Origin of the sequence: Pseudomonas khorasanensis (genome assembly GCF_014268505.2) — a bacterium.
Lineage (GTDB): Bacteria > Pseudomonadota > Gammaproteobacteria > Pseudomonadales > Pseudomonadaceae > Aquipseudomonas > Aquipseudomonas khorasanensis.
On sequence record NZ_JABWQP020000010.1, the window covers coordinates 56,160 to 113,830 of the forward strand.

Annotated in this window: 52 protein-coding genes (2 of these 52 cut by a window edge); 29 read left to right on the forward strand and 23 right to left on the reverse strand. The window is 60.0% G+C overall.

All coding sequences use genetic code 11. The features are described from left to right. Positions 1-276: the final stretch of a LysR family transcriptional regulator gene (locus HU727_RS19250; RefSeq protein ID WP_186533800.1), read on the forward strand. The gene continues 651 nt to the left of window position 1, outside the view; only the last 276 of its 927 coding nucleotides appear in the window; its start codon lies off the left edge, out of view; it ends in the stop codon at positions 274-276. Here HU727_RS19250 and HU727_RS19255 read toward each other — a convergent pair. From HU727_RS19255 to HU727_RS19295, 9 genes are all read right to left on the reverse strand, one after another. Next, entirely contained in the window at positions 193-510 is a 318-nt protein-coding gene (locus HU727_RS19255; protein WP_024011198.1) for an AzlD domain-containing protein, read from the reverse strand. The two genes, HU727_RS19250 and HU727_RS19255, sit on opposite strands and share 84 nt — an antisense overlap. Then, positions 489-1,205 carry an AzlC family ABC transporter permease gene (locus tag HU727_RS19260; protein ID WP_186533801.1) on the reverse strand — a complete coding sequence of 239 codons (717 nt, stop codon included), beginning with the start codon at positions 1,203-1,205 and terminating at the stop codon, positions 489-491. Before HU727_RS19260 ends, HU727_RS19255 begins: the two co-directional genes overlap by 22 nt. Next, the gene (locus tag HU727_RS19265) at positions 1,202-1,579 is read right to left on the reverse strand and encodes a GNAT family N-acetyltransferase (RefSeq protein ID WP_186533851.1); all 378 of its coding nucleotides are present in this window, start codon (positions 1,577-1,579) and stop codon (positions 1,202-1,204) included. Before HU727_RS19265 ends, HU727_RS19260 begins: the two co-directional genes overlap by 4 nt. Positions 1,580-1,658: 79 nt before the next feature. Continuing rightward, positions 1,659-2,405: a 2OG-Fe dioxygenase family protein gene (locus HU727_RS19270; RefSeq protein ID WP_186533802.1), complete on the reverse strand. Its 747-nt coding sequence runs from the start codon at positions 2,403-2,405 to the stop codon at positions 1,659-1,661. Between the two features lie 230 nt (positions 2,406-2,635). Further along, a complete protein-coding gene (locus HU727_RS19275) occupies positions 2,636-3,922 on the reverse strand; it encodes an OprD family porin (RefSeq protein ID WP_186533803.1) in 1,287 nt (428 codons plus the stop codon). A gap of 460 nt (positions 3,923-4,382) precedes the next feature. Further along, on the reverse strand, positions 4,383-4,595 hold the full coding sequence (locus tag HU727_RS19280; RefSeq protein ID WP_186533804.1) for a hypothetical protein: 213 nt from the start codon (positions 4,593-4,595) through the stop codon (positions 4,383-4,385). A gap of 245 nt (positions 4,596-4,840) precedes the next feature. Beyond that, positions 4,841-5,947, reverse strand: a complete 1,107-nt coding sequence (aguA, locus tag HU727_RS19285) for an agmatine deiminase (protein ID WP_186533805.1) — start codon at positions 5,945-5,947, stop codon at positions 4,841-4,843. 5 nt (positions 5,948-5,952) lie between these two features. Continuing rightward, positions 5,953-6,831, reverse strand: a complete 879-nt coding sequence (gene aguB, locus HU727_RS19290; RefSeq protein ID WP_186533806.1) for an N-carbamoylputrescine amidase — start codon at positions 6,829-6,831, stop codon at positions 5,953-5,955. Positions 6,832-7,112: 281 nt separating this feature from the next. Next, entirely contained in the window at positions 7,113-10,022 is a 2,910-nt protein-coding gene (locus tag HU727_RS19295) for an aminotransferase (RefSeq protein ID WP_186533807.1), read from the reverse strand. A gap of 146 nt (positions 10,023-10,168) precedes the next feature. On the opposite strand from HU727_RS19295, the gene rfbC reads away from it, so the two are divergent. Genes rfbC through HU727_RS19315 form a run of 4 tightly spaced genes read left to right on the forward strand, consistent with a single transcriptional unit; the run spans position 10,169 to position 14,396 of the window. After that, positions 10,169-10,714, forward strand: coding sequence for a dTDP-4-dehydrorhamnose 3,5-epimerase (gene rfbC, locus HU727_RS19300; protein ID WP_186533808.1), 546 nt, complete (start codon positions 10,169-10,171; stop codon positions 10,712-10,714). 42 nt (positions 10,715-10,756) lie between these two features. Beyond that, entirely contained in the window at positions 10,757-12,565 is a 1,809-nt protein-coding gene (locus HU727_RS19305) for a sensor histidine kinase (protein WP_186533809.1), read from the forward strand. Further along, positions 12,562-13,944 (forward strand): sigma-54-dependent transcriptional regulator, encoded by a 1,383-nt coding sequence (locus HU727_RS19310; RefSeq protein ID WP_186533810.1) that lies wholly within the window; start codon positions 12,562-12,564, stop codon positions 13,942-13,944. The genes HU727_RS19305 and HU727_RS19310 overlap by 4 nt, the downstream gene beginning before the upstream one ends. Beyond that, on the forward strand, positions 13,941-14,396 hold the full coding sequence (locus HU727_RS19315) for a YiiD C-terminal domain-containing protein (RefSeq protein ID WP_186533811.1): 456 nt from the start codon (positions 13,941-13,943) through the stop codon (positions 14,394-14,396). The genes HU727_RS19310 and HU727_RS19315 overlap by 4 nt, the downstream gene beginning before the upstream one ends. 169 nt (positions 14,397-14,565) lie before the next feature. On the opposite strand, the gene cysQ is transcribed toward HU727_RS19315, so the two are convergent. Both cysQ and nudE read right to left on the reverse strand, forming a co-directional pair. Next, the gene (cysQ, locus tag HU727_RS19320) at positions 14,566-15,393 is read right to left on the reverse strand and encodes a 3'(2'),5'-bisphosphate nucleotidase CysQ (protein ID WP_186533812.1); all 828 of its coding nucleotides are present in this window, start codon (positions 15,391-15,393) and stop codon (positions 14,566-14,568) included. A 7-nt stretch (positions 15,394-15,400) separates the two neighbouring features. Then, complete coding sequence (gene nudE, locus HU727_RS19325) at positions 15,401-15,970, reverse strand: ADP compounds hydrolase NudE (RefSeq protein WP_186533813.1); 570 nt, start codon at positions 15,968-15,970, stop codon at positions 15,401-15,403. An 88-nt stretch (positions 15,971-16,058) separates the two neighbouring features. On the opposite strand from nudE, the gene yrfG reads away from it, so the two are divergent. Beyond that, positions 16,059-16,721 (forward strand): GMP/IMP nucleotidase, encoded by a 663-nt coding sequence (gene yrfG, locus HU727_RS19330; protein ID WP_186533814.1) that lies wholly within the window; start codon positions 16,059-16,061, stop codon positions 16,719-16,721. A 126-nt stretch (positions 16,722-16,847) separates the two neighbouring features. On the opposite strand, the gene lysM is transcribed toward yrfG, so the two are convergent. After that, the gene (lysM, locus tag HU727_RS19335) at positions 16,848-17,297 is read right to left on the reverse strand and encodes a peptidoglycan-binding protein LysM (RefSeq protein ID WP_186533815.1); all 450 of its coding nucleotides are present in this window, start codon (positions 17,295-17,297) and stop codon (positions 16,848-16,850) included. A gap of 139 nt (positions 17,298-17,436) precedes the next feature. Between lysM and HU727_RS19340 the strand changes: the two genes are divergently transcribed. From HU727_RS19340 to HU727_RS19355, 4 genes are all read left to right on the forward strand, one after another. Continuing rightward, positions 17,437-18,324: a LysR family transcriptional regulator gene (locus HU727_RS19340; RefSeq protein ID WP_186533816.1), complete on the forward strand. Its 888-nt coding sequence runs from the start codon at positions 17,437-17,439 to the stop codon at positions 18,322-18,324. A 92-nt stretch (positions 18,325-18,416) separates the two neighbouring features. Next, positions 18,417-19,256 (forward strand): formate dehydrogenase accessory sulfurtransferase FdhD, encoded by an 840-nt coding sequence (gene fdhD, locus HU727_RS19345; protein WP_186533817.1) that lies wholly within the window; start codon positions 18,417-18,419, stop codon positions 19,254-19,256. Further along, positions 19,253-21,601 carry an FdhF/YdeP family oxidoreductase gene (locus tag HU727_RS19350; RefSeq protein WP_186533818.1) on the forward strand — a complete coding sequence of 783 codons (2,349 nt, stop codon included), beginning with the start codon at positions 19,253-19,255 and terminating at the stop codon, positions 21,599-21,601. The genes fdhD and HU727_RS19350 overlap by 4 nt, the downstream gene beginning before the upstream one ends. A gap of 293 nt (positions 21,602-21,894) precedes the next feature. Continuing rightward, positions 21,895-22,377, forward strand: coding sequence for a glycine zipper domain-containing protein (locus HU727_RS19355; RefSeq protein ID WP_186533819.1), 483 nt, complete (start codon positions 21,895-21,897; stop codon positions 22,375-22,377). Between the two features lie 50 nt (positions 22,378-22,427). On the opposite strand, the gene HU727_RS19360 is transcribed toward HU727_RS19355, so the two are convergent. The 3 genes from HU727_RS19360 to HU727_RS19370 all read right to left on the reverse strand — a co-directional run bounded on the left by HU727_RS19360 (position 22,428) and on the right by HU727_RS19370 (position 26,254). Then, a complete protein-coding gene (locus HU727_RS19360; RefSeq protein ID WP_186533820.1) occupies positions 22,428-22,859 on the reverse strand; it encodes an acyl-CoA thioesterase in 432 nt (143 codons plus the stop codon). 131 nt (positions 22,860-22,990) lie between these two features. Continuing rightward, positions 22,991-24,217, reverse strand: coding sequence for a 3-hydroxyacyl-CoA dehydrogenase (locus HU727_RS19365; protein ID WP_186533821.1), 1,227 nt, complete (start codon positions 24,215-24,217; stop codon positions 22,991-22,993). 69 nt (positions 24,218-24,286) lie between these two features. Next, positions 24,287-26,254, reverse strand: a complete 1,968-nt coding sequence (locus HU727_RS19370; RefSeq protein WP_186533822.1) for a RecQ family ATP-dependent DNA helicase — start codon at positions 26,252-26,254, stop codon at positions 24,287-24,289. A gap of 673 nt (positions 26,255-26,927) precedes the next feature. Between HU727_RS19370 and HU727_RS19375 the strand changes: the two genes are divergently transcribed. Next, positions 26,928-28,055, forward strand: coding sequence for a hypothetical protein (locus HU727_RS19375; RefSeq protein WP_186533823.1), 1,128 nt, complete (start codon positions 26,928-26,930; stop codon positions 28,053-28,055). Positions 28,056-28,172: 117 nt separating this feature from the next. Here the strand turns inward: HU727_RS19375 and HU727_RS19380 are convergent, their stop codons facing one another. Then, positions 28,173-29,714: a phosphoenolpyruvate carboxykinase gene (locus HU727_RS19380; RefSeq protein WP_186533824.1), complete on the reverse strand. Its 1,542-nt coding sequence runs from the start codon at positions 29,712-29,714 to the stop codon at positions 28,173-28,175. Between the two features lie 181 nt (positions 29,715-29,895). Beyond that, on the reverse strand, positions 29,896-30,798 hold the full coding sequence (gene hslO / locus HU727_RS19385) for an Hsp33 family molecular chaperone HslO (protein ID WP_186533825.1): 903 nt from the start codon (positions 30,796-30,798) through the stop codon (positions 29,896-29,898). A 105-nt stretch (positions 30,799-30,903) separates the two neighbouring features. On the opposite strand from hslO, the gene HU727_RS19390 reads away from it, so the two are divergent. Beyond that, entirely contained in the window at positions 30,904-31,707 is an 804-nt protein-coding gene (locus tag HU727_RS19390) for a phosphatase PAP2 family protein (protein WP_186533826.1), read from the forward strand. Between the two features lie 168 nt (positions 31,708-31,875). Here HU727_RS19390 and HU727_RS19395 read toward each other — a convergent pair whose 3' ends face one another. Then, positions 31,876-32,283, reverse strand: coding sequence for an RNA-binding S4 domain-containing protein (locus HU727_RS19395; RefSeq protein WP_186533827.1), 408 nt, complete (start codon positions 32,281-32,283; stop codon positions 31,876-31,878). 116 nt (positions 32,284-32,399) lie between these two features. On the opposite strand from HU727_RS19395, the gene rimA reads away from it, so the two are divergent. From rimA to rimK, 3 genes are read left to right on the forward strand one after another with little or no spacing between them, the layout of a single operon-like run. Then, positions 32,400-33,179, forward strand: a complete 780-nt coding sequence (rimA, locus tag HU727_RS19400; protein WP_186533828.1) for a S6 modification regulatory phosphodiesterase RimA — start codon at positions 32,400-32,402, stop codon at positions 33,177-33,179. A gap of 16 nt (positions 33,180-33,195) precedes the next feature. After that, positions 33,196-33,675 (forward strand): retropepsin-like aspartic endopeptidase RimB, encoded by a 480-nt coding sequence (rimB, locus tag HU727_RS19405; protein ID WP_496197704.1) that lies wholly within the window; start codon positions 33,196-33,198, stop codon positions 33,673-33,675. After that, a complete protein-coding gene (rimK, locus tag HU727_RS19410) occupies positions 33,672-34,577 on the forward strand; it encodes a 30S ribosomal protein S6--L-glutamate ligase (protein ID WP_186533829.1) in 906 nt (301 codons plus the stop codon). Before rimB ends, rimK begins: the two co-directional genes overlap by 4 nt. A gap of 88 nt (positions 34,578-34,665) precedes the next feature. On the opposite strand, the gene HU727_RS19415 is transcribed toward rimK, so the two are convergent. Together HU727_RS19415 and ompR are read right to left on the reverse strand one after the other, a co-directional pair. Beyond that, on the reverse strand, positions 34,666-35,979 hold the full coding sequence (locus HU727_RS19415) for an ATP-binding protein (RefSeq protein ID WP_186533830.1): 1,314 nt from the start codon (positions 35,977-35,979) through the stop codon (positions 34,666-34,668). Positions 35,980-36,093: 114 nt separating this feature from the next. Continuing rightward, positions 36,094-36,834 (reverse strand): osmolarity response regulator transcription factor OmpR, encoded by a 741-nt coding sequence (gene ompR / locus HU727_RS19420; RefSeq protein ID WP_039756430.1) that lies wholly within the window; start codon positions 36,832-36,834, stop codon positions 36,094-36,096. Positions 36,835-37,191: 357 nt separating this feature from the next. Between ompR and HU727_RS19425 the strand changes: the two genes are divergently transcribed. The 7 genes from HU727_RS19425 (at position 37,192) to tauD (ending at position 45,567) form a co-directional block, all read left to right on the forward strand. Continuing rightward, a complete protein-coding gene (locus tag HU727_RS19425) occupies positions 37,192-39,516 on the forward strand; it encodes a Tex family protein (protein WP_186533831.1) in 2,325 nt (774 codons plus the stop codon). Next, positions 39,516-39,899, forward strand: coding sequence for a PaaI family thioesterase (locus HU727_RS19430; protein WP_186533832.1), 384 nt, complete (start codon positions 39,516-39,518; stop codon positions 39,897-39,899). The genes HU727_RS19425 and HU727_RS19430 overlap by 1 nt, the downstream gene beginning before the upstream one ends. Positions 39,900-40,167: 268 nt before the next feature. Beyond that, complete coding sequence (gshA, locus tag HU727_RS19435; RefSeq protein WP_186533833.1) at positions 40,168-41,751, forward strand: glutamate--cysteine ligase; 1,584 nt, start codon at positions 40,168-40,170, stop codon at positions 41,749-41,751. A 210-nt stretch (positions 41,752-41,961) separates the two neighbouring features. Then, positions 41,962-42,939: a taurine ABC transporter substrate-binding protein gene (gene tauA / locus HU727_RS19440; RefSeq protein WP_186533834.1), complete on the forward strand. Its 978-nt coding sequence runs from the start codon at positions 41,962-41,964 to the stop codon at positions 42,937-42,939. Between the two features lie 16 nt (positions 42,940-42,955). Next, positions 42,956-43,750, forward strand: a complete 795-nt coding sequence (gene tauB, locus HU727_RS19445; protein WP_186533835.1) for a taurine ABC transporter ATP-binding subunit — start codon at positions 42,956-42,958, stop codon at positions 43,748-43,750. Beyond that, the gene (gene tauC, locus HU727_RS19450) at positions 43,747-44,580 is read left to right on the forward strand and encodes a taurine ABC transporter permease TauC (protein ID WP_186533836.1); all 834 of its coding nucleotides are present in this window, start codon (positions 43,747-43,749) and stop codon (positions 44,578-44,580) included. Before tauB ends, tauC begins: the two co-directional genes overlap by 4 nt. Before the next feature lie 144 nt (positions 44,581-44,724). Further along, on the forward strand, positions 44,725-45,567 hold the full coding sequence (gene tauD, locus HU727_RS19455; protein WP_186533837.1) for a taurine dioxygenase: 843 nt from the start codon (positions 44,725-44,727) through the stop codon (positions 45,565-45,567). Between the two features lie 115 nt (positions 45,568-45,682). Here tauD and mgrA read toward each other — a convergent pair whose 3' ends face one another. From mgrA to epsC, 3 genes are all read right to left on the reverse strand, one after another. Beyond that, complete coding sequence (mgrA, locus tag HU727_RS19460) at positions 45,683-46,720, reverse strand: L-glyceraldehyde 3-phosphate reductase (protein ID WP_186533838.1); 1,038 nt, start codon at positions 46,718-46,720, stop codon at positions 45,683-45,685. A 184-nt stretch (positions 46,721-46,904) separates the two neighbouring features. Then, complete coding sequence (betT, locus tag HU727_RS19465) at positions 46,905-48,866, reverse strand: choline transporter BetT (protein WP_186533853.1); 1,962 nt, start codon at positions 48,864-48,866, stop codon at positions 46,905-46,907. 424 nt (positions 48,867-49,290) lie between these two features. Next, complete coding sequence (gene epsC, locus HU727_RS19470) at positions 49,291-50,217, reverse strand: serine O-acetyltransferase EpsC (RefSeq protein ID WP_186533839.1); 927 nt, start codon at positions 50,215-50,217, stop codon at positions 49,291-49,293. A 190-nt stretch (positions 50,218-50,407) separates the two neighbouring features. On the opposite strand from epsC, the gene HU727_RS19475 reads away from it, so the two are divergent. The 7 genes from HU727_RS19475 to HU727_RS19505 all read left to right on the forward strand — a co-directional run. Next, positions 50,408-51,406, forward strand: coding sequence for a D-cysteine desulfhydrase (locus HU727_RS19475; RefSeq protein ID WP_186533840.1), 999 nt, complete (start codon positions 50,408-50,410; stop codon positions 51,404-51,406). Between the two features lie 255 nt (positions 51,407-51,661). Then, positions 51,662-52,462: a cystine ABC transporter substrate-binding protein gene (gene tcyJ, locus HU727_RS19480; RefSeq protein ID WP_186533841.1), complete on the forward strand. Its 801-nt coding sequence runs from the start codon at positions 51,662-51,664 to the stop codon at positions 52,460-52,462. Continuing rightward, the gene (tcyL, locus tag HU727_RS19485) at positions 52,462-53,127 is read left to right on the forward strand and encodes a cystine ABC transporter permease (RefSeq protein ID WP_186533842.1); all 666 of its coding nucleotides are present in this window, start codon (positions 52,462-52,464) and stop codon (positions 53,125-53,127) included. Before tcyJ ends, tcyL begins: the two co-directional genes overlap by 1 nt. A gap of 4 nt (positions 53,128-53,131) precedes the next feature. Next, positions 53,132-53,881 carry an L-cystine ABC transporter ATP-binding protein TcyN gene (gene tcyN, locus HU727_RS19490; protein ID WP_186533843.1) on the forward strand — a complete coding sequence of 250 codons (750 nt, stop codon included), beginning with the start codon at positions 53,132-53,134 and terminating at the stop codon, positions 53,879-53,881. Between the two features lie 459 nt (positions 53,882-54,340). Then, a complete protein-coding gene (locus HU727_RS19495; protein ID WP_186533844.1) occupies positions 54,341-55,105 on the forward strand; it encodes a hypothetical protein in 765 nt (254 codons plus the stop codon). A gap of 264 nt (positions 55,106-55,369) precedes the next feature. Beyond that, entirely contained in the window at positions 55,370-56,611 is a 1,242-nt protein-coding gene (locus HU727_RS19500; protein ID WP_186533845.1) for an SfnB family sulfur acquisition oxidoreductase, read from the forward strand. A 36-nt stretch (positions 56,612-56,647) separates the two neighbouring features. Next, positions 56,648-57,671: the 5' portion of an SfnB family sulfur acquisition oxidoreductase gene (locus HU727_RS19505; RefSeq protein WP_186533846.1), read on the forward strand. It continues 170 nt past the right edge of the window; the window shows 1,024 of its 1,194 coding nt (coding positions 1-1,024); its start codon is at positions 56,648-56,650; its stop codon lies beyond the right edge, outside the window.

Sequence of the window (57,671 nt, forward strand, 5' to 3'; positions counted from 1 at the left end):
TATTCCTGCAGCGAGACGTTGACGCTGTCGCTGATTACACAGATGGACGCTGTCGGCATGGTCTCGCGCGAGGCCGCGCAGAAGAACGGCCTGACGATTTTCCCCGGTTTCGAGGATTTCCTTGAAGTGCGCCTTGCGGTAAACAATCCGGAGTTGTCGCACCAGGCACTGAACGATGTTGTCGACCTGCCGCTACATGAACGAGCCGAGCGCAATGTACGCAGCCGTTCCCACCGCCACACTGAGAAAGAGGTTTTTGCTGAAATACGCACATAACAGCGTCGGAATCGCTGCATAGAATTCCGGGCGATCGAGCTGTATCTGCCGATCCTTGATCAACAAGGGGGTCAGGCTGATCGCAGCAACGATCGCCACTGGCAGATATTCCAGTGCCCTCGCCACGAATGGCGGCCAGTGCTCGGTGTTGATTTGCAGTGGCAGGGCGCGTGGCAGAAAGGTCACGGCCATCATCAGCACCACCACCAGAATCAGGAACGTTTGGTCAGGCATACACCGACTCCGCAGCCCACAAACGTGGCGATAAACACATTGAATGGCGAACTGCCTATGAGGCTCAGCGCGCCCATGCAGGCCACGGCAGCAGCAGCGGCGATGAGTTTGTTACGTGTATTGCACAAAGAGACCAGCACGTAGAGCATCATCGCCGTCAGTGCGTAGTCGAGCTGATATTTGATCAGGTGCGCCGCGTACTGTGCGCAGACCGCCCCCAGCAAACCACCGAGCACCCACGAGGTGTGGCAGAACAGGTTGAAGCCGATCAGATAGCGCACGTTGACCGGTGCGCCGGTTCCGAGTTTAACGCTGTGGAAGGCAAAGGATTCATCGGTTAAACCACCGGCATAGCACCAGCGCTCCATACGACTCAAACCCAGTGCACGCAAGGCCTTGGCCATGTAAACGGACATCAACATGTGCCGGGCGTTGATCAGAAACGTGGTCAACACGATGGTGGTCAGCGATGCACCACTGGAGATCAGCGCCAGCGCGGCGAATTGCGATGCCCCGGCGTAAACGAACAAACACATCGCAACGGGCAGCCACATCGGCAGCCCGGCATTGACCGCCATCAGTCCGAATACGAACGACACGGTGAAATACCCGGCCACCACCGGACTGGCTTCGGCAAAGGTGCGCGACGGCTGATGGTCGGCCATCAACGGTGCGCTGCCGGACCTTTCATTCATAGATCCCTCTCAAAAGTCCGTTCTCCATGCGGCTCGCAAAAACCTTGGGCAGCCCAGAATCGCTTGCCCGCGAGGTTAGCATCGTCGACGAATAGAAACATCCGCAACACCCCGACCCGCTTCATATCGGACGAGGCGGCTTCAACCAGACGTTGACCGACGCCCTGGCTGCGATAACCCGGGCTGACCGCCAGATGATTGATCGTGCCACGGCTGCCGAGCATGCCGCCGAGCACCGCACCGACGATCTCGCCGGTGACATCGAAAGCCAGATAAGCCGTGGTGGTTTTCTGAATCAACACGCCCCGCAGGCATTTGGCGTCCTGCCATTCGCAGAACGACACCTCGTCGAACTGGCGGAAGAAGCGCTCCATGCGTTGCGCATCCTTGGCCGTGGCCCGGCGCAGCACCACGGGCGTCGAGCACTCGACGCCGTCGATTGGGGTGATCTGATTAGCGAACAATGTCGAAAGCGGTCCCGGGCCGCGAGAAAGAGATCGCCAGAATCTGCCGGTACGCCATGGCATGGGTATGAGTGTTGCGCGCCGGGGTCACGTAGTGGCGCATGTCGCGGTCGAGGAAGTACGTGGTGTCGAGAATTTCCTGGTACGTGGTCGACGCCAGTTGATGCTCGTGAATGTCGTACAAACGACTCTCGGCACCCTCGACATTGTTGCGGCCCCAGAAGTGCACGCCGCTGAACGGATAGCCGTCGCAGTGAATCCCCTCGGGGGTGATCTCCAGTTGTTTGCCGGGTTTGATTTCGATACGGATCTGGTGAATCTGGCACTGCCAGATTTCGTCATGGAGCTCTTCCGGCAACACGCTTTTGTACACTTCAAAGTCGGTGTCGATCAGGCTGCGCATCACCGGCGAAGTGATCACCTCATCGGAAAAGTCCTGGAAATGCCGCACGAGGCCGCCGACATAGGCATTGTTTTCTTTGGATTGAACGTAGGCGCGATGTTCGAGCTGCTTCAATTCACGGGTCTTCGGGTTGTATTCGAAGTCGCTGTAACGACGGTAACGCATGCCGGCTTCGGCCTGACCGTAGTAACTGTCGGGCTCCATGTTTTCCCAACTTTTGGTCAGTCTGACGAAGTCGGCGAAATGACCGTAGAGATTGAAGTCACCACCCTGCACGTTGACAAACTTGTCGCGCCGTAGCGATTCGCCCACTTCTCTGTTTAAAACGATCATTACCCATTCTCCGCTGCGTTGAGCGCCCTAATCTATTAGGTGGAGAATTTGCGTCCATGAGAAAGAATTTCAGGCATTTGAAGCGCTGTTTGAAACGGCGCTTGAAGCGAATGAAACACAACTTTTAAATGACAAAAACACGGGTTTTTACCGGTTTTCGCGATAAAGCAGGCGAAAAAAAACCCCGAAACAATCGGGGTTTTCTCACATCTGTTACAGCCAATCGCGCATCAGAAGACGTTGATCGGGTAATCCACGAATACGCGTAGCTCGTTGCCGCTGACGTTGTACTCGCTGGACTTCTGCGACACGCGCAGGATCGAGCTGCGCAGTCTCACGCTCAGGTCTTTGGCCGGGCCACTCTGCACGACGTACTTGAACTGGTTGAAGATCTCGCGCTCGGTCCCGCCCTCGCTGGTGGACGTGGTGATGTTGTCGCCACGCACGTAAGCGAAGTTGTAGCTCAGGCCCGGCACGCCGAATGTGCTGAAGTCCAGGCCGTAGCCCAGTTGCCAGCTGCGTTCGTCTTCGGCGTTGAAGTCAGACCAGTAGGAGTTGGCCAGGTAGATGGTGTTGCCGCCATCGCCCACTCGACCCTGATCTTTCTGGTAGCCGCCGTAGGCATAACCCAGATTGCTGTCGCCGGTGGAACGCTGGTGTGCAAGGGTGAACGAGTGCGCGCCAGTGGCGAAAGTGGCGGCCAAGCTCCAGATCTTGTTGTCGTCACCGGTTACACCGTTTTCGCGGACATAGGAATTGTCCAGCTTGGTGCGGTAACCGTTGAAGTCCAGGGTCAGCGACTGATCCTTGTTAAACGGGATCACGTAGTTGGCGTTCACGTACTGTTTCTTCAAGACGTCTTCGACGTCGGAGGCGTAGAGCGCGCCTTTGAAGTGTTCGGTGAACTGGTAGCTACCACCAATCACGTTGATCGCTTTCAGACCACCGCTGTCACGACCTTCATCGCTTTTGCGCGATTCGGCGGTGAAGCGACCGGCGTTCAATTCCAGACCTTTGATTTCACGGGAAGTGATCAAAGTACCGGTATAACTTTCCGGCAGCAGACGCACATTGTCGTAGCTCAGCACCGGCAGGGCCGGCATCTGGTCGCCGTAGGTCAGCACGGTGTTGGAGAAACGGAATTTGACCGCTGCGCCGCCCTTGGCGATGTCGTGGTTTGCGCGACCGTCATTTTCCTGCTTGAAGAAGTCGATGCCTTGCGCGCCGGTACGACCCTTGCCGCCATCCAGACGCAGCGCGTACAGACCAAAGGCGTCAACACCGACACCTACGGTGCCTTGGGTGAAACCGGACGAGAACGTACCGATGGCCGCCTGGCCCCATTCGGCCTTGTCCGCGCGTCCGTCTTTGTAGTCACGATTGATGTAGGCGTTGCGCAACAGCACTTTCAGGCTGCTGTCTTCAACGAAACCCTTGGACTCGGCCTGGTCGTTAGCCATGGCCTGTGTAGCACTCAACATCCCCAGTGCGATCAGACTGATCCGCTTGTTCAACATTTTGTTTTCCTTATCACGGGTTGAAACGCGCTGTGTCGAACGGCTGAAACGGCGCTTTTGCACTCTTCTATTCACCCCGAAACAAAAAGACCCGCCGTTGATCACATCATGGCGGGCCTGCTCCTTATCTTGAGTCATGGCGGTTGGCCACAGGCGTTGAGCCGAATCGTAGCCGGGCCCTGAACAGTGTGTCAATTTCAAGAATCGTCTTTAAATAGGCGAAAAACGTCTAAGAATCGTAATTTTTTTGCTGGGCTGTTGCAGAAAAAACCGATTAAACAGGAGTTTGGACTGTGGAAGCGAGCCTGCTCGCGAAATCGGTGGGTCACTCAATGAAGTCATTGGCAGGGCTGACGTCTTCGCGAGCAGGCTCGCTCCCACCTTGGAATACCTGTAGATAAAATTCAGGCAAAAAAAAGCGCCGCCATCCCGGCAGCGCTTTGACCCATCCCTGTTGTTCTTATCCTTCCATCACATCCCACAAGGCTTCCAGCTCGGCCTCGCTGAACAGGTCAGCGGGGTAACGTTCGATCATCATCCGGCGCGGATCAGGTTCCCTGATCTGACGCGATCCATTGGACTTCAACCAGTGCGCGACAAGCTGGAGCGATTCGCCGTTGACGGCCATGGGATGCACAGTCCGCTCGCTGACTACGTTCACTTCGGCGTTCATTTCAGCGCTCTCTCCCCGTTCATGAGCGGCTACGTTATCCAAGGTTTGTGACAGAACTGTTGAAGTTCTCCTCCCTCCCTAGTGCGCTCTGACCAATACAAGAGCTATGCCAAGCTGTCCGGACGGTCGACAAACGGAGACAAAAAAGCCCGCAGTCCAATCGGGCTGCGGGCCTGTGTTCACGCATAGCGAGCTAATCTTTACCCGGCTATTTTTCTAATCAGCTCAGGCTGTTACGTCTTCACTCACTCTTTGTGCGGCGCCGGTTGCTGTTGGGTAAGGCAGTGAATATTGCCGCCACCCAGTAACAGTTCGCGGCCCGGCACCATCACCACTTCATGCTGCGGGAACAGCTTCTGCAGGATTTCCTGTGCCTGCGCATCCATCGGATCGTCGAAGCTCGGCGCGATGATGCCGCCATTGACGATCAGGAAGTTCACGTAGGAACCGGCCAGGCGCACGGAAGGATTGCGCTCTTGCGAACCGTCCACCGGATCGACACCCGCGCACTCTTCTTCGGTCGCGAACAGCGGTCCCGGGATCGGCATTTTATGCACTATGAACGGGCGGCCTTTGGCGTCGGTGCTGTTTTGCAGCACGTTCATTGCAGCTTGGCAGCGTGGGTAATTCGGATCCTGCGGATCGTCGGTCCACGCCAGCAATACTTCGCCGGGACGCACGTAGCAGCAGAAGTTATCCACATGGCCGTCGGTTTCGTCGTTGAACAGGCCATCCGGCAGCCAGATGATCTTATCCACAGACAGGTTGGCGCTGAGCACCGCTTCGATTTCTTCGCGGCCCAGGTGCGGGTTGCGATTGCGGTTGAGCAGGCATTCTTCGGTGGTGATCAGCGTGCCTTCGCCATCGACATGGATCGAACCGCCCTCCAGCACAAAACCTTCGGTGCGGTAGCGTGGGCTGCGCTCGATCTCGAGGATCTTGCCGCCGACCTGCGAGTCGCGATTCCACGGCGCGTACAAGCCGCCATCGAAACCGCCCCAGGCGTTGAAGTCCCAATTCACACCGCGCACTTCACCGCTGTTGTTGATGACGAAGGTCGGGCCGCTGTCACGCACCCAGGCGTCATCGCTGGACATTTCGACCACGCGGATATTCGGCACGTCGAGACGCGCGCGAGCGTTTTCGTATTGGCCGGCAGAAACCGCGACGGTTACCGGTTCGAAACGCGCAATGGCTTTGGCCACTGCCGCGTGAGCGGCTTGCGCCGGTTTGCCGCCCAGACGCCAGTTGTCCGGGCGCTCGGGCCAGATCATCCAGGTCTGGGTTTGCGGCGCCCACTCGGCCGGCATGTAGAAGCCGTCATCGCGTGGGGTGCTTTTCAAAGTTGTCATCGGGATCAGGACTCCAGGGAACCGTCGAGGGTTTTCAACGCGCCGTACAGATTCGGTCGGCGGTCACGGAATGAACCCCACGCACTGCGAATATGTTCGAGTTCGTCGAGGTTGAAAGTGTGCACAAGAATACCTTCTTCGGTTTTATTCAGCTCCTGCACTTTTTCACCGAACTGGTTCGCAATGAACGATGAGCCGTAGAACGTGATGTCGTAGCCGTCCTGTTCTTCGTTGCCGATACGGTTGCTGGCGATCAGCGGCATCAGGTTGGCGCCGGCATGGCCCTGCTGCACGCGCTGCCAGTGATCCCGGGACGAAATGCTCTTGTCGTGCGGCTCGCTGCCGATGGCGGTCGGGTAGAACAGGATTTCCGCCCCTTGCAATGCCATCGCCCGCGCGGCCTCCGGGAACCACTGATCCCAGCAGATGCCCACGCCGATTTTTGCGTAGCGGGTGTTCCACACCTTGAAGCCGGTGTCGCCCGGGTTGAAGTAATACTTCTCGTGATAACCGGGGCCGTCCGGGATGTGGCTTTTACGATAAATCCCGAGGTTGCTGCCGTCGGCATCGATGATCGCAATGCTGTTGAAGCGTGCGCGGCCGGCAAGCTCGTAGAAGCTGATCGGCAGCACCACTTGCAGCTCTTTGGCGATTTTCTGGAAATGCTTGATGGCGACGTTTTCTTCGACCGTCGTGGCCAGTTGCAGATAGTCGGGGTTGGGCTTCTGGCAGAAATACGGCGCTTCGAACAGCTCCTGAATCAGGATGATCTGCGCGCCCTGGGCAGCCGCTTCGCGCACCAACCGTTCGGCGGTTTCGAGGTTGGCTTCCAGATCCCAGGAACAGGCCATCTGCGTGGCGGCGACGGTAACGATACGGCTCATGAATCATCTCCGGGCAAGTGCTTCGACGGCCGAGGATCGACCGAAAGGAAAAACGCGCGCACCGGACATGAGATCGCCACGCCGGAGCAATAGCGACTTTATAACCGATAAATATCGGCTTTAGAAGCGGTATCTAAGACCTATTTCTAAAAATCAACGAATATCACCGATATAAATCTGCATTCTGTAGGAGCTGCGGCACCCTGCGATCTTTTGATCTGGACTTTCAAAAGCAAGATCACAAGATCGCAGCGTGCCGCAGCTCCACAGGGGGATGGCGTTTACAGGCCCTCGGACAGCACCCGATCCAGCATGTCGACGAAGAAATCCACACTCTGGCGCGACGTCACCATTGGCGGTTTGATCTTCAGGATGTTCAGGTCATCGCCCGTCGGCTGCATGAAAATCCCCCGTTCTCGCAGGCGATCACAGAGCAACGCAGTCTCTGCGGTCGCCGGTTCCAGCGTCTGGCGATTGCGGATCAACTCCAGCCCCAGATAAAACCCCGAGCCGTGCACCGCGCCGACCAGCGGATGTTTATCGATCAAGGCTTCGAGTCGCGCCTTGAAGTGGCCGCCGACGATCTGTGCGTTCTCCCACAGCTTTTCCTCTTCCATGACATCCAGCACGGCCATGCCGATCTGGCAACTGACCGGACTGCCGCCCGCCGACGAGAAGAAATAGCCCTCGGCTTCCAACGCCTCGGCGATATCCCGACGGGTGATCACCGCACCAAGCGGCTGACCGTTGCCCATACCTTTGGCCATGGTGATGATGTCCGGCACCACACCCTGCTCTTCGAAGCCCCAAAAGAAATGGCCCATGCGCCCGTAACCCACCTGAACCTCATCGGCGATGCACACCCCGCCCTGCGCTCTGACCTGCGCATACACCTGCTGCAAATAGCCCGGCGGCAGCGAAATACCACCCGCATTGCCGTACACCGGCTCGCAGATGAACCCAGCCAGTTGGCGTTTCTGCTCGGCGAGTTTTTGCAGATGATGTTCAACGCTGCGGACATAATCCGGCGTCGAATCGGGGCCCCGAAACTCGCCGCGATAGGTATTCGGCGCAGTGACCGGATGCACCCAGTCCGGGCGGCTTTCGAGGGCTTTGGGGTTGTCGGCGATCGACGTCGAGACGGCGTCCGCGCCGATCGTCCAGCCGTGATAAGCCTCAAGCACGCTGATCATGTCGCGACCGCCGCTGTAGGCCCAGGCCAGGCGAATCGCCAGATCGTTGGCTTCGCTGCCGCTGTTGACCAGAAACACCCGGTCCATTCCCGCTGGCGCCAGCTTCAACAAGCGCTCGGAGAATTCGGCGACCGCCGCATAGTTGAAGCGTGAGTTGGTGTTGAGCAGCGACCACTGCCGGGCAGCGACCGCCGCCATGCGCGGGTGACCGTGGCCGAGCACCGCGACGTTATTGAGCATGTCGAGGTAGGAGCGGCCCTGCATGTCGATCAAGTGATTGCGCCAGCCGCGCTCGATGCGCGGCGGGTCGACGTAATAGTGTTTTTGCGTGCGGGCAAAACTGGCATCCCGACGTTCGAGCAGGGTTTTCGCATCCAGCTCCGGCTCGGCGTCACAGGCGAGCCCCAACAACGCTGCTGGCGATGGGCACACCGCCTGCCAGGCCGGCGCGCGGGACGGGGTGCAAAACAGCGGCACATCCAAACGCGCGCGGCATAGCTGAACCCGCAACGGGCCGCTGACCGAACCCAGCGCCTGACCTTTGGCCAGTGTCACGCCGCTGGTGATCGAAGACGTCACGCCCCACAGGCGAACGCTCAGTTGTGCGCCATCCAGTTGCAGCACGCCCTCTTTCGCCTGATGCAACACGCCGGCAAATGGCGCAGCCACCGCCGTACCCTGCGGCACATGCAATTCGACATGCAACGGGAAAGTCTCCGGCTCGTCGGCGCAGTCCGTCCGGGTGCGCGACAAACGGTACTGACCATAACGACTCGCCGCCAGGCCATGGACGGCCGCCGCTTCGCCGAGCAAGCGTTGATCGATGCCTTCCTGCTCCCAGTTCCCGGCCTCGAAATGCGGGCTCAGGACGCCCAGATCGATCAAGGCAAAGGCCTGCCCGACCAGACCCGGCAACAACGGCGCAAATTCTTCGCTGCCTGAAGCCGGCAAGGTTTGCCCGACCGCCGTAAGGATCGCCGCTTCCATCAATGCCAGCGGCACCGACGTTGCCACATGGAAAATTTCCCATTCATGGCTGAGGTTGTCGCGGCTGTAAGCGTTGCCCGGATCGATACTTACCTGTTGCTCGCCACTGAGCACCAGCACCGCCGCGCGGGCCACGATCAACGGCCACAGCGCTTGCAGCTCTTCGTATTGCAGCGGATTGACTGCGTGATAGGCCTGAATTGCCGGCAGGATGACAAACGGATCGCCACCCGCGTGATGCAGCAACGCTGCGCAAGTCACCGACAGATCGGTGATGCGCCAGGTGCGCACCAGATCGCCGAAATCGATCACGCCCTGCAATTGCCAGTGACGCCGGTCGTCGCGCTGCCAGACGACGTTGTCATCGGTGATGTCCATGTGAATCGCCTGCACCGGCAGCTTGTCCAGCAACGGCTGCAAACGACGCTCGGCCTGCGCGGCGGCATCGGCGATCGACGTGCGCTGTCGCTCGTCCTTGATCACCGGCAACAAATGGCTGATCAGGGCGCCGGCGTGTCGCGCATCCCACTGCAACGTCCGCTCGAGCCCTGGATGATCGAACCCGGCCAGCGCCAGATCCATTTCGCCGCAGAGCCGGCCAAACCCGGCCACCACTTCGTGACCCAGATAGTCGAGATGCGTGAGCGGCTGCCCTTCGATGTAATCGAGCAAACGCACATGCACCGCTTCGCCATCCGCTGACAGCGACAGCAAGTCCTGGCCATTGGCGGCCGCGATCACTCGTGGCACCTGCACGCCCGAATGCTCGGCAAGGTACTTGAGGCCCGCGTGCTGGGCCTGCAATTCCGCCACGGCGTAATCGCCACGGCAGATTTTCAGTACAAACCGGCCGCGCTCAGTGTCGACGCGAAAGTTCAGGTCTTGCTGACTGCCGAGCGGCTGTAACGTGCCACTAAGCCCGTAGTGCTCGGCCAGCCACTGCAAAGCCTGCGCTTGGGAAACCTGCGGGCTGGGCAAACTGGCGCGGTGAATTAACGTGGCGAGCGGCATGAAACGACCCCTGAAATTTTATTAGGCGCCTATATCGCCATTGCCGCGGAGGATGCGCAACCCCCGCCAAGGTTATTCAGACGCTCGCATCCATCGACGCTTTGCGCAAGAATGTCGCCCATTCACACCTGCCTATGGAAATCCTCATGAATGTAATCACCACCGACCTGCCCGGTGTTCTGATCATCGAACCGAAGGTGTTTGGTGACGAGCGCGGTTTCTTCTACGAGAGTTTCAACGCCAAGGCCTTTCGGGACGCAACCGGCCTGGACACGCAATTCGTCCAGGACAACCATTCGCGCTCGCAAAAAGGCGTGCTGCGTGGCCTGCATTACCAGCTCGAAAACACGCAGGGCAAACTGGTTCGCGTCACAGTCGGTGAAGTGCTCGACGTAGCCGTGGACATCCGCCGCAGCTCGCCGCACTTCGGCAAATCGGTGGCGGTGCGCCTGTCGGCTGAAAATCATCGTCAACTGTGGGTCCCGGAAGGTTTTGCCCATGGTTTCGTGGTGCTGAGCGAGTTCGCTGAATTCCTCTACAAGACCACCAACTACTACGACCCAACGTCCGAACGCAGCATTCGCTGGGACGACCCGTCTCTGGGCATCGACTGGCAACTGGACGAAGCGCCGAAGCTGTCGGCCAAGGATCAGGCAGCCGCGCTGCTCAAGGACGCTGACGTCTTCGCCTGAGGCTAGGCATAATGCGCCTGTCACCCCAGGCGCATCCGGCTCATGAAACCACCTCTCCCCCGCAGACCCCGCTGGCGCAGCCTTGCCCTGCTGGCCCTGTGTCTGGCGCCGCTGCTGTGGCCGCTGGAACATCTAGCCGAGCGCTACTACCGCAGCGAACTGGCCGGGCAGAACCGCCAGACGCTCGATCTCTATGTCGCCAACCTGCTCGGCACCCTGCATCGCTATGAAGTGTTGCCGCAGATCCTCGGCGACTTGCCGGCCCTGCGCGCAGTGCTTGGCGCGCCAGACGATGGTGTCACCCAGGGCAACGCCAACCGGCTGCTGAAAAACATCTCGGCGCAGACCGGCGCCGAAGTCATGTACCTGATGGACGTCTCCGGGAAAACCCTCGCGGCGTCGAACTGGGACAAACGCGACAGCTTCGTCGGCCGCAACTTCGCCTTCCGCCCGTATTTCAGCGAAGCCATGGCCGGGCGCCTCGGGCGCTTTTTCGGTCTTGGCACCACCTCGGCGAAACGCGGTTACTTCTTCGCCGCCGCCGTGCGCAACGGGGAAAAAATCATCGGCGTGCTGGTGATCAAAGTCGACCTCGACCACACCGAAAGCCTGTGGGGCAAAACGCCGGAACAACTGCTGGTGACCGACCACAACGGCGTTGTCATCCTCACCTCCCGCGCGGAATGGCGCTTTCGGGCGACGCGCGATTTGAGCGAGGCCGAGCGCTCGGCCATCACCGCGATCCAGCCCTACCCGACCCGCGAACCGCGTCCGCTGCACCTCAGCCCCGACGCCTGGCTGACGCAAACCCACGACATCGCCGAAACCGGCTGGAGCGTCAGCATCCTCGCGCCGCGCACGCTGATTGACCGGCCGGTGCGCACGGTGGTCGCCATCGGCGGCGCCACGCTGTTGGTGGTCATGTTGCTGGTGGGGCTGATGATGCAGCGGCGACGCCATTATCTGGAACGCATCGCTTTTGAAGGCAAGGCGCGGCGAGAGCTCGAAGGTCGGGTCGCCGAACGCACCAGCGATCTTGAAGGCCTCAACCGTCGTTTGAAGCAGGAAGTGCTTGAGCGCGAGCACGCGCAACAGGAACTGGTGCGCGCTCAGGACGACCTGGTTCAGGCCGGCAAACTGTCGGCGCTGGGCACCATGTCGGCGAGTATCAGCCACGAGCTTAACCAGCCGTTGGCGGCGATTCGCAGCTATGCCGAAAACGCCGAAGTGCTGCTCGACCATCAGCGCACCGAGGACGCCCGCGGCAACCTCAAGTTGATCAGCGAACTGACCGGGCGCATGGCCTCGATCATCGCGCACCTCCGCGCCTTCGCCCGCCGTGATCGCCACGCCCCGGAAAGCGTCGCCCTGCAACCGGCGCTGGACGATGCGCTGGCGTTGCTGGCCAAGCGTCGGCGCAGCATGGAAGTCGAACTGATCCGCGATCTGCCAGCCGCAACGTTGTGGGTCGAGGCCGGAGAAACCCGCCTGCGCCAAGTGCTCGGCAATCTGCTGGCCAACGCCCTTGACGCCCTGACCGAAAAGGGCCCGCCGCGCAAACTGTGGCTGAGTGCCGAAGCCACCGCCGAGGGCGTCAATCTGTACATTCGCGATAACGGCCCGGGGTTCTGCATGGAAGCCCTCGGTCGCGCCAGCGAGCCCTTTTACACCACCAAGACCCGCACGCAGGGCCTGGGACTGGGGCTGGCCATCTGCGAAACCCTGATGCGCGCCTTCGGTGGCGAACTGTCGTTCGCCAACCACAAGCAAGGCGGCGCCTTGATCACCCTGCGGCTGCGCGCCGGCGCGCCCGGGGTCAGCCTGCAACCGTCCGAGGATCGAAGTGCATGACCATCGACAATCGCATCCAGGTCGTATTGATCGACGATGATCCACACCTGCGTCAGGCCCTCGGCCAGACGCTGGACCTCGCCGGGCTGAAAATTCTGCCGCTGTCTGAAGCCCAGGGTCTGGCCGGGCAACTGGAGCGCGACTGGCCCGGTGTGGTGGTCAGTGACATTCGCATGCCGGGCATGGACGGGCTGGAACTGCTGAGCCAATTGCACGCTCAGGATCCGGAACTGCCGGTGCTGCTGATCACTGGCCACGGCGATGTGCCGCTGGCAGTCCAGGCGATGCGCGCCGGCGCTTATGACTTCCTCGAAAAACCCTTTGCCAGTGACGCCCTGCTCGACAGCGTGCGCCGCGCCCTGTCCTTGCGCCGTCTGGTGCTGGACAACCGCAGCCTGCGTCTGGCCTTGAGCGATCGCAACGAACTGAGCGCGCGTCTGGTCGGTCATTCGGCGCCGATGCTGCGCCTGCGCGAGCAGATCGGCGCGTTGGCGGCGACGAAGGCCGACGTGCTGATCCTTGGTGAAACCGGTGCCGGCAAGGAGGTTGTCGCCCGCGCCCTGCACGACTTGTCGAGCCGGCGCAACGGCCCGTTCGTGGCGATCAACGCGGGGGCGCTGGCAGAATCGGTGGTCGAAAGCGAGTTGTTCGGCCATGAGCCAGGCGCCTTTACCGGTGCGCAAAAACGCCGCATCGGCAAGTTCGAATTCGCCAACGGCGGCACGCTGTTTCTCGACGAAATCGAGAGCATGAGCATGGATGTGCAGGTGAAACTGCTGCGCATGCTGCAGGAACGCGTTGTGGAACGCCTGGGCGGCAATCAGTTGATCCCGCTGGACATCCGCGTCATCGCCGCGACGAAGGAAGACCTGCGCCAGGCCGCTGATCAGGGCCGCTTCCGCGCCGACTTGTATTACCGCCTCAACGTCGCTCCCTTGCGTATCCCGCCACTGCGCGAACGCGGTGAAGATGCGCTGCTGCTGTTCCAGCATTACGCCGACGAAGCCAGCGCCCGCCACGGCTTGCCGCCCCACGAACTGCAACCGGCACAACGCGCCCTGCTGCTGCGCCACACCTGGCCGGGCAACGTGCGTGAACTGCAAAATGCCGCCGAGCGTTTCGCCCTGGGTCTGGAACTGGCGCTGGACAACGAAGCCGAAGGCAGCGGCGGCGTGGCTGTCGAGATCGTCAGCGGTGGACTCAGCGAGCAGGTGGAACACTTCGAGAAATCGTTGATCAGTGCCGAACTGGCACGCTCGCACAGTTCGGTGCGCAGCCTCGCCGAGGCCTTGGGCATCCCGCGCAAGACCTTGCACGACAAGCTGCGTAAACACGGCCTGAATTTCGGCGACAGCAGCCATGGGGAAGAGAACGAATGAGCCGCGAACGGGATGATCTGCAAGCGGTTCTTCATCACGACATTCCGCTGACGGCCCAGATGGGGCTCAAGGTGCTCGAATGGCGGCAGCAGCAACTGAGCCTGCACTTGCCGCTCGCGCCCAACGTCAATCACAAGAGCACCATGTTCGGCGGCAGCCTCTACTGCGGCGCGGTACTGGCGGGTTGGGGCTGGTTGCACTTGCGCTTGAAAGAGGAAGGGATTGCAGACGGCCACATCGTCATTCAGGAAGGACAGATCAGTTACCCGCTGCCGGTGACGGGCGATGCCGTGGCGATTTGTCCGGCGCCGGACACGGCGGTGTGGAAGCGGTTTCTGGCGATGTATCGGCGCTATGGGAGGGCGCGGTTGACGCTGAATACGCGGATCGTCAATCAGGGAGGCGATGACGTCGCCGTGACGTTCAGCGGGCAGTACGTTTTGCACCGCTGATTTTCAGAGCTTCGCGCGTCAGGCGTGGCGAGGGAGCTTGCTCCCGCTGGGCTGCGAAGCGGCCCCAGGAAAGTTGAATAGCATGCTGGGGCTGCGCTTCGCATCATTTGCGGAGTCCTTCGGCCTCCAGCGGGAGCAAGCTCCCTCGCCACAACCGTTTATCAGCAGCTCAAGACCGAGCCAGCTCCAGCAATGTCGACCGCCACGCTGCCTTCGCCGGCAACGCCAGAAAGAATTCATTCAACAGCGATTCACGCGCCGGATAACAGAACGCCTCGCCGTTCAGATCCAGCACCTCGCCGCCCGCGCCTTCCAGCACGCCCTGCGCCGCCGCGGTGTCCCATTGCGAAGTCGGCGCCAGTCGCGGATAGCAATCCGCCGCGCCTTCAGCCAACAGACAAAACTTCAGCGAACTGCCGATGTTGGCCAACTGCAGCTCACCGAGACTCGCGCTCAGCCCCGCCAGCAAACGCTCCTGTTCAGGGCTGGAATGCCGACGGCTGGCGACCACGGTGAACGCCTCGCCCGGTCCGGGCACATCACGCACCTGGATCGACTCGGGTGTGCCGCCCTTGTCGCAGCGCCATGCGCCCAGCCCGGCGCCGCCGACGTAGAAGCGACCGTTGGTGGGCATCGACACCACACCGAATACCACGCGCCCGTTCTCGATCAACGCAATGTTGACGGTAAATTCTTCGCTGCCGCTGATGAACTCCTTGGTGCCGTCCAGCGGATCCACCAGCCACCAGCGCTGCCAGCCGGCGCGCACGCTTTGCGGGATATCGGCGTCCTCTTCGGACAGCACCGGAATGCTCGGATCCAGCGCCGTCAGCCCGGCCACGATAACGTGGTGCGCAGCCAAATCTGCCGCAGTCACCGGGGAATCATCGGACTTGGCTGTCACTTCGACGCCCACGCGCCAAAACGGCAGAATCGCCTCGCCGGCCAGCAATGCCAGTTCGACCACGGGCGCCATCAACGGATGGGGGAAATTCATCAAACGCTCACTCATAATTGAAAACACCGCGCTGGCTCAGCAGGTCGCGGACCAGATACAGCGCCGCCAGTGCGCGCCCTTCGGAGAATTGCGGATTGACCGCCAGCGCTGACAGTTCGCGCAAGTTGACCTTGTCGACCCGCATTGGCTCCGGTTCATCACCTTCCAGACGCTCTTCGTAGAGATCGGTGGCGAGTACCACTTGAATCTTTTGGCTCATGTATCCGGGCGACAGAGACAGCTCGGTCAGGTGTTCCAGCTGGTGCGCGCCGTAACCGGCCTCTTCCTTGAGCTCACGCTCGGCCGCGGCCAACACGTCTTCGCCCGGCTCGATCAGGCCTTTGGGCAGAGACAGTTCGTATTCGTCGGTGCCGCCGCAATATTCTTCGATCAACACCGCATGCTCGGCGTCGAGCATTGCGACGATCATGACCGCGCCGTAGCCCGCGCCTTTGCCGACCAGACGCTCGTAAGTGCGCTCCACGCCGTTGGAGAAACGCAACTTGAGTTCTTCGACGCGAAACAGACGACTGGTGGCGACAATCTCGCGGGCGAGTACGGTAGGTTTCTGGCGCATGCAAAGCTCCTTGGCGTGAACGCGCTACTATAACGCGGCTTTCCCGATTGTTTGCGTCGGATATCTTTTCATCGCTCGAGACGTTGCCATGCCTTCTTTACCGTGGTCCGACATCGATACCGTCCTGCTCGACATGGACGGCACGCTGCTGGATCTGCATTTCGACAACCACTTCTGGCTGGAACACCTGCCCCAACGCTACGCCGAGCTGCACGGCATCAGCCGGGCCATGGCCGAGCTGGAATTACAGCCCTTGTTCGAGCGCCACGCCGGCCAGTTGCAGTGGTATTGCCTGGATTTCTGGAGTGCAGAACTGAAGCTGTCGGTGCGTGAACTGAAACAGGAAACCGCGCACCTGATTGCCCTGCGCCCGGATGCCGACACGTTCCTCAACGCGATCAAACGCGGCGGCAAGCGAGTGATCATGATCACCAATGCGCACCGCGATTCTTTGTCGTTGAAACTGGAGCGGATTGAACTGGCGCCGTATTTCGAACGGCTGATCAGTTCGCACGATTACGGTTTTCCCAAGGAGAACCCGCAATTCTGGGATGCGCTGCGAGCTGATATCGGTTTCGACCCGGCGCGCAGCCTGTTCATCGACGACACCTTGCCGATTCTGCGCAGTGCGCGGGATTTTGGCGTGGCGCATCTGCTGGCGGTCAAAGAACCGGACAGCCGAAAAGGGCCGAAGGACACAGCGGAATTTACCGCAGTTGGGGATTACCGCGATTTGATCGCAAATCTGTAAAAGCCCCATTGTGATTGTGGCGAGGGAGCTTGCTCCCGCTGGAGGCCGAAGGACTCCCGGAAACAAAACTTTTGGGACTGCTTCGCAGCCCAGCGGGAGCAAGCTCCCTCGCCACGGGGCTGCGAACTATTTCGGAATACGCAGCTTTTGGCCTGGATAAATCTTGTTCACATCCTTGAGCATTGGTTTGTTGGCGTCGAAGATCTTCTGGTATTGGTTGGCATTGCCATAGACGCGCAACGAGATCGCGCTGAGCGTGTCACCTGCTTTGACCTCGACAAACTCAGCCGCTACCACAACCGGCCCGGTCACAGCGATCTGATCATCTACTTCACTGACGCCGGCCACGTTGCCCAGCGCCAACAGGATCTTCTCTTTCTCTTCCTGGCTGGACGCTTCACCTGTAGCAATGACCTTCTCGCCCTCAACCTTGACCTGAATCTTCGATGTGTCGATTCCGGTCAATGCTTCCTGCACGTGCTTGGTCAGTGCTGCGCTGTTGGCCTCGGCCTTGTCCGGCGTCAGCGCGTCGAGGATTTTTTCACCCGCATCTTTCAAAAAGCTGAACAGACTCATTGCATTCACTCCATGTAATAAAGGGTCAGTCGTGAAAGCCTAGACCACCAAAGCCAAACCCGGTTCCAGTCCGACCAATGACGCTGCCGCGTCGCAGGCGTTAGAATCGCGGCACCCCGCCACCCCTTTCGGAGCGAAGATGGACATCAAGCAACTGAAATTCCTCATCGCCCTCGACGAAACCCGTCATTTCGGCCAGGCCGCCGCCCGTTGCCATATCACTCAGCCGACTCTGTCGATGCGCCTGCGCAGTCTTGAGGAAGAACTCGACCTGCCGCTGGTCAATCGCGGCCAGCGCTTCGAAGGCTTCACCGCGCCCGGCGAGCGCGTGCTGGCGTGGGCGCGCACGGTGCTGGCGGCTTACGACGGTTTGCAGGCCGAGGCGGCGGCGTGTCGCGGCAACCTGATCGGTACGCTGCGCCTGGGCGTGGTGCCGCTGTCGAGTTTCGACCCGTTGCCGTTGATGCAACGTTTACACGCTGCGCACCCGGAACTGCGCTTCGAATTGTCGTCGCTGAGTTCAGAACACGTGCTCGAACATCTGGCGAACAACCGCATCGACATTGGCGTGTCGTATCTGGAGCGCCTGGACAGTGAGCGTTTCGATTCCCTCGCCTTCGATGAAACACGCATGGGCCTGCTTTACGATCAGCGCTCGTTCAGCTTCGGCGAGGCGCCTCTGAGCTGGGAATCGCTGATCGAACTGCCGCTGTGCATGCTGACCAGCGGAATGCATTTCCGTCAGTCCATCGACCACAACTTTCACAGCCGAGGCCTGACCCCTCAGCCGTTGCTGCAAACCGATGCCGTTCACCAGTTATTGCAAGCGGTACACGGCGGTTTCTGCTGCGCGATCATGCCGCTCGACGGCGGTGCGGAAACCCTGGCCGATCACCTGCGTCTGCAACCGATCGAAAACGCCCGCACGCTGGCACCGCTGGGCCTGATCATGCGCCGGGGCGCACCGCGTTCGGCCTTGGCGGAAGCCTGTTTCGCGTTGTATCAAAAATCGCCAAAAGAGGCTTGATCGACGGCATCTATCGGTAGATCGGTAATAGCGATTAGACGCGACAACTTGCCGCGCCTAGTCTTAACCCTGATCAAACCGTCGGTGATGCCATGAACGCCAAGCGCCCAGCCTGCGCGGCGCCAGCAATCGAAACGCCCGCGCCCGCCGCCAGCCAGACCTACAGCTACAGCGATCTACCCTTCGAGGCATCGGCCAGCACCGCGCTGGCCGAAGAAGTCGCGCTGGCTATTGCCTACAACGGCATCAGCCAGGCGGTGATGCTGGTCACGCCGACTGACCTTGAAGACTTCATCGTCGGCTTCAGCCTCGGCAGCGGCATCATCGAAGACGCCAGCGATATCTACGACCTGAAACTGAACGGCGCGGGCTCGGCGCAATACGCGCAAGTGACCATTGCCAACCGTGCGTTCTGGAACCTCAAACAGCAGCGCCGCCAGTTGGCCGGCACCAGCGGGTGCGGTCTTTGCGGCGTCGAAGCCGTTGAACAGGCGTTGCCCAATCTCAAGGTACTGCCTGGCGCCGCGTTGCCACCGATCGAGTGGCTCGATGGCTTGCGCCAGCGCATCGGTGCCTTTCAGCCGTTGGGCCAGCACTGCGGCGCGGTGCATGCGGCCGTGTTCATGAACGCCAGTGGCGAGTTGCTGTTGGGCCGCGAAGACATCGGCCGGCACAACGCGCTCGACAAGCTGATCGGCGGTCTGATTCGCCAGAAGATATCCACAGAAGGCGGGCTGGCGATCGTCACCAGCCGTTGCAGCCTCGAACTGATCCAGAAAGTTTTGCGTGCCGGCATTCAGACCCTGGTCAGCCTGTCGGCACCCACCGGCCTTGCCGTGCAATGGGCCCGGCGCCACAACCTCAATCTCATCCACCTGCCGCAGAAAAGTGCGCCGCGGGTGTACAGCCCCGCGATGGAGAATCAAGCGTGAGCCAACATCATCAAGCCGACCAGAAACCTGTCCCGCGCTACAAACCTTACAAAGGTGCCGCCGGCGGCTGGGGCGCCCTGATCAGTGTGGCCCAGGCGTGGTTGACCAGCGACAACGCCCTGAAAAACCTGCGCATGATGCTCAAGACCAACCAGAACGGCGGCTTCGACTGCCCGGGCTGCGCGTGGGGCGATTCGCCGGAGAGCGGCATGGTCAAGTTCTGTGAGAACGGTGCCAAAGCGGTGAACTGGGAAGCCACCAAGCGCCGTGTGGACGCCAAATTCTTCGCCAAACACAGCGTGACTTCGCTGCTTGAGCAAAGCGATTACTGGCTTGAATACCAGGGCCGCCTGACCGAACCGATGGTCTACGACGCCGAGTCCGATCGCTACAAACCGATCAGTTGGGAAGACGCCTTCGCCCTGATCGGCAAGCACCTGCGCAATCTGCCGAGCCCGGATCACGCCGAGTTTTACACCTCGGGGCGCGCCAGCAACGAAGCGGCGTATCTGTATCAGCTATTCGTGCGCGCTTATGGCACCAACAATTTCCCTGACTGCTCGAACATGTGCCACGAGGCCAGCGGTGTGGCATTGGCGCAGAGCGTCGGTGTCGGCAAAGGCACTGTGACCTTCGACGATTTCGAACACGCCGACGCGATTTTCGTCTGGGGCCAGAACCCCGGCACGAACCATCCGCGCATGCTCGAACCCCTGCGCGAAGCAGTGAAGCGCGGTGCTCAGGTGGTCTGCATCAATCCGCTGAAAGAGCGGGGGCTGGAGCGCTTCCAGCATCCACAGCATCCGATCGAAATGCTCACCAACGGCGACAAGCCGACCAATACGGCCTATTTCCGCCCGGCACTCGGCGGCGACATGGCGGTGCTGCGCGGCATGGCCAAGTTCCTCCTGCAATGGGAACGCGATGCGCAGAAGGCTGGCGAGCCGGCGGTCTTCGATCACGATTTCCTCAATGCCCACAGCGTCAATGTACTGGAATATCTCGCCGTCGTTGACGACACCACGTGGGAGCAAATCGTCGAGCAGTCGGGTCTTACGCTGGTAGAGATCGAGCAAGCCGCGCGCATGTATGCCAAAGGCAAGAACGTCATCATGTGCTGGGCGATGGGCATCACCCAGCATCGTCATTCCGTGCCGACCATTCAGGAAATCGCCAACCTGATGCTGTTGCGCGGCAACATTGGCAAGCCGGGCGCCGGTCTGTGCCCGGTGCGCGGTCACAGTAACGTGCAGGGCGACCGCACCATGGGGATCAATGAGCGTCCGCCGGTGGCGTTCCTCGATTCGCTGGAGCGTCGCTTCCAGTTCAAGGTGCCGCGTCACAACGGCCATAACGTGGTCGAGGCGATCCACGCGATGGCTGAAGGCCGAGCCAAAGTCTTCATCGGTCTGGGCGGCAACTTTGCCCAGGCAACGCCGGACAGCACGCGTACGTTCGAAGCGCTGAGCAGCTGTGACCTGACCGTACAGATCAGCACCAAACTCAACCGCAGCCACTTGGCGCACGGCAAGGACGCACTGATCCTGCCGTGCCTGGGCCGTACCGACATCGACATCCAGACCGAAGGCCCGCAAGCGGTGACGGTGGAAGACTCGTTCAGCATGGTCCATGCGTCCAACGGTCAGTTGCAGCCGCTGTCCAACCAGATGCGCTCGGAGCCGTCGATCGTCGCTGGCATTGCCGCCGCAACACTGGGCAGCCAACCGGTGGACTGGAACTGGCTGGTGGCCGATTACGGGCGCATCCGTGAACTGATTGCCGACACCATCCCGAACTTCAAGGACTTCAACGAGAAGATCAAGAACCCGGGCGGTTTCTATCTCGGCAACTCGGCGGGTGCACGCAAGTGGAATACGCCGTCGGGCCGCGCCAATTTCCGTGCGAATCAGTTACCCAAAGACTTGATCCACGAACGTACTCGCGCCACCGGGCAAGTGCCGGATCTGATCCTTCAATCGATGCGTTCACACGATCAGTACAACACGACGATCTATGGTCTGGACGACCGCTATCGCGGCGTGAAGGGCCAGCGTGACGTGCTGTTTGTGAATGAGGCGGACATCATTCGCCTGGGCTTCCGCCCGGGGCAGAAAGCCGACATCGTGTCGCTCTGGGACGATGGCCGCGAGCGTCGCGTCAAGGGCTTCACATTGCTGGCGTTCGATATTCCTGCGGGGCAGGCGGCGGCTTATTATCCGGAGGTAAATCCGCTGGTGCCGCTGGAGAGCACCGGGGATGGCAGCCATACACCAACGTCGAAGTTCATTGCGATCCGGCTGGAAGCGGCAAGTGATACCGGCCTGATCATGGCTAAAACCGCTTAACCAAAGATCAAAAGATCGCAGTCTTCGGCAGCTCCCACACCGTCTCCTGCAGGAGCCGCCGAAGGCTGCGATCTTTTCGCTTCTGCTTTTCGAGCGCCCACAAAAAAGGCCGTTTTTGCATAAAAACGGCCTGTCCGAAGTAGCTAAAGACCGGCGAAAATCGGTTAAGTTCCGGTGAAAAAACAGTAACTTGGAATATTGTATACAAGTCGTGTTATTCGTCGGATTTTGATTGTCAGCGCCAATCCAGAGCCTCAGGATCGGCGCCGTCATCCCTTTGAGGCTCATCCTCTATGAAGTTCTCCTCGATTCTCTTGTTGTCCCTTGGCCTGGTCAGTGGCTTCGCTTCTGCCGGAGGCACCACCGAAGCAGGTGTGGGCGGCGCATTGGGCGGGGTTCTTGGCTCGGTCGTCGGTCAATCGTTAGGCGGCAACACAGGTTCCACCATCGGCGCAGCCCTGGGCGGCGCGGGCGGTAGCGCAGTCGGCGCAGACAAACGCAGCCGTGGCGAAGCGGCCATCGGCGGCGCGCTGGGCGCAGCCGGCGGTAACGTGGTTGGCCGCAGCCTGGGCGGCACCACCGGCAGCCTGATCGGCTCCGCAGCAGGTGGCGGCGCGGGTGGCGCGCTGGGTAACTACATGGGCAACAAGAGCGACGATGATGATCGTCGTTACGACCGTCGTTATGATGATCGTCGTTACTATCGTGACCGTGGTCACCCCGGTCGCGGCCATGCCTACGGTCACCGCAAGCACAAGCACTATCGTCACGACTAAGGTGAAGGCTTGAATAGAAATCGCAGCTCCAGGGCTGCGATTTTTTTTGTCTAGATAACCAGCCGTTCCAGCGCCCCGCGCAACCCCGCAGGAATCGGCACAGGCTGATTGCTCGCCCGATCCACAAACACATGCACGAACCGCCCCGCCGCACACGCCTCGCTTTCGCCCACCTTGAAGACAGCCAGTTCGTATTGCACAGAGCTGTTACCCAACTTGCCGACCCGCAAACCGATCTCGATCAGATCCGGAAAAGCGATCGAAGCAAAGTAATCGCAGGCCGAACTGACCACGAATCCCACCACATCGCCGTCATGGATATCCAACCCTCCCACTTGAATCAGGTAGGTGTTCACCGCCGTGTCGAAGAAGCTGTAATAGGTGACATTGTTGACATGGCCGTAGGCGTCGTTGTCATGCCAGCGCGTGGTGATCGGCTGGAAGTGCGGGTAGTCGGTGCGTTGGGGTGTCGGGTTGGGCATCGGTCAGCGATTCCTGGGTATTTAATATCAAGTGTGCCGCGGTCTTCGCGAGCAGGCTCGCTCCCACTTTTGAAAATGTTCACGGTGTGGAGCGAGCCTGCTTGCGAAGGCTTCGGCAGAGCCGACCCATGTTAACGGTCTGCAAATCCTTTCCCTTGAGCCGCCAGCTCACCAATCAGCCGCGCAGGCTTCCATTGATCGCCCTGCCGCGTCTCCAGTGCGAGCAAGCGCTGATGAATATCCGCCAGCCCTTGCTGATCCGCCCAGGCCATCGGCCCACCCTTGTCCGCGGGAAACCCATAGCCATTCAAGTACACCAGATCGATGTCATGGGCCGACCCGGCAATACCTTCCTGAAGAATCTTCGCCCCCTCATTGACCAGCGCAAGCAGACAGCGCTCAAGGATTTCCTCAGGGCCAATCTCGCGCCGCTGGAAGCCCAGCTCTTCACTGACCCGCAGCACCAGCGCGTCGACCTCTGGATCATGTTCGGCCTGACGGCTGCCCGGCTCGTAGTGGTAGTAACCATTACCGGACTTCTGGCCGAACCGCCCGATTTCACACAAACGGTTATCCACCTGAACCTCCGGTGCATCCTGCCCCTTGCCCGCCAACTCGCGCGCCCGCCATTCCAGGTCGATACCCACCACGTCATACATGCGAAATGGCCCCATGGCGAAACCGAACCCCTGCAACGCGGCATCAACCTGCTGTGGATAAGCGCCTTCAAGCAGCATCTTGCGCGCTTCCAGCACATACGGATGCAGCATGCGGTTGCCGATAAAACCATGACAGTTACCAGAGACCACGCTGACCTTGCCCATGCGTTTGCCCAAGGCCAGCGCAGCGTCGAGCGCGGCCGGCGAGGTCTGCGCCCCACGCACGATCTCCAGCAGTTTCATGATGTGCGCAGGGCTGAAGAAGTGCAGGCCCAGCACTTGCGTCGGTCGTCGGGTAGCAGCAGCAATGGCGTCGATATCCAGTGCCGACGTGTTACTCGCCAACAATGCTTGCGGCTTCAGCAATCCATCCAGCTCGCGGAAGATTCTTTGCTTGAGCTCAAGGTTTTCGTAGACCGCTTCGATGACCAGATCGACGTCACGGATCGCCGCGTAGTCCGGCGCTGCGCTGATCCGGGCAAGTCGCGCATCAGCCTCAGGCTGATCAATTCGTCCTTGCCGCACGTTATGTGCATAAGTGTCCGCCACCGCGGCGAGCGCCTGTTCGAGCATCTGTGGATTGTTATCCACCCACTTCACCATCACGCCGGCGTTGGCCAGGCACATCACGATGCCCCGCCCCATGGTGCCCGCACCGATCACTGCGGCCTGCTGAATATCGAAGAAAGTCTGGCTCATGTTGTTCTCTTGTAGGCGACCCAAAGACGGCTTTCACCATAGTCAGCCGGCGATGTTTTTAGAAGTTTATTACCGTGATGGCGGATATTCAGCGGGTGAATACACCGCGGCGAGATGCTCCTGAGCCCAATGACGAACTTGTGCGTACGGATATTCCTCCAGCGCCGCATACCCGGAAATCGTCCGTGCCTTGAGCTTGGTGAACAGCGGCACGCTGATTGCGCAGAGAAACCGTGTCAGCCGTTCCGCCGTCGGCGCGCTGCCTGTGTGTTGCTCATGCTTGTGGATAAAATCACCGCACAGCGCCGAGAAATCTTTACCCACAAGCGCCGGCAGTTCGGGAGGGGCGGGCAGGCGAGCGACATGTCCGTGGCACACCGAGCAATGCCCGCAACGCTGCGGCGCATTGTGGTCGCCGAAATATTCCGCCAATCGATAGCCAAGGCATTGCTCAGTTGCGAACAACTCAAGCATTGCGTGGATCCGCGCCACTTCAGCCTGCTCGTGACGGGCAAAGTAGTCGTACAACTCGGTGCTCAAAACACCAATGTCAAAATCACTGCGCAGTACGCTGTAGACGTCGGTCATCTGTTTGCTTTCGAGCTCGACCCAACCTTTCTCCTGGAAGTAATCCAGTGCTTTCACCACCCGGTTCCGGTCGGCCGAATAGTGCGTATACATCGCGTCAAAATCGACCGTCGCCCAGGTTCGTGCGCGTTTGGAGGTGTGAATGATCGCCGCCACAAAATCCCTGCGTTCACCCTCGAAGCGCTGAAGCAACGCCTCGGGTTCCAACAGATATTTGAAGCGGTACTCGGCGTAATAAGCATAACGAGGCGCGATCAAACCTCGCAGCTCCAGTTGCACGAGCAACGTCTTCAACGGCAACGCACGGATGTTGCTCTGGTCGGCCAGCGGCCCGAGCAAAAACTCCCATTGCCCTTGCGGGACAGAGTCCTTCAATTCCTCAAGGACGCAGCGAATGCCGTCGCGCTCAGGGGTGTCTCCGTAGACGAAGTTTTCCAGTACGTTGAGGCTATCCCGGTTGGCCAGTACCAGACAATCCGATGGCTGCCCGTCGCGCCCCGCGCGGCCTATTTCCTGGCTGTAGTTTTCGATGGATTTGGGCAGATCGAAATGCGCGACGTAACGGATGTCGCTCTTGTCGATGCCCATGCCGAAAGCGATGGTGGCAACGATGCAATTGGACTGTCCGGCCATGAAGCGTTTCTGGATTGACTCGCGTTTTTCATGAGGCAAGCCGGCGTGATAGGCCTCGGCCTGAATACCGTTGCGCTCCAGGTGTTCGGCAATGTGTTCGGCGGTCTTCTGCAACGTGACATAGACGATGCCAGGCTGGCCTGGGCGCTCGTTGATCCACTCCACCAGACGTCGACGTTTGTCCGGCCCGCGTACCGGCTCCACCAGCAGGTTGAGGTTCGGCCGATAGAAACCCGTGGTTACCACGTCGTCGGGATCGATGGCGAATCGGGTCTGCATGTCGGCGATGACTTTGGGCGTCGCGGTAGCGGTCAGCAATAAGGTTTGGGGGATGTTGAACTGGCGCTGATAGTCCGGCAGCTTGAGGTAATCGGGGCGGAAATTGTGCCCCCATTCCGAGATGCAGTGTGCTTCATCCACGACCAGTAACGAGATCGGCACCTGCTGCAGAAAATTGCGGAAGCGTTCGTTCTTGAGTCGCTCCACAGAGATCATCAGAATCTTCAGTTCGCCCGAACGGGCCCGGGCCATCACGTCATTGGCGTCATCGCGGCCCTGCGCCGAGTCAATGCTGCCCGCCGGAATGCCGTGACGTTGCAGGAACGCCAATTGATCCTGCATCAAGGCCAGCAATGGCGAAACCACCAGCGTCAGATTCGGCAGCATCAGCGCCGGCAGCTGGTAGCAAAGGGACTTGCCGGAACCTGTGGGAAAGATCGCCGCGGCCGAGCGGCCGGCCAGGACTGCACTGATCGCAGGCTCTTGTCCCGGGCGAAAATGTGAGAAACCAAAAACCTGTTCCAGGGTGTTGTGCATTCGCTGTCACTCCTTGACTGCTGCCATGCCAACAGCCTAGCGGGCGATTGCAGCGAGTCTGGAAAAAGTCGGGGGTCCAATCGATACGGGATGATACAGCCCTCAACGCCGGCTACGGACTGAAAACAAACGATACGAATTGTTTATCGCGGTGTTTCTCGGCCCCGCGATAACGTGCCCGCCCACTCAACGCTTGACCCGCATCACGCCCGGTTGGCTGATGCTCACGATCGCTCAAAGGAATGAACATGCACGGCAAAATCAAGTTGACCCTCGCACTTACCCTGACCGCCCTGTTGCTCGGCGGATGCATGCAGGTTCCAGACGACCTCCCGACGCTCGCGACCTCTGCGCCAACGAGTGCCGTCAGTGTGACCGACGCATAAGAGCGCGGCGGCACCGCGACTTCCAATAAAGTCGCGGTGCCGCCAATGATTCGATGCAAACCCTCCACTGGAAGCGCTTCCAACCAGCTGTCATCAAGGGACACCCCTAATATTATTAATGCCTTCACTTGTTGACCCAAGACATTGCGACCCGTTGAAGCTTGCGAAGCTTAATCGAAAACTTTAAATAAACAGCAACAACCACAAGACTCGAAACAACCCAACTCTAGGCGACGTGAACAAACCGTTCTAAGTTGATTGCTCTATTACCCACAAGAGTAAACAACATGTCTGTAGTAACCATTTTCTTTTGCGGTACTTCGTCCACCCGATTTGATACGAACCATGGCAACTATTGGAACGGTGAATTGGTGTCGACCCTGGCTTCACACCATACCGGTCGGGAGTTCGCCGATTGGATCGTCATCGACGGGCCGGGCAGCGGTAACCTGCAAGCCGATGAATTGTTTACCAAATCTCGCGATTATGGCCTCAGCGGTACGCTGTTCGGCAAAGGCTGGGAAGAAAACGTCAACCACGCAGCGAACATCATCAAAGGCAAGTGTGATTGGCAACGTGAACAACTGACTGAAGTTGAATACAACCGACTGAAAGCCGCTGGCATCCCTATCGAAGATGTAAAAGTTGAAGGGTCGTGGTTATGGCGCAAGTATAACTATGGTGATCGCAGCGTCACTCAACAAGCGTTGCAGGAACAAATTATCAGGACTTTCCGCAAGGGCGGCGTGATCCCGACCCAGGTCAATCTGGTGGGCTGGAGTCGGGGTGGTATTAGTTGCCACATGTTGGCCAATGCCATGTATGCGGACAGTGCACTGAAAAATATTCCGGTTAGAATCTTCGCCATTGATCCGGTGCCGGGTATCAATAACTTTCAAGAACAACGAGTCAAACTTGGCGCCAACGTCAAAGAGTATGTCGGTTTCTACGCCCGGGACGAACGCTCCAAGGGTTTCAGCTGTGTCATTCCACAAACCGTTAGCGGCACCAAAACCAGCATATTCCCGATGCCCGGGCGCCACGCCACGCTGGTGGGCAACGCCGCCGCCAATGGTGACAGCGGTCCCAAAGTGCTGGCAGAACCCGGCCTGATCGTCCGCCACTTCGCTGAAAAATGTCTGCAGCGCTGGGGCACTCCGCTGAGCAAGACCCTGAATCTGACGGACGTTGACCTGCGCAACCACAGCGAAACCATCGTCAAGGACGCGGCCAAATACAAGGCAATGGAGAAGTATTCATACACCTACTTCACCGAACTGGATCAAGGCGAGCGCTACGTATCGCTGGGTAGCAAGGGTGTGCCGTTCTCGGCCGTTAAAGGCTCGATCTACGCCCCGGCTTCAGGACTGACCACCAGCGTGCTGGACGTGGCGGCGTACCGGAATATCGCGTAATGACAGGAACGACCGAACGAGGGTAATACCCCTTATGGTCATGAGAAAGAAAGCAGGTAGAAACAACTCAAAAAAAACCGCCCCGTAGGGCGGTTCTTTATTCGCTACAACCCAGTCTTACAACTTCGGGCCCGCAGCCTTGATCGCGTCGCTCACTTCGAACTTCTTGAAGTTCTCGATGAACAGACCGGCCAATGCTTTCGCGGCCTCGTCGTATGCCGCCTTGTCAGCCCAGGTGTAGCGTGGGTTCAACAGGCCGGTTTCAACGCCCGGTACGGCCAATGGCACGTCGAGGTTGATGGTGTCCAGGTGTTCGGTTTCGGTGCCGATCAGCGCGCCGCTCTGAATGGCTGCGATCACCGCGCGGGTGGTCGGGATGTTGAAGCGCTTGCCAACACCGTAGCCGCCGCCGGTCCAGCCAGTATTGACCAGGTAGACCTTGGAACCGAAGCCGCGGATGCGCTTGATCAGCAGCTCTGCGTATTCGCCAGCCGGACGCGGGAAGAACGGTGCGCCGAAGCAGGTGGAGAAGGTCGACTTGATGCCGCTGCCCGAACCCATTTCAGTCGAGCCCACCAGAGCGGTGTAACCGGACAGGAAGTGGTAGGCCGCTTGCTCTTCATTGAGGATCGACACTGGCGGCAGCACGCCGGTCAGGTCGCAGGTCAGGAAGATCACGGCGTTTGGCTCGCCGCCCAGGTTCTTCTCGGAACGCTTGGCAACATGCTCCAGCGGATACGCGGCGCGGCTGTTCTGGGTCAGGCTGACATCGGCGTAGTCGGCGTGCTTGGCGTCGTCGATCACGACGTTTTCCAGCACAGCCCCGTGCTTGATGGCTTTCCAGATAACCGGCTCGTTCTTCTCGGAGAGGTCGATGCACTTGGCGTAGCAACCGCCTTCGATGTTGAAGACAACGCCTTCACCCCAGCCGTGTTCGTCGTCACCAATCAGGTAACGGCTTTCGTCGGCCGACAGGGTGGTCTTGCCGGTGCCCGACAGACCGAAGAACAAGGTCACGTCGCCTTCTTCACCGATGTTCGCAGCGCAGTGCATTGGCAGCACGTCAGCGGCCGGCAGCAGGAAGTTCTGCACGGAGAACATGGCTTTCTTCATTTCACCGGCGTAACGCATGCCGGCAATGAGCACTTTCTTCTGCGCGAAGTTGATGATCACGCAACCGTCGGAGTTGGTGCCGTCACGCTCAGGCACACACTCGAAGTTGGCGACGTTGAGCACTTGCCATTCTTCACGGCCAGCCGGGTTGTACTGGGCCGGGTTGATGAACAGGCAACGACCGAACAGGTTCTGCCAGGCAGTCTGCGTAGTCATTTTCACGGCCAGGTAGTGATCTTCGGCCGCGCCTACATGCACATGGGAAACGAAGTGCTCTTGAGCGTTGTTGAACGCCTCGACGCGAGCCCACAGGGCATCGAACTTGTCGGCCGGGAACTTGCGGTTGATCGGGCCCCAGGCGATCGCGGCCTGGGTGGAAGGCTCGTCAACGATGAAACGATCGACTGGCGAACGGCCGGTGCGGTGACCGGTGCGAACAACCAAAGCGCCGGTATCGGCAAGCTCGCCCTCACCGCGATTCAGGGCTTCTTTTACCAGATCATCAACACTCAGATCGGTGTACACGGCGTTATTGGCTTGCGTCATGAGGTTCCCCGTCGGCCAGTGGCCGAGTGTGCTCCAAACGTTTTGTAGTAGAAAGTCGTGCACTACTACCGCGAAAAAAGTGGGCCGGATTATGCCAGAAAAGCCCAAAAAGAGTAGGGTCCTCCCGTCGTAACGGCGATATTCCGTCGTTACGCAGTGAATTTACCTGCGCTGAACCGTTTTAGTGCCGGGTATCTGACGGCGTGTCGACGCCCGCACCCGCGAACAATTGAGCGATATCGGCGGCATCGAACTCGTAACGCTCATTGCAGAACTGGCAATCAATCTCGATTTTGCCACCCTGTTCAGCGACCAGTGCCTGCGCATCTTCCAGCCCAAGACTGACCAGCGCATTGCCGGAGCGTTCCCGAGAACAGCTGCAATTGAAGCGCAAAGGCTGCACATCAAAGAGGCGAACCTGCTCTTCATGGTAGAGGCGGTGCAGCACCGTTTCGTTGTCCAGGCTCAACAGTTCATCGGCGGCCAGGGTACTGGCCAGCGCGGTGACGTGCTGCCAGCTGGCGGCGCGATCTTCCTCATCTTTCAGGCGATCGGCCGGCAGTTGCTGCAGCAGCATGCCCCGGGCGCGACGGCCGTCGGCGTAGAGTTTGAAACGGGTGCCAACCTGCTGCGACATGACGAAGTAGTTGGTGAAGCAGTCAGACAGGGTTTCGCCGTCCAGGTCGACGATACCTTGATAGCGCTGACCCACAGTCGGGTCCACGGTCAGGGCAAGAACGCCGTTCGGCATCAGGTCGCCGAGGGTGGCGTCCGCAGCGATCTGCTCGGCGTTGTAACGCGCCAGGCCTCGGATCTCGCGCTCGCTGGAACATTCGATCATCAGCATCGGGATCGGGCCCTCGGAACGCGCCTGCAAAATCAGCAAGCCATCGAACTTGAGGGTGCCGACCAGCAACGAGGCCGCAGCCATCAATTCGCCCAGCAACTGCGCAACCGGTTCCGGGTACGGATGCTTGGCAAGGACTTCGGCGTAGCTGCGCTCCAGCGCTACCAGTTCGCCGCGGGTGTCGCTGTCATCGAAGATGAAGCGTTGAGTGAAATCGGTATCCGCTAGATCGGTCATAGGTCTGGGTATCTGAATGTGATGACAAAATGGTTACAAAACGTGAAAATTTGCGCTTGCTGGCACTTTTTTTGGCGCCGGCGCTTTAGCCATGGGAGGCATTTTATGAACAATCCGGGTTTGTTCCAATCAAGGTGGAACCTCGGCCGGCTGGTTCTGTGCAACGTAGTGCCATTGGCGCTACTGGCTTTCTGGTTATGGCCTACGGGCAATCTGCTGTGTGTGATTTTCGACGAGTGGCTGTTCCGCTCGCTCAATTCACCGTTGGCCAGCAACCCGATATGGCTCCACATCTGGGCAATTGCAAGTCTGCGCCCGTTCGACATTGTGGTGGGTCTGATTCTGCTGACGTTGCTGATCAAGGGCGACTGGGTTTTCAAGGCAATCGAGGTGCGCCGCGCATTTTTCGGATTTTTTTCGATTTTGCTGCTGATGGTGGTGATTCGCGCCCTCTTCTCCAAATTTGCCGATCGCATGGGTTGGCAGCACAACAGCCCATCGATGGTGCTGGACGGCGCAGTGCACATCAGTGACTACTTTCCGCACCTGGAGAAAACCTGGGAGCTGAAGGACCGTTCGGGCCAGAGTTTTCCGGGCGACCACGCGTCGGTATTGCTGATCTGGGCACTGTTCATGGGCGTGTTCAGCCGCACGGTCGGCCAGTTCCTGACGGTTTGGGGTCTGGCAGTGCTGTTCATGCTGCCACGCCTGGTAGCTGGCGCACATTGGGGCCAGGACGATTATATCGGCGGAGTATTGCTGGCGGTATGGGCGTTGGGCTGGGGTTACTACACCCCATTTGCGTATCACGCGGCCAACTTCTGGTTGAAGGTGACGGCGCCGATTTTCTCGTTGCTGGGCAAGTTGCCGATGGTGTCGCGGATGAGTGTGGTGTCTGCCGCCAACTGAGGTTTTGAGCGGTACCTGTGGCGAGGGAGCTTGCTCGCGCTCGACTGCGCAGCAGTCGCTATGCCTGTCGATGCGGATGTATTTCGAAATACTCGATCGACCGTAGAGGGCGCTCTTCGGCCGCCAGCGGGAGCAAGCACCCTCGCCACAATCGATGTTCAGCGCAACCTATTCGTCGTGGCTAGCGCCACGAAACTTGAACAGATCCCGACGCTGCTTCTTGCTCGGCTTGCCATCGGTGCTCACGCCCAACGCTCCGGCCTTGCGCATCGCCGCAGCCGCTTCGCGCTTGGCGATACTGGCCTCGGTCTCGCTGTACAGCGTCTGCGCCTCGGGCGCGCCCCTGCGCACGATCGACAAGGCTTCGACTCTGATCGTTCTCACTTCAAAGCCTGTGCGAATCTCAAACTCATCGCCAATTCGCGGTTCTTTGCCGGGTTTGCAACGCTCACCGCGACAGTGAACCTTGCCACTCTCGATCGCGGCCTTGGCCAACGCACGTGTTTTATAAAAACGCGCGGCCCACAACCATTTATCGAGACGAACCTTGTCGTCCTCTTCCTGTTTTTGCGCCATATGAATTCCTCGTTCAGCCAGTAGTCGGAACTGTACTACCGTTTCTGTCGGGCGCAAGAACTCGGCCCTCCAGATAGACTGTGATCTTCGCCGGCTGACCGGCATGGAGTGATCGTGTGACAAAATTTCCGTCTTCATTGACCTCTCCCAAGGTCGGTTGCCAGGGCTGCCAGCAAAGCGAGCCGCTGGACTTCGACTTTGCCTTCGCCTACCAACCGATTGTCGACCTGCGCGACCAGTCTGTATTTGCTCATGAAGCGCTGGTTCGAGGGATGGGAGGCGAAGGTGCATTGTCCGTGTTAAATCAGGTTACAGAAGACAATCGCTACCGTTTCGACCAGCTCTGCCGGACCCGCGCCATCGAAGGCGCGGCCAGTCTGAATATGCAGACACACTTGTCGATCAACTTTTTGCCCAATGCCGTCTACCGTCCAGAGTTATGCATTCGTAGCACTCTGGAGGCAGCACAGAAATACAACTTCCCGGTTGAGCGACTGATTTTCGAAACCCTGGAAAGCGAGCACGTAGATAATTATCGCCATTTGACCAATATTCTGCGTGAATACCGCGAATTCGGCTTCAAGACCGCCATCGATGACTTCGGTGCCGGTTATTCGGGGCTCAATCTGCTGGCTGATTTCCAACCGGATCTGATCAAACTCGACATGGCGCTGATCCGCGATGTCGATCAAGACCGTGTCCGTCAGGTGATCGTCCGGGGGATTGTCACAATCTGTGCGGAGTTGAACGTTACAGTCATTGCCGAAGGCATCGAAAGCGCCGGAGAGCGGGATTTCCTGGCGGACTGTGGAATCTTTCTGATGCAGGGTTACTGGTTCGCCAAACCTGCATTCAAAGCGTTGGCACCCGTGCCAATCGAGGCATGGGCGCGTTAACCGTTGGTTTTTTTCATTGAAGACATTTGATCATCTGACCGTTGTCGGTCTACGCGAGTGGGTGGCGCTTCCGGGTCTGGGAGTCGCGGGCCTGCGCGCAAAAATCGACACCGGCGCCAGCACTTCCAGCCTGCACGCCACGGATATCGAACCGTTCGAACGCGACGGCGAGAAGTGGGTACGCTTCACCGCACATCTGGGCACGGTGGTGCAGTTGCGTCACCGCCGTTGCGAGGCGCCGCTGGTGACTCGCAAGACTATCAAGAGCTCAAACGGCCACGCTCAGGAGCGCTATGTGATCAGCACCACCCTGGCGCTTGGCGATCGGGTCTGGCCGGTGGAATTCACTCTCGCCTGCCGCAAGTCCATGCGCTATCGCCTGTTGCTCGGTTCCAAAGCCTTGATCGACGGCCAACTGGTGGTCAATCCCGGCATCAAATATGTACAAGACAAGCCGGTGTTCCCGGTATCTACCTCCTCCACAGGTGTTGCATGAAGATCGCTGTGCTGTCGCGTAATCCGCGTCTGTATTCCACCCGCCGTCTGGTCGAAGCCGGAACCGAGCGCGGGCATGAAATGGTGGTGATCGATACCTTGCGCGCCTACATGAACATTGCCAGCCACAAGCCGCAGATCCATTACCGCGGCAAACCGCTGGAAGGTTTCGACGCGGTGATCCCGCGAATCGGCGCGTCGGTGACGTTCTACGGCTGCGCGGTGTTGCGTCAGTTTGAAATGATGGGGGTTTTTCCGCTCAACGAGTCGGTGGCCATCGCCCGTTCGCGGGATAAATTACGTTCGCTGCAATTGCTCTCGCGTCGCGGGATTGGCTTGCCGGTCACCGGGTTTGCGCACTCGCCGGACGACATTCCCGACCTGATCGCCATGGTCAACGGCGCACCGCTGGTGATCAAGGTGCTGGAAGGCACTCAAGGCATCGGCGTCGTGCTGTGCGAAACCGCGACAGCGGCTGAGTCGGTGATCGAAGCGTTCATGGGCCTGAAGCAGAACATCATGGTTCAGGAGTACATCAAGGAAGCCGGCGGCGCGGACATCCGCTGCTTCGTGGTCGGCGATAAGGTGATCGCAGCGATGAAGCGCCAGGCCAGGCCGGGGGAATTCCGCTCCAACCTGCACCGAGGCGGCAGCGCCAGCCTGATCAAAATCACTCCGGAAGAACGCATGACCGCATTACGCGCCGCGAAAGTCATGGGGCTGGCAGTCGCGGGCGTGGACATCCTGCGCTCTAACCACGGGCCGCTGGTGATGGAAGTGAATTCGTCGCCGGGGCTGGAAGGGATCGAGACCACCACGGGCAAGAACGTGGCGGGGATCATCATCGAGCATCTTGAGAAGAATGGCGGGCCGAACATGACCCGTACCAAAGGCAAAGGCTAAAAAAGTAAAAGATCGCAGCCTTCGGCAGCGCCTACATGGGAATGCGTTTCCTGTAGGCGCTGCCGAAGGCTGCGATCTTTTTTAACCGTTAAACGGCATCCCGCGGCAGCATCAACCCAAGCGGCAATTTGACCCGTGCCTCAAGCCCGCCACCCGATCGATTGCGCAACTCGACATTGCCGCCATGCATCGCCGCAATCCTTTTCACAATTGCCAGCCCCAGTCCGGTGCCCTTCCCACCCCGAGCCCTGTCACCCCGGGTAAACGGGTTGAAAATCGCTTCCAGCTCGGACGGATCGATCCCTGCACCACGATCCATCACACTCAGCACCACGTAAGGCGCACTCGTATCCCCTGAGACATAGGCCGCGACTTCAACGCCCGTGCCGGCATGGTTCAACGCGTTGCCGATCAGGTTGTTCAGCAGGCGTTTCATCGACACCCGACGCAGCGGGAACGGCTGGATCGGCTCCAGGCGCAAGCGCACTTTCTCTTCGTTCTGGTTGTACGGTGCGGCCACTTCACGAACCAGGTCGCTGAGGTCGACTTCTTCCACGGACTCGTCGCGACCGTCGCGAATGAACGCGAGGAACTGGTCGAGAATCGCGTCCATGTCTTCAATGTCACGAACCATGTCGTCGGTGAGGTCGGTGTGATCGCCCATCAGCTCCAGCGACAGGCGCAAGCGCGTCAACGGCGTGCGCAAGTCGTGGGACACGCCCGCCAGCATCAGCTCCCGCTCGCGCCCGGCCTGTTCGACGTCCTCAGCCATCTGGTTGAACGCGCGGTAAACCTCGGTCATTTCGCTTGGCGTGTCGCTGATCGGCAGGCGCACGCTGCGGCCCTGACCGAGTTGCCGCGCCGCATAGACCAGACGCTTCAGCGGCTGGTTGAGCTGGCTGACGAATATCCATGCCGACGCCGTCGACAGCAGCCCGATTGCGAGGAACCAGCCCAGCACGTTCCAGATTTTCTGGCCGCGCAAAGGGTGGGGATACAGCGGCACTTTCAGCCAGCCATCGCCCAGACTTGGCGCCCTCACCCACAGTGCGGGTGGCGAGTGCATGCGCAAACGCACCTCGGTGTCGGCACCCAGTTCCGCCTGCATCTGGCGCTGGTAGATCTCGCTGTATGGCCAGTGCTGTTCGCCTTCCGGCACGCCGGCGCCGACCACGCGAATCAGGGACGCGGCATCGGCGATCTTCGTGCGGTTTTCTTCGTCGGCAGCCCAATAGGCGCGCAGCGTCAGGGCGACGCCGTGGCTGTATTGGCGATCCACCAGCACGTCCTCGTTCATCAACAGATAAACCAGGGTCAGCGCTTTGGAAAACAGCACGACGATGAGCACCAGCCAGAGGGTGCGGGAGAAAAAGCTTTGGGGGAACCAGACGGGGGTTTTCATCTTTAACCGCTACACACTTGCAGGAGCGAGCAATGCTCGCATATTGCGGATTGCGAGTCTGTGGCAATGGCCGATCGACCAACGCCTTGCAGACCCGCTCCTACAAATCACCGATCACTTGGTGGCGGTGCCATCCGGAACGAACACGTAACCCACGCCCCAGACGGTCTGGATGTAGCGCGGTTTCGACGGATCGGGTTCGATCATCCGGCGCAGTCGGGAGATCTGCACGTCGATGGAACGCTCCAACGCATCCCACTCGCGGCCTCGGGCCAGGTTCATCAGTTTGTCGCGAGTCAGTGGCTGACGCGCGTTCATCACCAGCGCCTTGAGTACAGCGAACTCACCGGTAGTGAGCATGTGCACTTCATCACCGCGTTTCAGTTCACGGGTGGCCAGCGACAACACGTAATCACCGAAGGTGACGTTTTCGTCCTCACTGCCCGGCGCGCCCGGTACCGGTGCAGCCTGACGGCGCAATACGGCTTTGACCCGCGCCATCAGCTCGTCCGGGTTGAATGGCTTGGCCAGGTAATCGTCGGCGCCCAGTTCGAGGCCCTTGATACGGCTCAGCTCATCGCCCTTGGCGGTGAGCATGATGATTGGAATCTGGTTGTTCGCGCCACGCAGGCGGCGGCAAGCGGTCAGGCCGTCTTCGCCCGGCAGCATCAGGTCGAGAACGACCAGGTTGAACACTTCACGCGCCAGCAGACGATCCATCTGCTCGGTGTTTGGAACGGTACGGGCACGATAGCCCTTGCTGACGAAGAAACGCTCCAGCAGGCTGCTCAGCCCCGGGTCGTCATCAACGATAAGAATTTTTTCGCCTTCAGCCGTTTGTGCAGTGCTGCTCATTGGATGCTCCTTTTAGCTCGGCGCGCATTATGGCGTAGCTGCCGTTATACGCACCGTGTGCATTGTTAGCAGATTTTTCCTTCACTGCCATAAAACCGGGGTTTATGCCTACAAGCCGCAACGCCCCCGAATGACAGAACGCTGGTTATAATGCGCGGCGTTTTGCGCCAGGCAACGTCTGAATCGTTACCGTAAGTACCCGGTATTTTCCCGGCCCTGTGCAGTAACCGTTCGATTTCACGGGTCAATGGGCTGCCTCTTGATCCAGGCAGCGGCAATTTTCTAGCCGCTCAATCAGCCTCCAGGCCTTTATCCGCTTGCCTGAGAGCCTGCTTTCACATTACGTCAGGTGGTTTTATGGACAGCATCAACAGCCGCATCGCCGAGGAACTCGGCGTACGCCCACAACAGGTCGAAGCGGCCGTCGCGCTACTCGATGAAGGTTCGACCGTTCCCTTCATCGCCCGTTACCGGAAAGAAGTCACCGGCAGCCTCGATGACACCCAGTTGCGTCATCTGGAAGAACGCCTGCGCTACCTGCGAGAACTCGACGAACGGCGCATCAGCATCCTCGCCAGCATCGAAGAGCAGGGCAAACTCACCCCAGCCCTTGAGCGCGACATCAAACTCGCCGACACCAAGACTCGCCTCGAAGACTTGTACCTGCCGTACAAGCAGAAGCGCCGCACCAAGGGCCAGATCGCCCTGGAAGCGGGCCTCGGGGAGCTAGCCGACGGTTTGTTCAACGACCCGAACCTGTCGCCGGAAGCCGAAGCCGCACGCTTCGTCGACGCCGAGAAAGGCGTGGCTGATGTGAAGGCTGCGCTGGAAGGCGCCAAGTACATCCTCATGGAGCGCTTCGCCGAAGACGCCAGCCTGCTGGAAAAACTGCGCAGCTACCTGAAACAGGAAGCGATCCTCAGTGCCCGCGTCATTGTCGGCAAAGAGGAAGAGGGCGCCAAGTTCCGCGACTATTTCGAACACGACGAGCCGCTCAAAAGCATGCCGTCGCACCGCGCGCTGGCGATTTTCCGTGGCCGCAACGAGGGCATTCTCAGTTCCGCGCTGAAAGTCGGCGACGAACTGCCCGGCACCATGCACCCGTGCGAGGGCATGATCGGTCAGCAATTCGGCATCCAGAACCAGAATCGCCCTGCCGACAAATGGCTCGGCGAAGTGGTGCGCTGGACGTGGAAGGTCAAGCTGTACACGCATCTGGAAACCGACCTGCTCGGTGAGCTGCGCGACGGCGCGGAAACAGAAGCGATCAACGTCTTCGCGCATAACCTGCACGACCTGCTGCTGGCTGCCCCGGCCGGCCCGCGCGCGACTCTGGGCCTCGACCCGGGCCTGCGCACCGGCTGCAAGGTGGCCGTGGTCGATTCGACCGGCAAGCTGCTTGATCACGCCACGGTGTATCCGCACGTACCGCACAACAAATGGGATCAGACCATCGCCGTTCTGGCTGCCTTGTGCGCCAAGCATTCAGTGGACCTGATCGCCATCGGCAACGGCACCGCCAGCCGCGAGACCGACAAGCTGGCCATCGAGCTGATCAAAAAATACCCGGCCATGAAAATGACCAAGGTCATGGTCTCCGAGGCCGGCGCATCGGTGTATTCGGCATCGGAACTGGCCGCGAAAGAATTCCCGGATCTGGACGTGTCGATCCGTGGCGCAGTTTCCATCGCTCGCCGCCTGCAGGACCCGCTCGCCGAACTGGTGAAAATCGATCCGAAATCCATTGGTGTCGGCCAGTACCAGCACGACGTTTCGCAGCTGAAACTGGCGCGCGGCCTGGATGCCGTGGTCGAGGACTGCGTGAACGCAGTCGGCGTCGACGTGAATACCGCGTCGGTGGCCCTGCTGGCGCGTATCTCCGGCCTCAACGCGACTCTGGCGCAAAACATCGTGGCCCACCGCGACGAGCACGGCGCGTTCAAGACCCGTGCGGCGCTGAAAAAAGTCGCGCGTCTGGGCGAAAAAACCTTCGAGCAGGCTGCCGGTTTCTTGCGCGTGATGAACGGCGACAATCCGCTGGATTCGTCGGCGGTTCACCCGGAAGCCTATCCGCTGGTGCAACGCATCGCCGCTGAAACCGACCGCGACATCCGCTCGCTGATTGGCGATGCCGCATTCCTCAAGCGCCTGGATCCGAAGAAATTCACTGACGAAACGTTCGGTCTGCCGACCGTTACCGACATCCTGCAAGAGCTGGAAAAACCTGGCCGCGACCCGCGTCCCGAGTTCAAGACCGCCGAGTTCCAGGAAGGCGTCGAAGACCTCAAGGACCTGCAACTGGGGATGATCCTCGAAGGCGTGGTGACCAACGTGACCGCGTTCGGTGCGTTCGTCGACATCGGCGTGCATCAGGATGGCCTGGTGCACATCTCGGCGCTGTCGGAGAAGTTCATCAAGGACCCACGTGAAGCGGTGAAGGCCGGTGACGTGGTGAAAGTGAAGGTCATGGAAGTCGACATTCCGCGTAAACGCGTGGGCCTGTCGATGCGCATGGGCGACACCCCGGGCGAGAAGATTGATGGCGCCCGTGGCTCGCGTCCGGGCTCGGCGCAACGCCAGCCTTCGAACAATGCGCCACGCAAGGAAACCGCTACCGCTGCGCCAGTGAATAACGCGATGGCGTCGCTGTTCGCCAATGCCAAGCAGTTGAAGAAACGCTGATGGACTTGCCGTCCGGGCTCGTCGAGAGCGCGTTTTTCAAGCTGTTGGGCTGTCGCCTGCACAGCCTCGAAACCGGGGTGGCGCAAGTCGCCCTGGCGCTGGAACCCGAATTGCGCAACCGCGGCGGCAAGTTGCACGGTGGCGCGCTGTTCAGCCTGGTCGACATCGCCATGGGGCTGGCTTGTTCCAGCAGCCATGGTTTCGATCAGCAGAGCGCGACCATCGAGTGCAAGATCAACTACATTCGCGCCGTTTCCGAGGGCGAGGTGCTGTGCACGGCGCGGGTGATCCACCCGGGCCGGCGCACGCTGGTAGTCGAAGCGGACGTGACCCAGGGCGACAAGCTGGTCGCGAAAGCGCAAGGCACGTTCGCTGTCCTGTAGATGTTGTTCGGCATTTTGAGTTAATTTCGGCGCAACGAGTCCTGTGGGAGCGAGCCTGCTCGCGAACGTGGTGTGTCAGTCACGATGATGTTGGCTGCAAAACCCTCTTCGCGAGCAGGCTCGCTCCCACAGGGATTGTGCAGTTCCTGACTGACCGGCACATGGCCTGCCGCTACAAACCAGGCGATAACGCCAGTTTCAACTTCACCCTTGTAGACCGTCTTGCCCACCCCCATATTGGGGCGACTGACGCGTGAAGGAATCCAAATTGAGCGAACTTCTCAACCGCCGCCTGGCTCTGCTCGGCGAGCGCGCTAACCTCTCTCTGCTCGAGCAGTGCCTGCACGGTATCGAACGTGAATGCCTGCGCGTGACCAGCGAAGGTCGCCTGGCGCAAACGCCGCACCCCGAAGCCCTGGGTTCCGCGCTGACCAACGAACAGATCACCACCGACTACTCCGAGTCGCTGCTGGAATTCATCACGCCCGCCCTGCCCGACCCGGCCGATACGCTGGCGAGCCTGGACAAGATTCACCGTTTTGCCTACAGCAAACTCGGCAACGAGTATCTGTGGAGTCCATCGATGCCGTGCCCGTTGCCGGCCGAGGAAGATATCCCGATCGCCTACTACGGCAGCTCGAACATCGGTCAGCTCAAGTACGTCTATCGCAAAGGCCTGGCCCTGCGGTACGGCAAGACCATGCAATGCATCGCCGGGATTCACTACAACTTCTCCCTGCCGGAAAAGCTCTGGCCGCTGCTGCGTGAGTCCGAAGGGTTTGTCGGCACCGACCGCGATTTCCAGTCGTCGTCGTACATCGCCCTGATCCGCAACTTCCGTCGCTACAGCTGGCTGCTGATGTACCTGTTCGGTGCGTCGCCCGCGCTGGACGCCGGGTTCCTGCGCGGCCGTTCGCATCAACTTGAACAGCTCGATCCGGACACCCTGTATCTGCCGTACGCCACCAGCCTGCGCATGAGCGACCTCGGTTATCAGAGCAACGCCCAGGCCGGCCTGACGCCTTGCTACAACGACCTGGCGAGCTACACCGACAGCCTGCGCAAGGCCGTGGCCACGCCGTACGCACCGTACGTTGAAGTGGGCACGCACAAGGATGGCGAATGGGTTCAACTGAACACCAACATCCTGCAGATCGAAAACGAGTACTACTCCAACATCCGCCCGAAACGCGTGACCTACACCGGCGAGCGGCCGATCCAGGCGCTGATGGCCCGCGGCATTCAGTACGTCGAAGTGCGCTGCCTGGACATCAACCCGTTCCTGCCGATGGGCATCGACCTTACCGAGTCGCGCTTCATTGATGCGTTCCTGCTGTATTGCGCGCTCAACGACAGCCCGTTGTTGACGAACACCTCATGCAGCAACGCGACGTCGAACTTCCTCAGCGTGGTCAAGGAAGGCCGTCGTCCGGGGCTGCAACTGCAGCGCGACGGTCAGCCGGTCGACATGAAGACCTGGGCGGCCGAGTTGCTGGAGCACATTGCTCCGCTGGCCGCATTGCTCGATCAAAGCCATGGCGGCGATGCGCACAGCAAGGCTCTGGATGCGCAACTGGCCAAGGTCAGCGACCCCTCCCTGACGCCGTCGGCGCAGGTGCTGGCGGCCATGGCCGAGCACAAGGAAAGCTTCGCGCAATTCTCCCTGCGCCAGAGCCAGGCCCATGCCGAGTTCTTCCGCAGCGAGCCGTTGGCGGCTGACGAGCAAGCGAAGTTTGAAGAACTGGCGCGCGCGTCGCTGGCGCAGCAAACCGAGCTTGAGCAGAACGAAGTCGGCGATTTCGATGTGTTTGTCGGCGCGTATCAGGCGAGTATTCTGGCGATCAGTAACTAACAAAGAAGGTCCTTCGGCCCTTTTCGCGAGCAGGCTCGCTCCCACCATAGGAATCTGGTCTCCTGTGGGAGCGAGCCTGCTCGCGAATGACCGTTGCGCTTAGATTTTTCCGCTCATAAGCTCATTCTAAAAAGTTATTTATTTCTGAATTCTTAGATCATTTAGTCTCCTTTCACGCCGACGCTCGGTCGCCTGATATGGAGCTCTCAATTGAAACTGAATTTCCCGCTTCGCCTGCTTGCCGCTGCCTCCCTGGCTGCCGCAAGTTTCCTGGCACAGGCTGCCGATCTCACTGTCGCCTACCAAACGACTGTTGACCCGGCGAAAGTCGCCCAGGCCGACGGTGCCTACGAAAAAGCCACCAAGGCCGATATCAGCTGGCGCAAGTTCGACAACGGCGCCGACATCATCGCTGCCATCGCGTCCGGTGACGTGCAGATCGGCTACCTCGGTTCGAGCCCGCTCACCGCAGCCATCACCCGCAAAGTCCCGGTGCAGACATTCCTGATCGCCACCCAGATCGGCGCCGCCGAAGCACTGGTCGCCCGCGATGGCTCCGGCATCAAGACGCCGCAGGATCTGATCGGCAAAAAAATCGCCGTGCCGTTCGTGTCCACCGGTCACTACAGCCTGCTCGCCGCCCTGAAGCACTGGAACATCGACCCGTCGAAAGTCACCGTGCTCAACCTCGCCCCGCCCGCGATCATCGCTGCCTGGAAACGCGGTGATATCGACGCCACTTACGTCTGGGATCCAGCGCTGGGCGTGGCCAAGGAAAACGGCAAGGTGTTGATCACCTCCGGCGAGCTGGCCAAGTTCGGTGCGCCGACCTTCGATGCGTGGATCGTGCGCAAGGACTTCGCCGAGAAGCATCCGGAAATCGTCACTGCATTTGCCAAGGTCACCCTCGACGCTTACGCCGACTACCGCAAAGATCCAAAGGCCTGGCTCGCCAACCAGAGCAACGTCGACAAGCTTGTAAAACTGTCCGGCGCCAAGGCCAGCGACATTCCTTTGCTGTTGCAGGGCAACGTTTACCCGCTGGCGGCGGATCAGGTCAGCGACCTCGGCGCGCCGACCACCAAAGCCATCACCGACACCGCCGCGTTCCTCAAGGAGCAAGGCAAGGTCGAAGCCGTCCTGCCGGATTACGCGCCTTACGTCAGCGCGAAATACATCACCAATTGATCGGGAGTTGAATGCGATGGCCTTGCTACAGCTGGAGCGCATCAGCGCACAGTACCCGGGCAGCCCCGAACCGGTGCTGGCGGATATTTCCCTGACGCTCGGGCCCCAGCAATTGCTGGTCGCCCTCGGCCCGTCCGGCAGCGGCAAGACATCGCTGCTGAACCTGATTGCCGGTTTTGTAGAGCCGAGCGCCGGGCGCATCACCCTTGACGGCGTGCCCGTCAAAGGCCCGAGCGCCGAGCGCGGTGTGGTGTTTCAGGACGACGCTCTGCTGCCTTGGCAGGATGTGCTGGCAAACGTTGCGTTCGGTCTTGAACTGGCTGGCGTCAACAAGGAAAAACGCGAACAGCGCGCCCGGGAAATGCTCGCGCTGGTCGATCTTTCCGGCTTCGAAAACCGCCGCGTCTGGCAGCTTTCAGGCGGTCAGAAACAACGCGTGGGCCTGGCCCGTGCGCTGGCGGCCGATCCGCGCGTGCTGCTGATGGACGAACCTTTCGGCGCCCTCGACGCGTTCACCCGTGAGCAGATGCAGGAACTGTTGCTGCAAGTCTGGCAGCGCACGGCCAAGCCTGTTTTCCTGATCACCCACGACATCGAAGAAGCGGTATTTCTTGCCACTGATTTGATTCTGCTTGCGCCGAACCCGGGGCAGATCGTCGAGCGCCTGGATCTGGATTTCGGCCAGCGTTATGCCGCCGGTGAGTCCGCCCGCACAATCAAATCCGACCCGCGTTTTATCGAAACCCGCGAGCACGTGCTGGGCAAGGTGTTCTCGCAACGCAGTGCCGTGCAACGGCAGGAGCGCGCATGAGCAGTTACGATGTTTCCGCCCCGGCAATGAAAACCTCTTCAGTGGTGATTCCTGTGCGCCGCAGCCTGAGCACGCGCTGGATCAGCCTGCTTACGCTGTTCGCCCTACTGCTGATCTGGTGGGCGGTGACCGCCACCGGAATGATCGAGCCGCTGTTCCTGCCCCCGCCCGCCGCCGTCCTGCAAAAAGGCTGGTTGCTGGCGACCACGGGGTATATGGATTCGACCTTGTGGCAACACCTGGGCGCGAGCCTGAGCCGCATTGGTCTGGGCCTTGGCTTCGCGATTCTCACCGCTGTGCCGGTGGGCATCGCCATCGGTGCCAACCGCATCGCGCGCGGCGTGCTCGATCCACTGATCGAGTTCTACCGCCCGATTCCACCGCTGGCTTATTTGCCGCTGATCGTGATCTGGTGCGGCATCGGCGAACTGTCGAAAGTGCTGCTGATCTACCTGGCCATTTTCGCCCCGATTGCCATCGCCACCGCCACTGGGGTGCGCACGGTTGATCCAGCGAAACTGCGCGCGGCGCAGTCGCTTGGCGCGACCCGAGCGCAACTGATTCGCCATGTGATTTTGCCGAGCGCCCTGCCGGACATTCTCACCGGCGTGCGCATCGGTCTGGGCGTGGGGTGGTCGACGCTGGTCGCTGCTGAATTGATCGCCGCCACCAGTGGCCTGGGCTTCATGGTCCAGTCGGCAGCGCAGTTTCTGGTTACCGATGTGGTGGTGCTGGGGATTCTGGTCATTGCCCTGATCGCCTTCACCATGGAAATGGGCCTGCGCGCCCTGCAGCGCAAACTCGTGCCGTGGCATGGCCAGGCGCACTAACGAATTTCGAATGAATTCCCTGTGGGAGCGAGCCTGCTCGCGAAAGCGTCGGATCAGTCACTGCACCATTGCCTGAAACTGCGCATTCGCGAGCAGGCTCGCTCCCACGAAAAGCTCGATAGCCCGCATTTGAAGAGAAAGACCATGAGCAGCCTCCACATCACCCCATTAAGCTCGGCCTTGGGCGCGCAGATCAGCGGCGTCGATATCAGCCAGTCGCTGAGCCTTGAGCACCGCGATGCCATCGAGCAGGCGCTGCTCAAGTACCAAGTGTTGTTCCTGCGCAACCAGCCGATCGAGCCCTCACAGCAGGCGCGCTTCGCCGCGTACTTCGGTGATCTGCACATTCACCCGATCTACCCGAACGTACCGGAACAACCGCAAGTGCTGATTCTCGACACCGCCGTCACCGACGTGCGCGACAACGCAATCTGGCACACCGACGTGACCTTCCTGCCGACCCCGGCGATGGGCGCGGTGCTCAGCGCCAAGTTGCTGCCGGAGTCTGGCGGCGACACCTTGTGGGCCAGCGGGATTGCCGCGTATGAAGCGCTGTCGGCGCCGATGAAAGGTTTGCTTGAAGGATTGACGGCAACACACGATTTCACCCGCTCGTTTCCGCTGGAGCGCTACGGCAACACGCCCCAGGGGCTGGCGCAGTGGGAAGAGGCACGGCGCAAGAATCCGCCGTTATCGCACCCGGTAATCCGCACACACCCGGTCAGTGGGCGGCGCTCGTTGTTCGTCAATGAAGGCTTCACGTCGAAGATCAATGAGCTCTCGGAAACGGAGAGCGAGGCGATTCTCAAGTTTCTGTTCGCACATGCGACGCGGCCGGAATTCACGATTCGCTGGCGCTGGCAGAAGAACGACATCGCGTTCTGGGACAACCGCGTGACGCAGCATTACGCGGTAGACGATTACCGCCCGGCACGACGGGTGATGCAGCGGGCCACGATTCTGGGGGATGTGCCGTTTTTCAAGTGATAGCTGATTTATTCACTGTCTGAACTGGCCCCTTCGCGGGCAAGCCCGCTCCCACATGGGTACGCGTTTCCCTGTGGGAGCGAGCCTGCTCGCGAAAGTTTTTGCAGTTTGAGGCTTACTCCGCCGTCGAAGGCTTCTCCCAAAGATTGATCCCGCCTTCTTGAGCAAACCGATCGATCTCCGCCAGCTCTTCAGCGCTGAAATGCAGATTCTGCAGCGCCCCGACGTTCTCGATGATCTGCTCCGGCCGGCTTGCGCCGATCAGGGCCGAGGTTACCCGTGGGTCGCGCAGCGTCCAGGCCAGCGCCAGTTGCGCGAGGCTCTGGCCACGGCGCTTGGCGATTTCGTTCAGTGCACGTACATGGGCAATGTTGGCCTCGGACAAGTGCGAAGCCTGCAGTGAACCACCGCCCGGACGATTGACCCGCGCATCCGCCGGAACGCCGTTGAGGTATTTGTCGGTGAGCAGGCCTTGCGCCAGGGGCGTGAAGGCGATCACGCCGGTACCGAGCTCATCGGTGGTGTCCAACAGATCCTTTTCCACCCAGCGGTTGAGCAGGTTGTACGCCGGTTGATGGATCAGCAGCGGCACTTTCCACTCTTTCAGCAGCGCAGCCATCTCGCGGGTTTTCACCCCCGAATACGACGAAATCCCGATGTACAGCGCTTTGCCCTGCTGCACCGCAGTAGCGAGCGCGCTGGCGGTTTCTTCCAGCGGGGTATCCGGGTCGAAACGGTGCGAATAGAAGATATCCACATAATCCAGACCCAGGCGTTGCAGGCTCTGATCGAGGCTGGCCAGCACATATTTGCGCGAGCCACCGCCCTGGCCGTAAGGGCCGGGCCACATGTCCCAACCGGCCTTGCTGGAGATGATCAGCTCGTCGCGATACTGCTTGAAATCTTCGCGCAGCAAACGACCGAAGTTGATCTCGGCGCTGCCATACGGCGGGCCATAGTTGTTGGCCAGGTCGAAGTGGTTGATGCCCAGATCGAAGGCCGTGCGCAGCAAGGCGCGCTGGGTCTCGATCGGCGCACTGTCGCCGAAGTTGTGCCACAGGCCCAGCGACAGCGCGGGCAGCACCAGGCCGCTGCGGCCGACGCGGCGGTAAGGAATGGAGTCATAGCGGTTATCGGCAGCGGTGTAGGTCATCGAGTCCTCTCTTATCGGTTTTGAACGGGTATCGACTGCTTTCAAGTCGCCCAGCATACGCCGGGAAGAACACCGATAAACCTGGGACTCGACAGAATGCTGAAACGTTTCACAGAAAAACGCGACCCAGACACGATGGGTGCTGAGCGCCGAATCCTGATCAGACCCGGCGCTCATCCGCCAATCAACGCACCAGATGCAGGAACTGCATGTGCCGTTCGTACTGGTCGAGGATGTCGTTGATGATCTGCTCTTTGGTGTAACCGACCAGATCGTAGTCTTGACTGCCCTCGCTCAGGTGCACTTCGGCGCGGTAGTAGCGGCGATTGTTGAGCTGTTTGGAGCCCATGCCGCCGCGTGCGAAGGACGGTGTGAAGTACCCGCGCATCTGCACCTGATAGATGAACGGATGCTGCTCGCCGTGGCCGATTTCCAGGCTGACGTTGTCATGCGCAGGATCCGGCTGGGTGACCACGTGCAGACCTTTTTCGACGAAGACTGCCGTCACTTCCTCGATTGCCGGACGCACCGTGCTTTCCATGAAGCGATACACCTCGTCGCGCGACGGGAAGTGCACGGCCTGACTCAGGCGCTGGCGCCAGCCGCCCGTGCCGCGTCGGGAACCGGAGACCGGTGCCAGCGAATGCAACTGCGCGATCTGCTTTTGCGACTCCAGGTAGAACGCCTTGTGCAGGCCCCACATCATCAACAGAAGAATCAGCGAGAACGGCAGCGACGTCAGCACGACGGCTGATTTCAGCGCATCGATGCTGCCCGAAAACAGCAGCGCACTGGTGATCAGCGCAGTCATCGCACCCCAGAACACCCGCAGCCATTTCGGCCCGTCTTCGTCCGGGTTGCCGCCCTTGGCCGACAACGTCGAAAGCACCACGGTGCCGGAGTCGGCGGAGGTCACGAAGAACACGAAGCTGATGAACACCGTCACGGCGATCACCGTTTTGCTCCACGGATAGGTTTCCAGCAACAGGTAAAGCGTCATCGACGGGTTGTCGATGGCCGACATGCCCAGCGCGCTCATACCGTGATTGAGTACCTGGTCGAGGGCACTGTTGCCGAAGATCGACATCCACGCCAGGGTAAAACCGAGCGGGATCAACAGCACGCCGAAGACGAATTCACGGATGGTGCGGCCACGGGAAATCCGCGCAATGAACAGGCCCACGAATGGCGACCATGCAATCCACCAGGCCCAGTAAAACACCGTCCAGCCGCCGAGCCAGTCGCTTGGCTTGTCGTAGGCATAGAGATCGAAACTCTTCATCGGCAACGCACCGAGGTAGTCGCCGATGTTCTGGATCAAGGTATTGAGCAGATGCTGCGTAGGGCCGGCGAACAACACAAACAGCAGCAGCGCGCAGGCCAGCAGCATGTTGATGTCGGACATCACCCGCACGCCTTTATCGACGCCGGACACCGCAACGATGATCGCCGCACCCATCATCAGTGTAATCAGGCCGACCTGAATCCACTGGGTGTGAGCGATGCCAAACAGGTAGTCCAGGCCCGAGTTGAGGTGCAGCACCCCAAAGCCCATGTCGGCGCCGAGGCCGAACACCGTGGCGATGATGCCGAAGCCATCCACCGCATAACCGATGGGGCCGTTGATGCGTTTGCCGATCAACGGATACAGCGCCGAACGCAGGGCCAGCGGCAGATTGTGGCGGTAAGCGAAGTAGGCGAGCGCCATGCCGACAAAGGCAAACACGCCCCAGCCGTGCAGGCCCCAGTGCAGAAACAGAATCTGCATCGCTTGCCGCGCGGCGTCCGCCGTACCGGCCTCGCCTTGCGGCGGCTGCAGCATATGGGTCAGCGGTTCGGAGACGCAGAAGAAAAAGAGCGTGATGCTGATCCCGGCGGCAAACAGCATGCCGGCCCAGGACAGATAACTGAATTCGGGTTCGTCGTGGTCGGCACCGAGTTTTATCTTGCCGTAGCCGGATAACGCGGTGACCACCACGAAGACCAGATACAGGGTCATCGCGAGCATGTAGTACCAGCCGACCGTGTTGGCCGCCCAGTTTTGCGCCTCAAGCAGCCAGGCACCGGCCTGTTCAGGTATGGCGATGACAACGAGACCAAACAGCAGAATGACCGTCGCGGCGAAGTAGAACACCGGCGGATTCATCCGCACCAGACCGCTGGCGGGGGTAGACGATGCACTCATGAAACGTGCACCTCGAGCGTTTGAAACATGGCTGAAATGATCGGACTCAGCAAAGGCAAGCCTCCTGTTGTGAGCGGGCAGCGAACCACCGGTTTAACTTGAATGAACGTTCAAGTTAAACATGTTTAGGGTGGTCAGGACTAATCGCAGGGCTGGGCGGTAGATTTCCCAAGGTAGCCCAAGGAGCCGTATGACGCGGGTTTCGGGGCATTCGTTCAGTGGAGAATTGGCTTAATGCCATCTATTTCATCAATACCCACTGCGTGGCGAGGGTGCTTGCTCCCGCTGGAGGCCGACGGACTCCCGCGCCCAGCCACTGCCGATTCGGGGATGCTGCGCAACCCAGCGGGAGCAAGCTCCCTCGCCACAAGTGATGTACTGAACCTTACTTCTGCGTCCCATCATCATGCTGCAGATTCGCCTGCGTCAGGTTGCACCCCGCCGGCACGCTGCGCGTCAGCCAGACATTGCCGCCAATGGTCGAGCCCTTGCCGATCGTGATCCGCCCCAGAATCGTCGCCCCGGCGTAAATCACCACGTCGTCCTCGACAATCGGATGCCGCGGATGGCCCTTCTGCAACTGCCCGTCTTCGTCCGCCGGGAAGCGCTTGGCGCCCAGGGTCACCGCCTGATAAATCCGCACACGCTCGCCAATGATCGCCGTCTCGCCAATCACCACACCCGTGCCGTGATCGATAAAGAAACTGCGACCGATCTGCGCGCCCGGATGGATATCGATGCCAGTGGCCGAGTGGGCGATTTCCGCGCTGATTCGCGCCAGCAGCGGCAACCCGGCGCGGTATAAATGATGCGCAAGACGATGATGAATCACGGCCAGAATACCGGGGTAGCAGAGCAACACTTCATCGACACTGCGCGCCGCCGGATCGCCGTGGTACGCCGCCAAGACGTCGGTGTCGAGCAACGTACGCAGACCCGGCAGGGCCAAGGCGAAATCCTGCACGATGCGGATTGCCCGAGCCTCGACTTCGCTGTCGTCCTGGGCGCTGTGCCGGGCCACATAGCGCAATTCCAGCCGCGTCTGCGCAAGCAAGGCGTTGAGGGCCACATCAAGGGTGTGGCCGACGTAGAAATCTTCGCTTTCCTCGCGCAGGTCCACCGGCCCCAGACGCATCGGAAACAGCGCACCGCACAACGCCTCGAGAATCTCCGCCATCGCCGCCCGCGACGGCAGCTCCCGACCGCCCTGCTCGCCGGACGCCCGGCCGTTTTGTGCGCGCCACTGCTCCCGCACGCTGCGCAGTTGGCTGACGATGGTCTGCAGTTGCCAATGGCTGGAACGCTCGTTCACGTTAAAGACTCCTCAAGGGCGGCCGGACTGTCTGGCCGCCTCAACGGCAATTACTTTACGGCATGCTCCGGGAGACGAATCAAGAACCGATAATGCTGGCCTCAGTCCATTCGGCTATAAGCGATTCGCTGTTGCCCGAGCAAATGTGCGTGCCTATAGTCCTTTCATCCTTCTCCGCCAGTACGGACTCATGATTAAACAACAACTGGAACGCTTTCACCGCCTCGACCTGCTGAACACTCCCACGCCGCTGGAAAAGCTCGAACGCCTCTCCGCCTGGCTCGGCCGCGAGGTGTATATCAAGCGCGATGACCTGACGCCGCTGGCCATGGGCGGCAACAAACTGCGCAAACTCGAGTACCTGGCCGCCGATGCCCTCGCCCAAGGTGCCGACACCCTGATCACCGCCGGTGCGCTGCAGTCGAACCACGTCCGTCAGACCGCCGCGCTGGCCGCCAGGTTGGGTCTGGGCTGCGTCGCGCTGCTGGAAAATTCGCTCGGTACTGACAACCGCGATTACACCGGCAACGGCAATCGCCTGCTGCTGGATCTCTTCGAAACCGGGGTCGAGCTGGTCGACAACCTCGACAATGCCGACGAACAACTCGCCGCGCTCGCCACGCGCTTGCGCAGCAACGGCAAAAAACCGTATCTGGTGCCTATCGGCGGCTCCAACGCCCTCGGTGCGCTGGGCTACGTGCGCGCTGGGCTGGAGCTGGCCGAGCAGATCAAGCAAACCGGGCTCGACTTCGCCGCTGTGGTTCTGGCCTCCGGCAGTGCCGGCACACACAGCGGACTGGCCCTGGCCTTGAGCGAAGCGCTGCCGCAACTGCAGGTGATCGGCGTGACGGTTTCGCGCAGCGACGAAGACCAGCGTCCGAAGGTACAAGGCTTGGCCGAACGCACCGCAGAGCTGCTGGGCGTCGAGCTGCCGACCAGCTTCAACGTCGAGTTATGGGACGAATATTTCGGCCCGCGCTATGGCGAACCGAATGCCGGAACGCTGGCGGCGGTGAAACTGCTGGCGGGTCAGGAAGGTCTGTTACTTGACCCGGTGTACACCGGCAAGGCCATGGCCGGGTTACTGGACGGTATTGGCCGGCAGCGTTTTGATGAAGGTCCGATCATCTTCCTGCATACCGGTGGGGCGCTGGCTTTGTTTGCCTACAGGGATTCGCTGGCCAACTGATCCCTGGCCGCAACAGTATCTGTGGCGAGGGAGCTTGTTCCCTCGCCACCATGGAATTGCGCCATATACGAATTCGATATATCTCTTTGGTTATCAAGTATTTTCAAGTCTAAACATGAAGTCATATAGTCACGCCGCAGGCGAATTTCGGGCGAGACGCATACGCTGCTTTAAGGCAGGATAGCGCTGTCGTCCAAATCACCAATTTGCCTACATTCCTTAAGCGTCTTCCATAAGAAAACACAGGGGCTTGTCATGAATTTTTCCGCACTACGTCGCACTCTGCTGGTCGGTTCGCTGGGCCTGGCGCTGAGCGCCGGCCTGATCGGTCAGGCAGTGGCCGGTGAGCAGCTGCAACACATCAAGGACAAAGGCGTTCTCAACGTCGGCCTGGAAGGCACTTATCCACCGTTCAGCTTTGTCGACGAGAACGGCAAGCTGTCCGGTTTCGAAGTCGAGCTCTCCGAAGCGCTGGCGAAAAAACTCGGCGTCAAGGCCAAGATCCAGCCAACCAAGTGGGACGGCATTCTCGCCGCGCTGGAATCCAAGCGTCTGGACCTGGTGGTCAACCAGGTGACCATCTCCGACGAGCGCAAGAAGAAGTACGACTTCTCCCAGCCATACACCGTTTCCGGTATTCAGGCGCTGGTGCTGACCAAGAAAGCCGCCGAGCTGAACATCAAGACCGCCGCTGACCTGTCCGGGAAGAAAGTCGGTGTAGGCCTGGGTACCAACTACGAGCAATGGGTCCGCGCCAACGTGCCGGGTGCCGACGTGCGCACTTACGACGATGATCCGACCAAGTTCGCCGACCTCAACAACGGCCGCATCGACGCCATCCTGATTGACCGTCTGGCGGCACTTGAATACGCCCAGAAAGCCCCGAAAACCGTGGCCGCCGGTGAAGCGTTCTCCCGTCAGGAATCCGGTATTGCCCTGCGCAAAGGCGAGCCTGAATTGCTGGCTGCGGTGAACAAGGCTCTCGACGAGCTGCGCGCCGACGGCACCCTTGAGAAGCTGTCGAAGAAGTACTTCAACGCAGACGTCACTAAATAATGGAAGAGGCTTTCCAACTCGCGCTGGATTCTGCGCCCTTCCTGTTGAAGGGCGCGTACTACACGGTAGTCCTCAGCCTCGGCGGTATGTTCTTCGGTCTGCTGCTGGGCTTCGGCCTGGCGCTGATGCGTCTGTCGCGATTCAAATCGGTCAGTTGGCTGGCACGCATCTACGTCTCGTTCTTTCGCGGAACGCCGTTGCTGGTGCAGCTGTTCGTGATCTATTACGGCCTGCCGCAACTGGGGATAGAGCTTGATCCGCTGCCAGCGGCGCTGATCGGCTTCTCGCTGAACATGGCCGCCTACGCCTGTGAAATCCTCCGTGCCGCGATCGGTTCGATCGAACGCGGTCAGTGGGAAGCCGCCGCCAGTATCGGCATGACCCGCGCGCAGACCCTGCGCCGGGCCATCCTGCCGCAAGCGATGCGCACGGCATTGCCGCCGCTGGGCAACAGCTTCATTTCGCTGGTCAAGGACACGGCGCTGGCCGCCACCATTCAGGTGCCGGAACTGTTCCGTCAGGCGCAGCTGATTACCGCCCGGACTTTCGAAGTCTTCACCATGTACCTTGCCGCCGCGCTGATCTACTGGATTCTGGCCACGGTGCTGTCGCACCTGCAGAACAAGTTGGAAGAGCGGGTCAATCGGCATGACCAGGAGTCCTGACCCGATGATTGTCGTCGAAAAACTGACCAAGCAATTCAAGGGTCAAGTCGTGCTCAACGGCATTGATCTTGAGGTAAAGGAAGGCGAGGTGGTGGCGATCATTGGCCCCAGCGGCTCGGGAAAGACCACGTTTTTGCGCTGCCTGAACTTCCTTGAAGAACCCACCAGCGGCCGGATCAAGGTCGGCAATATAGAAATCGATACCCGCCGCCCTTTGAACCAGCAGCAGAGCCTGGTGCGCAACCTGCGCCAGCACGTCGGCTTCGTGTTCCAGAACTTCAACCTGTTCCCGCATCGCACCGCCCTGGAAAACGTCATCGAAGGGCCGATCGTGGTCAAGAAGATGCCGCGCGACCAAGCGGTTGCCTTGGGTAAAAAGCTGCTGACCAAGGTGGGTCTTGCGGGCAAGGAGGACGCCTATCCGCGTCGTCTCTCCGGTGGCCAACAGCAGCGTGTGGCGATTGCCCGGGCGCTGGCGATGGAGCCGGAAGTGATTCTCTTCGACGAACCAACCTCGGCGCTCGACCCGGAACTGGTCGGCGAGGTTTTGGCGACCATTCGTGGCCTTGCCGAAGAAAATCGCACCATGGTGATTGTCACCCACGAGATGGGATTCGCCCGTGATGTGGCCAATCGTGTGGTGTTTTTCGACAAAGGCGTCATTGTCGAACAGGGCGAAGCCAAGGCATTGTTTGCCAACCCGAAAGAAGAACGCACCCAACAATTTCTCAGCAAGTTTCTGAATCACGCCTGAGAACTTCACACGTAATACCCGTCAACTTCCATGGACGGAAGTTACGCCCCTTACCCTCACTAATATTTATTAAATTATTCCAGGCGCGCACAGACAAACATTGTGCAACGGTCGCACTCATCCATGCGCCGCCATATTTCCATACATTTGCCAGTGAATTAATCCGAAGAAAAAAGCGCAGAAGTGCCGATTATCTGTAGCTGGTTTCGCCATTACGCCTAGGCATGATGCCTCGATGGTGTAGGAGCTTTCTGATTAACTTGTAATTCCTCGATTAACTAAGCCCCACTATTGACACCCCTCCCCACAGACTTTTATCTAGTCGGCACCCGGCGCCACTTAGTTCAATAAACCCGCACTTATGCTGACCGTAAGTCTGTCGCTTTTATTGCCAGTTGATGCGCGCCTATTTGTTTTCCAGAAACGGACTTCGCTGCAAGACTTCAAGGAGAGAACCCGATGACCCGCACTTCGCACACCCCCGAACTTGCAGTACCAACGCTGGCATCCGCACAAGACACCGGCATCAACCAGGCAGCCGCAGCCCACCTGCTCATCGAAGTACCGCCCTATCCCGGCATGGACGATGGCGACCTGATCGAATTGTTCTGGAACAAATGCTATGTCGCTTCAAAAGTCCTGAGCGCCGCCGAGGTGGGCGGGCCGGTCAGCCTGCGGGTGCCGGAGAGTTTCATTGCCAACGGCGTCGTGCGCATTCACTACCGGGTGATGCAGATCGGCCAAGGCCCGGCACTGTCGGCAGCCACGCGCGTGCAAGTCAAACTCGATTGCCCCGGAGGGCAGTCCACTGGGCAGTGCGAAGACGAAAACCAGCAACTGGCGCCGGTCATCATCCCCGAAGCTATTCGCCGTCAAGGCGTAAACCCCAGCCAGATCAAACGCGGCGTGCCGCTGACCATCGAGCCTTACCTGAACATGGCCGAGGATGACGCCATCACCCTGCGCTGGGGCGATGTGCGCATGGACCTGGCGCCGGTCACGGCGGCCGATGTCGGTCTGCCGATCCAGGTCTGGGTACCACCGGCGATCATCATCGAAGCGGGCGAAGACCTGCGGCTGGACGTGACGTACTGCATCCTCGATCGGGTCGGCAACAATTCGCGCTGGGCGCCGCCTCGCACGTTGAAGATTGGTTGCGTAAATCCCTATGTGAAAGTCCCGTTGAGGCCGAAATTCAAGGCCGCCGCACTACGTATGAAGTAAGGCCTGTCCAGAGGTGAAAGGAGTCGCCCTCTCACCTGAAACGTCATCACCCGTACCGCCACGACCCCTTCTATACATATTCCTAAAAGTTAGTTTATTTAATTTTTATACACGCTTAGGGTATATGCACCGGACCACCGGACATTCTTTTCATTCGTCGCACTTCGCGGCGCATTTCATGAGATGTGAGGTAGGTATGGTCCGGAACACAATCACCCCAGTGCAGATCGCCAGGGCATTGCGTGCAGCCAGGGAGTGGCACTGATGTCCAGTCTGGCCGATGCAAACGTCCAGTCTAATCTGGACATCGCCCCGCTGTTGCTGCCCGCGCAAGTACTGCGCAACGACGCTCAAGCCATCAAGGCTGCTCACGAGCTGGCGCAGGTCGCCCGTGTGCAGGCGGCCAAACGGGACCGCCAGCGCAAATTGCCGTGGTCGGAAATCGAACAGTTCACCCGCAGCGGCCTTGGCAGCATTGCCATCCCGCGCGAATACGGCGGCCCGCAGGTTTCGTTCGTCACCCTGGCTGAAGTGTTCGCAATCATCTCCGCCGCCGACCCGGCGTTGGGGCAGATCCCGCAGAACCAGTTCGGCATCATCAATCTGGTGCTCGGCAGTGCTACAGACGCGCAGAAAAAACAGCTGTTCCAGAGCGTTCTGGAAGGCTGGCGCATCGGCAATGCCGGCCCGGAGCGCGGCACCAAAAATACACTCGAATTGAAAGCGCGGATCACCGCCGACGGCGATGATTACGTGATCAACGGCCAGAAGTTTTACTCCACCGGGGCGCTGTTCGCGCACTGGGTAGCGGTGAAAGCGCTCAACGATGACGGCAAGCAAGTGCTGGCCTTCGTCCGTCGCGGCACACCGGGTTTGCGCATCGTTGATGACTGGTCGGGCTTCGGCCAGCGCACCACCGCCAGCGGCACGATTGTGCTGAACAACGTGCGGGTCGAAGCGGCGCTGGTGGTCGACAACTGGAAGATCAACGAGACCCCGAACACCCAAGGCGCGGTGTCGCAACTGATCCAAGCGGCGATCGATGCCGGGATCGCCCGAGGCGCCATCGACGATGCCATCGACTTCGTCAAAACCCGCGCCCGACCGTGGATTGATGCCAAGGTCGATCGTGCCAGCGATGACCTCTACGTGATCGCTGACATCGGCAAACTGAAAATCGAACTGCACGCCGCCGAAGCGCTGTTGCGCAAGGCCGGGCGCGTGCTCGATCAGGTTCACGCGGCGCCGCTCACCGTCGAGTCTGCCGCTCGCGCTTCGATCGCCGTGGCCGAAGCAAAAGTGCTGACCACCGAAATCTCGCTGCAGGCCAGCGAAAAGCTTTTCGAACTGGCCGGCAGCCGCGCCACCCTCGCCGAATTCAACCTCGACCGTCATTGGCGCAACGCTCGCGTGCACACCCTGCACGACCCGGTGCGCTGGAAATATCACGCAGTCGGCGCCTATCGCCTCAACGGCACTGTACCGGCTCGCCATTCCTGGATCTGACGACCGCACACTTTCTCAAGAGCAGTGGAGAAAAACATGACGCTTTCACATCCCGTCGCGGTCATCACCAGCGATGAGCAAGCCCTTATTGTCGCCAGTGATCTGGCAGAAGATTTCAAACGCGACAGCGCCCTGCGCGACCGCGAACGCCGCCTGCCATTGCCGGAGCTTGAAGTGTTTTCCCGCTCCGGCCTGTGGGGCATCAGCGTGCCGAAGGAGTACGGCGGCGCTGGCGTATCCAACGTCACCCTGGCCAAAGTCATCGCACTGATCGCGCAGGCCGACGGCTCGCTCGGGCAGATTCCGCAGAACCATTTTTATGCGCTGGAAGTACTCCGTGTGAACGGCAGTCACGAGCAGAAACAACGGCTGTATGCAGAAGTCCTTGCCGGCCAGCGCTTCGGCAATGCCCTGGCGGAGCTGGGTACGAAAACCGCACACGACCGTGTGACCAGCCTCAAGCGCGATGGCGCGGGCTATCGCATCAACGGGCGCAAGTTCTACGCGACCGGTGCGATTTACGCGCAGCGCATCCCGACGTCCGTTGTCGATGAAAACGGCGTACAGCAACTGGCTTTTGTCCCGCGCGACAGTAAGGGCCTGACCGTAATCGATGACTGGAGCGGCTTCGGCCAGCGCACCACTGGTAGCGGGTCGGTTCTATTCGAAGACGTCTACGTTGATGCCGAAGACATAGTTCCGTTCCAGAGCGCGTTCGAGCGTCCGACGACGGTCGGCCCGTTGGCGCAAATCCTTCACGCTGCCATCGACACCGGCATCGCCCGCGCCGCCTACGAAGATGCGCTGCACTTCGTGCGCAGCAAGACACGCCCGTGGATCGACTCCGGCAATGACAACGCCACCGAAGATCCGCTGACGCTGAAGAGCTTCGGCCACTTGAGCATTCGCCTGCATGCCACCGAAGCGTTGCTGGAGCGCGCAGGGGAATTTCTCGACAAGGCCCAGGCCGAGACCCACGCAGAAACCGTCGCCGCCGCGTCAATCGCCGTCGCCGAAGCGCGGGCGATCAGCACCGAGATCTCACTGGCCGCCGGCAGCA

Bases quoted from the DNA above. Each gene is read 5' to 3' on its own strand.
- HU727_RS19260 (WP_186533801.1), bottom strand. From the start codon at position 1,205: ATGAATGAAAGGTCCGGCAGCGCACCGTTGATGGCCGACCATCAGCCG.
- HU727_RS19500 (WP_186533845.1), top strand. From the start codon at position 55,370: ATGTCCAGTCTGGCCGATGCAAACGTCCAGTCTAATCTGGACATCGCC.
- tcyJ (WP_186533841.1), top strand. From the start codon at position 51,662: ATGAATTTTTCCGCACTACGTCGCACTCTGCTGGTCGGTTCGCTGGGC.
- aguB (WP_186533806.1), bottom strand. From the start codon at position 6,831: ATGAGCCGTATCGTTACCGTCGCCGCCACGCAGATGGCCTGTTCCTGG.
- hslO (WP_186533825.1), bottom strand. From the start codon at position 30,798: ATGACCGATCTAGCGGATACCGATTTCACTCAACGCTTCATCTTCGAT.
- HU727_RS19275 (WP_186533803.1), bottom strand. From the start codon at position 3,922: ATGTTGAACAAGCGGATCAGTCTGATCGCACTGGGGATGTTGAGTGCT.
- HU727_RS19340 (WP_186533816.1), top strand. From the start codon at position 17,437: ATGGACATCAAGCAACTGAAATTCCTCATCGCCCTCGACGAAACCCGT.
- HU727_RS19355 (WP_186533819.1), top strand. From the start codon at position 21,895: ATGAAGTTCTCCTCGATTCTCTTGTTGTCCCTTGGCCTGGTCAGTGGC.
- HU727_RS19370 (WP_186533822.1), bottom strand. From the start codon at position 26,254: ATGCACAACACCCTGGAACAGGTTTTTGGTTTCTCACATTTTCGCCCG.
- mgrA (WP_186533838.1), bottom strand. From the start codon at position 46,720: ATGACCTACACCGCTGCCGATAACCGCTATGACTCCATTCCTTACCGC.
- rimK (WP_186533829.1), top strand. From the start codon at position 33,672: ATGAAGATCGCTGTGCTGTCGCGTAATCCGCGTCTGTATTCCACCCGC.
- HU727_RS19495 (WP_186533844.1), top strand. From the start codon at position 54,341: ATGACCCGCACTTCGCACACCCCCGAACTTGCAGTACCAACGCTGGCA.
- lysM (WP_186533815.1), bottom strand. From the start codon at position 17,297: ATGAGTCTGTTCAGCTTTTTGAAAGATGCGGGTGAAAAAATCCTCGAC.
- tauD (WP_186533837.1), top strand. From the start codon at position 44,725: ATGAGCAGCCTCCACATCACCCCATTAAGCTCGGCCTTGGGCGCGCAG.
- tcyL (WP_186533842.1), top strand. From the start codon at position 52,462: ATGGAAGAGGCTTTCCAACTCGCGCTGGATTCTGCGCCCTTCCTGTTG.
- tauC (WP_186533836.1), top strand. From the start codon at position 43,747: ATGAGCAGTTACGATGTTTCCGCCCCGGCAATGAAAACCTCTTCAGTG.
- HU727_RS19375 (WP_186533823.1), top strand. From the start codon at position 26,928: ATGTCTGTAGTAACCATTTTCTTTTGCGGTACTTCGTCCACCCGATTT.
- HU727_RS19380 (WP_186533824.1), bottom strand. From the start codon at position 29,714: ATGACGCAAGCCAATAACGCCGTGTACACCGATCTGAGTGTTGATGAT.
- HU727_RS19360 (WP_186533820.1), bottom strand. From the start codon at position 22,859: ATGCCCAACCCGACACCCCAACGCACCGACTACCCGCACTTCCAGCCG.
- HU727_RS19365 (WP_186533821.1), bottom strand. From the start codon at position 24,217: ATGAGCCAGACTTTCTTCGATATTCAGCAGGCCGCAGTGATCGGTGCG.
- tauB (WP_186533835.1), top strand. From the start codon at position 42,956: ATGGCCTTGCTACAGCTGGAGCGCATCAGCGCACAGTACCCGGGCAGC.
- rfbC (WP_186533808.1), top strand. From the start codon at position 10,169: ATGAATGTAATCACCACCGACCTGCCCGGTGTTCTGATCATCGAACCG.
- tcyN (WP_186533843.1), top strand. From the start codon at position 53,132: ATGATTGTCGTCGAAAAACTGACCAAGCAATTCAAGGGTCAAGTCGTG.
- HU727_RS19430 (WP_186533832.1), top strand. From the start codon at position 39,516: ATGGACTTGCCGTCCGGGCTCGTCGAGAGCGCGTTTTTCAAGCTGTTG.
- HU727_RS19310 (WP_186533810.1), top strand. From the start codon at position 12,562: ATGACCATCGACAATCGCATCCAGGTCGTATTGATCGACGATGATCCA.
- HU727_RS19425 (WP_186533831.1), top strand. From the start codon at position 37,192: ATGGACAGCATCAACAGCCGCATCGCCGAGGAACTCGGCGTACGCCCA.
- HU727_RS19415 (WP_186533830.1), bottom strand. From the start codon at position 35,979: ATGAAAACCCCCGTCTGGTTCCCCCAAAGCTTTTTCTCCCGCACCCTC.
- cysQ (WP_186533812.1), bottom strand. From the start codon at position 15,393: ATGAATTTCCCCCATCCGTTGATGGCGCCCGTGGTCGAACTGGCATTG.
- HU727_RS19475 (WP_186533840.1), top strand. From the start codon at position 50,408: ATGATTAAACAACAACTGGAACGCTTTCACCGCCTCGACCTGCTGAAC.
- HU727_RS19315 (WP_186533811.1), top strand. From the start codon at position 13,941: ATGAGCCGCGAACGGGATGATCTGCAAGCGGTTCTTCATCACGACATT.
- HU727_RS19395 (WP_186533827.1), bottom strand. From the start codon at position 32,283: ATGGCGCAAAAACAGGAAGAGGACGACAAGGTTCGTCTCGATAAATGG.
- yrfG (WP_186533814.1), top strand. From the start codon at position 16,059: ATGCCTTCTTTACCGTGGTCCGACATCGATACCGTCCTGCTCGACATG.
- HU727_RS19390 (WP_186533826.1), top strand. From the start codon at position 30,904: ATGAACAATCCGGGTTTGTTCCAATCAAGGTGGAACCTCGGCCGGCTG.
- ompR (WP_039756430.1), bottom strand. From the start codon at position 36,834: ATGAGCAGCACTGCACAAACGGCTGAAGGCGAAAAAATTCTTATCGTT.
- HU727_RS19270 (WP_186533802.1), bottom strand. From the start codon at position 2,405: ATGATCGTTTTAAACAGAGAAGTGGGCGAATCGCTACGGCGCGACAAG.
- HU727_RS19265 (WP_186533851.1), bottom strand. From the start codon at position 1,579: ATGGAGCGCTTCTTCCGCCAGTTCGACGAGGTGTCGTTCTGCGAATGG.
- HU727_RS19305 (WP_186533809.1), top strand. From the start codon at position 10,757: ATGAAACCACCTCTCCCCCGCAGACCCCGCTGGCGCAGCCTTGCCCTG.
- betT (WP_186533853.1), bottom strand. From the start codon at position 48,866: ATGAATCCGCCGGTGTTCTACTTCGCCGCGACGGTCATTCTGCTGTTT.
- aguA (WP_186533805.1), bottom strand. From the start codon at position 5,947: ATGACAACTTTGAAAAGCACCCCACGCGATGACGGCTTCTACATGCCG.
- HU727_RS19280 (WP_186533804.1), bottom strand. From the start codon at position 4,595: ATGAACGCCGAAGTGAACGTAGTCAGCGAGCGGACTGTGCATCCCATG.
- nudE (WP_186533813.1), bottom strand. From the start codon at position 15,970: ATGCGCCAGAAACCTACCGTACTCGCCCGCGAGATTGTCGCCACCAGT.
- HU727_RS19295 (WP_186533807.1), bottom strand. From the start codon at position 10,022: ATGCCGCTCGCCACGTTAATTCACCGCGCCAGTTTGCCCAGCCCGCAG.
- HU727_RS19255 (WP_024011198.1), bottom strand. From the start codon at position 510: ATGCCTGACCAAACGTTCCTGATTCTGGTGGTGGTGCTGATGATGGCC.
- fdhD (WP_186533817.1), top strand. From the start codon at position 18,417: ATGAACGCCAAGCGCCCAGCCTGCGCGGCGCCAGCAATCGAAACGCCC.